General features: G+C 73.0%; 54 protein-coding genes and 2 pseudogenes (1 of these 56 only partly in view). 25 read left to right on the top strand and 31 right to left on the bottom strand.

Annotated features, from left to right (window positions below; genetic code table 11):
• Positions 1 to 49: the beginning of a class I mannose-6-phosphate isomerase gene (locus ACWERV_RS04480; protein WP_452928642.1), read on the bottom strand. It extends 1,658 nt beyond the left edge of the window; 49 of the gene's 1,707 nt are visible here — the first part of the coding sequence; its start codon is at positions 47 to 49; its stop codon lies beyond the left edge, outside the window.
• 258 nt (positions 50 to 307) lie between these two features.
• Here ACWERV_RS04480 and ACWERV_RS04475 point away from each other — a divergent pair, with 258 nt between their 5' ends.
• On the top strand, positions 308 to 1,171 hold the full coding sequence (locus ACWERV_RS04475; RefSeq protein WP_452928640.1) for a universal stress protein: 864 nt from the start codon (positions 308 to 310) through the stop codon (positions 1,169 to 1,171).
• Positions 1,172 to 1,345: 174 nt separating this feature from the next.
• Positions 1,346 to 2,221, top strand: coding sequence for a universal stress protein (locus ACWERV_RS04470; protein WP_452928638.1), 876 nt, complete (start codon positions 1,346 to 1,348; stop codon positions 2,219 to 2,221).
• A gap of 58 nt (positions 2,222 to 2,279) precedes the next feature.
• Here ACWERV_RS04470 and ACWERV_RS04465 read toward each other — a convergent pair whose 3' ends face one another.
• Positions 2,280 to 2,936, bottom strand: a complete 657-nt coding sequence (locus tag ACWERV_RS04465) for a pyridoxamine 5'-phosphate oxidase family protein (RefSeq protein WP_452928635.1) — start codon at positions 2,934 to 2,936, stop codon at positions 2,280 to 2,282.
• A gap of 285 nt (positions 2,937 to 3,221) precedes the next feature.
• Here ACWERV_RS04465 and ACWERV_RS04460 point away from each other — a divergent pair, with 285 nt between their 5' ends.
• Positions 3,222 to 4,943 (top strand): sensor histidine kinase, encoded by a 1,722-nt coding sequence (locus tag ACWERV_RS04460; protein WP_452928632.1) that lies wholly within the window; start codon positions 3,222 to 3,224, stop codon positions 4,941 to 4,943.
• Positions 4,944 to 5,082: 139 nt separating this feature from the next.
• Here ACWERV_RS04460 and ACWERV_RS04455 read toward each other — a convergent pair whose 3' ends face one another.
• The 6 genes from ACWERV_RS04455 to ACWERV_RS04430 all read right to left on the bottom strand — a co-directional run bounded on the left by ACWERV_RS04455 (position 5,083) and on the right by ACWERV_RS04430 (position 9,538).
• Positions 5,083 to 5,775, bottom strand: a complete 693-nt coding sequence (locus ACWERV_RS04455) for a response regulator (RefSeq protein WP_452928629.1) — start codon at positions 5,773 to 5,775, stop codon at positions 5,083 to 5,085.
• A 473-nt stretch (positions 5,776 to 6,248) separates the two neighbouring features.
• Positions 6,249 to 6,683 (bottom strand): hypothetical protein, encoded by a 435-nt coding sequence (locus ACWERV_RS04450; RefSeq protein WP_452928626.1) that lies wholly within the window; start codon positions 6,681 to 6,683, stop codon positions 6,249 to 6,251.
• A 152-nt stretch (positions 6,684 to 6,835) separates the two neighbouring features.
• On the bottom strand, positions 6,836 to 7,423 hold the full coding sequence (locus ACWERV_RS04445; protein WP_452928623.1) for a hypothetical protein: 588 nt from the start codon (positions 7,421 to 7,423) through the stop codon (positions 6,836 to 6,838).
• 15 nt (positions 7,424 to 7,438) lie between these two features.
• Positions 7,439 to 8,461, bottom strand: coding sequence for a hypothetical protein (locus ACWERV_RS04440; RefSeq protein WP_452928621.1), 1,023 nt, complete (start codon positions 8,459 to 8,461; stop codon positions 7,439 to 7,441).
• A gap of 169 nt (positions 8,462 to 8,630) precedes the next feature.
• A complete protein-coding gene (locus tag ACWERV_RS04435; RefSeq protein WP_452928619.1) occupies positions 8,631 to 9,131 on the bottom strand; it encodes a DinB family protein in 501 nt (166 codons plus the stop codon).
• An 83-nt stretch (positions 9,132 to 9,214) separates the two neighbouring features.
• The gene (locus ACWERV_RS04430) at positions 9,215 to 9,538 is read right to left on the bottom strand and encodes an ArsR/SmtB family transcription factor (protein ID WP_452928616.1); all 324 of its coding nucleotides are present in this window, start codon (positions 9,536 to 9,538) and stop codon (positions 9,215 to 9,217) included.
• Positions 9,539 to 9,736: 198 nt separating this feature from the next.
• Between ACWERV_RS04430 and ACWERV_RS04425 the strand changes: the two genes are divergently transcribed.
• Positions 9,737 to 11,224, top strand: coding sequence for an MFS transporter (locus ACWERV_RS04425; RefSeq protein WP_452928613.1), 1,488 nt, complete (start codon positions 9,737 to 9,739; stop codon positions 11,222 to 11,224).
• A 59-nt stretch (positions 11,225 to 11,283) separates the two neighbouring features.
• Here ACWERV_RS04425 and ACWERV_RS04420 read toward each other — a convergent pair whose 3' ends face one another.
• Positions 11,284 to 12,159 carry a LysR family transcriptional regulator gene (locus ACWERV_RS04420; RefSeq protein ID WP_452928611.1) on the bottom strand — a complete coding sequence of 292 codons (876 nt, stop codon included), beginning with the start codon at positions 12,157 to 12,159 and terminating at the stop codon, positions 11,284 to 11,286.
• Between the two features lie 139 nt (positions 12,160 to 12,298).
• On the opposite strand from ACWERV_RS04420, the gene ACWERV_RS04415 reads away from it, so the two are divergent.
• The gene (locus tag ACWERV_RS04415; RefSeq protein WP_398189535.1) at positions 12,299 to 12,670 is read left to right on the top strand and encodes a carboxymuconolactone decarboxylase family protein; all 372 of its coding nucleotides are present in this window, start codon (positions 12,299 to 12,301) and stop codon (positions 12,668 to 12,670) included.
• A gap of 45 nt (positions 12,671 to 12,715) precedes the next feature.
• On the opposite strand, the gene ACWERV_RS04410 is transcribed toward ACWERV_RS04415, so the two are convergent.
• The 4 genes and pseudogenes from ACWERV_RS04410 to ACWERV_RS04395 all read right to left on the bottom strand — a co-directional run.
• Positions 12,716 to 13,036, bottom strand: a complete 321-nt coding sequence (locus tag ACWERV_RS04410) for an Lrp/AsnC family transcriptional regulator (protein ID WP_452928609.1) — start codon at positions 13,034 to 13,036, stop codon at positions 12,716 to 12,718.
• A gap of 425 nt (positions 13,037 to 13,461) precedes the next feature.
• Positions 13,462 to 14,001, bottom strand: coding sequence for a hypothetical protein (locus ACWERV_RS04405; RefSeq protein ID WP_452928607.1), 540 nt, complete (start codon positions 13,999 to 14,001; stop codon positions 13,462 to 13,464).
• Between the two features lie 263 nt (positions 14,002 to 14,264).
• On the bottom strand, positions 14,265 to 14,723 hold the full coding sequence (locus ACWERV_RS04400) for a DUF4279 domain-containing protein (protein ID WP_452928934.1): 459 nt from the start codon (positions 14,721 to 14,723) through the stop codon (positions 14,265 to 14,267).
• Positions 14,724 to 14,783: 60 nt separating this feature from the next.
• A pseudogene (locus ACWERV_RS04395) lies at positions 14,784 to 15,097 on the bottom strand (transposase); the annotation flags it as partial.
• Between the two features lie 295 nt (positions 15,098 to 15,392).
• Here ACWERV_RS04395 and ACWERV_RS04390 point away from each other — a divergent pair.
• On the top strand, positions 15,393 to 15,608 hold the full coding sequence (locus tag ACWERV_RS04390; RefSeq protein WP_452928604.1) for a hypothetical protein: 216 nt from the start codon (positions 15,393 to 15,395) through the stop codon (positions 15,606 to 15,608).
• Between the two features lie 438 nt (positions 15,609 to 16,046).
• On the opposite strand, the gene ACWERV_RS04385 is transcribed toward ACWERV_RS04390, so the two are convergent.
• From ACWERV_RS04385 to ACWERV_RS04370, 4 genes are read right to left on the bottom strand one after another with little or no spacing between them, the layout of a single operon-like run.
• Complete coding sequence (locus ACWERV_RS04385) at positions 16,047 to 16,418, bottom strand: hypothetical protein (protein WP_452928601.1); 372 nt, start codon at positions 16,416 to 16,418, stop codon at positions 16,047 to 16,049.
• Positions 16,415 to 16,834, bottom strand: coding sequence for an arsenate reductase ArsC (locus ACWERV_RS04380; protein WP_452928599.1), 420 nt, complete (start codon positions 16,832 to 16,834; stop codon positions 16,415 to 16,417). Before ACWERV_RS04380 ends, ACWERV_RS04385 begins: the two co-directional genes overlap by 4 nt.
• Positions 16,835 to 16,882: 48 nt before the next feature.
• Positions 16,883 to 17,635: an aquaporin gene (locus ACWERV_RS04375; protein WP_452928597.1), complete on the bottom strand. Its 753-nt coding sequence runs from the start codon at positions 17,633 to 17,635 to the stop codon at positions 16,883 to 16,885.
• Positions 17,632 to 18,015 carry an ArsR/SmtB family transcription factor gene (locus ACWERV_RS04370; protein WP_452928595.1) on the bottom strand — a complete coding sequence of 128 codons (384 nt, stop codon included), beginning with the start codon at positions 18,013 to 18,015 and terminating at the stop codon, positions 17,632 to 17,634. Before ACWERV_RS04370 ends, ACWERV_RS04375 begins: the two co-directional genes overlap by 4 nt.
• Before the next feature lie 88 nt (positions 18,016 to 18,103).
• Here ACWERV_RS04370 and ACWERV_RS04365 point away from each other — a divergent pair, with 88 nt between their 5' ends.
• Positions 18,104 to 18,613, top strand: coding sequence for an ArsI/CadI family heavy metal resistance metalloenzyme (locus ACWERV_RS04365; protein ID WP_452928592.1), 510 nt, complete (start codon positions 18,104 to 18,106; stop codon positions 18,611 to 18,613).
• 822 nt (positions 18,614 to 19,435) lie between these two features.
• Here the strand turns inward: ACWERV_RS04365 and ACWERV_RS04360 are convergent.
• The 4 genes from ACWERV_RS04360 to ACWERV_RS04345 all read right to left on the bottom strand — a co-directional run bounded on the left by ACWERV_RS04360 (position 19,436) and on the right by ACWERV_RS04345 (position 21,279).
• Positions 19,436 to 19,732: a DUF3817 domain-containing protein gene (locus ACWERV_RS04360; protein ID WP_452928932.1), complete on the bottom strand. Its 297-nt coding sequence runs from the start codon at positions 19,730 to 19,732 to the stop codon at positions 19,436 to 19,438.
• A gap of 2 nt (positions 19,733 to 19,734) precedes the next feature.
• Positions 19,735 to 20,211, bottom strand: a complete 477-nt coding sequence (locus ACWERV_RS04355) for a DUF2269 family protein (RefSeq protein WP_452928590.1) — start codon at positions 20,209 to 20,211, stop codon at positions 19,735 to 19,737.
• A complete protein-coding gene (locus ACWERV_RS04350) occupies positions 20,208 to 20,525 on the bottom strand; it encodes a hypothetical protein (protein ID WP_452928587.1) in 318 nt (105 codons plus the stop codon). Before ACWERV_RS04350 ends, ACWERV_RS04355 begins: the two co-directional genes overlap by 4 nt.
• A gap of 64 nt (positions 20,526 to 20,589) precedes the next feature.
• The gene (locus ACWERV_RS04345) at positions 20,590 to 21,279 is read right to left on the bottom strand and encodes a DJ-1/PfpI family protein (RefSeq protein WP_452928584.1); all 690 of its coding nucleotides are present in this window, start codon (positions 21,277 to 21,279) and stop codon (positions 20,590 to 20,592) included.
• A 199-nt stretch (positions 21,280 to 21,478) separates the two neighbouring features.
• On the opposite strand from ACWERV_RS04345, the gene ACWERV_RS04340 reads away from it, so the two are divergent.
• Entirely contained in the window at positions 21,479 to 22,417 is a 939-nt protein-coding gene (locus ACWERV_RS04340) for a GlxA family transcriptional regulator (RefSeq protein ID WP_452928581.1), read from the top strand.
• A 109-nt stretch (positions 22,418 to 22,526) separates the two neighbouring features.
• On the opposite strand, the gene ACWERV_RS04335 is transcribed toward ACWERV_RS04340, so the two are convergent.
• Together ACWERV_RS04335 and ACWERV_RS04330 are read right to left on the bottom strand one after the other, a co-directional pair.
• Complete coding sequence (locus ACWERV_RS04335) at positions 22,527 to 24,524, bottom strand: ricin-type beta-trefoil lectin domain protein (RefSeq protein WP_452928579.1); 1,998 nt, start codon at positions 24,522 to 24,524, stop codon at positions 22,527 to 22,529.
• A 166-nt stretch (positions 24,525 to 24,690) separates the two neighbouring features.
• Positions 24,691 to 27,306 (bottom strand): lectin, encoded by a 2,616-nt coding sequence (locus tag ACWERV_RS04330; RefSeq protein ID WP_452928576.1) that lies wholly within the window; start codon positions 27,304 to 27,306, stop codon positions 24,691 to 24,693.
• Between the two features lie 811 nt (positions 27,307 to 28,117).
• On the opposite strand from ACWERV_RS04330, the gene ACWERV_RS04325 reads away from it, so the two are divergent.
• From ACWERV_RS04325 to ACWERV_RS04285, 9 genes and pseudogenes are all read left to right on the top strand, one after another.
• Positions 28,118 to 30,412 (top strand): ricin-type beta-trefoil lectin domain protein, encoded by a 2,295-nt coding sequence (locus tag ACWERV_RS04325; RefSeq protein ID WP_452928573.1) that lies wholly within the window; start codon positions 28,118 to 28,120, stop codon positions 30,410 to 30,412.
• Between the two features lie 61 nt (positions 30,413 to 30,473).
• Complete coding sequence (locus ACWERV_RS04320; protein WP_452928570.1) at positions 30,474 to 31,565, top strand: ricin-type beta-trefoil lectin domain protein; 1,092 nt, start codon at positions 30,474 to 30,476, stop codon at positions 31,563 to 31,565.
• A gap of 119 nt (positions 31,566 to 31,684) precedes the next feature.
• Positions 31,685 to 32,854: pseudogene (locus ACWERV_RS04315) on the top strand (glycoside hydrolase family 64 protein); the annotation flags it as partial.
• A complete protein-coding gene (locus tag ACWERV_RS04310) occupies positions 32,834 to 33,325 on the top strand; it encodes an RICIN domain-containing protein (RefSeq protein ID WP_452928929.1) in 492 nt (163 codons plus the stop codon). The pseudogene ACWERV_RS04315 and the gene ACWERV_RS04310, both read left to right, overlap by 21 nt.
• Before the next feature lie 289 nt (positions 33,326 to 33,614).
• The gene (locus ACWERV_RS04305; RefSeq protein ID WP_452928569.1) at positions 33,615 to 35,012 is read left to right on the top strand and encodes a ricin-type beta-trefoil lectin domain protein; all 1,398 of its coding nucleotides are present in this window, start codon (positions 33,615 to 33,617) and stop codon (positions 35,010 to 35,012) included.
• Between the two features lie 198 nt (positions 35,013 to 35,210).
• Positions 35,211 to 35,828 (top strand): flavin reductase family protein, encoded by a 618-nt coding sequence (locus ACWERV_RS04300; protein WP_452928566.1) that lies wholly within the window; start codon positions 35,211 to 35,213, stop codon positions 35,826 to 35,828.
• A 69-nt stretch (positions 35,829 to 35,897) separates the two neighbouring features.
• Positions 35,898 to 36,035: a hypothetical protein gene (locus tag ACWERV_RS04295; RefSeq protein ID WP_452928563.1), complete on the top strand. Its 138-nt coding sequence runs from the start codon at positions 35,898 to 35,900 to the stop codon at positions 36,033 to 36,035.
• A gap of 97 nt (positions 36,036 to 36,132) precedes the next feature.
• Positions 36,133 to 37,311, top strand: coding sequence for an elongation factor Tu (gene tuf / locus ACWERV_RS04290; RefSeq protein WP_452928560.1), 1,179 nt, complete (start codon positions 36,133 to 36,135; stop codon positions 37,309 to 37,311).
• Positions 37,312 to 37,549: 238 nt separating this feature from the next.
• Entirely contained in the window at positions 37,550 to 38,455 is a 906-nt protein-coding gene (locus ACWERV_RS04285) for a spermidine synthase (protein WP_452928557.1), read from the top strand.
• A 19-nt stretch (positions 38,456 to 38,474) separates the two neighbouring features.
• On the opposite strand, the gene ACWERV_RS04280 is transcribed toward ACWERV_RS04285, so the two are convergent.
• Positions 38,475 to 39,779, bottom strand: a complete 1,305-nt coding sequence (locus tag ACWERV_RS04280; RefSeq protein WP_452928554.1) for an MFS transporter — start codon at positions 39,777 to 39,779, stop codon at positions 38,475 to 38,477.
• Between the two features lie 114 nt (positions 39,780 to 39,893).
• Positions 39,894 to 41,120 carry a hypothetical protein gene (locus ACWERV_RS04275; RefSeq protein WP_452928551.1) on the bottom strand — a complete coding sequence of 409 codons (1,227 nt, stop codon included), beginning with the start codon at positions 41,118 to 41,120 and terminating at the stop codon, positions 39,894 to 39,896.
• Between the two features lie 72 nt (positions 41,121 to 41,192).
• On the opposite strand from ACWERV_RS04275, the gene ACWERV_RS04270 reads away from it, so the two are divergent.
• Both ACWERV_RS04270 and ACWERV_RS04265 read left to right on the top strand, forming a co-directional pair.
• Positions 41,193 to 41,654 (top strand): DUF4442 domain-containing protein, encoded by a 462-nt coding sequence (locus tag ACWERV_RS04270; protein ID WP_398190410.1) that lies wholly within the window; start codon positions 41,193 to 41,195, stop codon positions 41,652 to 41,654.
• A gap of 165 nt (positions 41,655 to 41,819) precedes the next feature.
• Positions 41,820 to 42,485, top strand: a complete 666-nt coding sequence (locus ACWERV_RS04265; protein ID WP_452928549.1) for a DedA family protein — start codon at positions 41,820 to 41,822, stop codon at positions 42,483 to 42,485.
• Between the two features lie 52 nt (positions 42,486 to 42,537).
• On the opposite strand, the gene ACWERV_RS04260 is transcribed toward ACWERV_RS04265, so the two are convergent.
• Positions 42,538 to 43,107 (bottom strand): gamma carbonic anhydrase family protein, encoded by a 570-nt coding sequence (locus ACWERV_RS04260; protein ID WP_452928546.1) that lies wholly within the window; start codon positions 43,105 to 43,107, stop codon positions 42,538 to 42,540.
• 58 nt (positions 43,108 to 43,165) lie between these two features.
• Here ACWERV_RS04260 and ACWERV_RS04255 point away from each other — a divergent pair, with 58 nt between their 5' ends.
• Entirely contained in the window at positions 43,166 to 43,999 is an 834-nt protein-coding gene (locus ACWERV_RS04255) for an acyltransferase (RefSeq protein ID WP_452928544.1), read from the top strand.
• A gap of 34 nt (positions 44,000 to 44,033) precedes the next feature.
• Positions 44,034 to 44,564, top strand: a complete 531-nt coding sequence (locus tag ACWERV_RS04250; RefSeq protein WP_452928541.1) for a YbaK/EbsC family protein — start codon at positions 44,034 to 44,036, stop codon at positions 44,562 to 44,564.
• Between the two features lie 12 nt (positions 44,565 to 44,576).
• Here the strand turns inward: ACWERV_RS04250 and ACWERV_RS04245 are convergent, their stop codons facing one another.
• On the bottom strand, positions 44,577 to 44,984 hold the full coding sequence (locus tag ACWERV_RS04245) for a CoA-binding protein (RefSeq protein WP_452928539.1): 408 nt from the start codon (positions 44,982 to 44,984) through the stop codon (positions 44,577 to 44,579).
• A gap of 98 nt (positions 44,985 to 45,082) precedes the next feature.
• On the opposite strand from ACWERV_RS04245, the gene ACWERV_RS04240 reads away from it, so the two are divergent.
• On the top strand, positions 45,083 to 45,709 hold the full coding sequence (locus ACWERV_RS04240) for a YigZ family protein (protein WP_452928536.1): 627 nt from the start codon (positions 45,083 to 45,085) through the stop codon (positions 45,707 to 45,709).
• 22 nt (positions 45,710 to 45,731) lie between these two features.
• Here ACWERV_RS04240 and ACWERV_RS04235 read toward each other — a convergent pair whose 3' ends face one another.
• Complete coding sequence (locus ACWERV_RS04235; RefSeq protein ID WP_452928533.1) at positions 45,732 to 47,000, bottom strand: glucarate dehydratase family protein; 1,269 nt, start codon at positions 46,998 to 47,000, stop codon at positions 45,732 to 45,734.
• A complete protein-coding gene (locus ACWERV_RS04230; RefSeq protein WP_452928530.1) occupies positions 46,997 to 47,920 on the bottom strand; it encodes a 5-dehydro-4-deoxyglucarate dehydratase in 924 nt (307 codons plus the stop codon). The genes ACWERV_RS04235 and ACWERV_RS04230 overlap by 4 nt, the downstream gene beginning before the upstream one ends.
• A 450-nt stretch (positions 47,921 to 48,370) precedes the next feature.
• On the opposite strand from ACWERV_RS04230, the gene ACWERV_RS04225 reads away from it, so the two are divergent.
• Together ACWERV_RS04225 and ACWERV_RS04220 are read left to right on the top strand one after the other, a co-directional pair.
• The gene (locus tag ACWERV_RS04225; protein WP_452928527.1) at positions 48,371 to 49,531 is read left to right on the top strand and encodes an exonuclease SbcCD subunit D; all 1,161 of its coding nucleotides are present in this window, start codon (positions 48,371 to 48,373) and stop codon (positions 49,529 to 49,531) included.
• Positions 49,531 to 53,088, top strand: a complete 3,558-nt coding sequence (locus ACWERV_RS04220) for an AAA family ATPase (RefSeq protein ID WP_452928525.1) — start codon at positions 49,531 to 49,533, stop codon at positions 53,086 to 53,088. The genes ACWERV_RS04225 and ACWERV_RS04220 overlap by 1 nt, the downstream gene beginning before the upstream one ends.
• A gap of 30 nt (positions 53,089 to 53,118) precedes the next feature.
• On the opposite strand, the gene ACWERV_RS04215 is transcribed toward ACWERV_RS04220, so the two are convergent.
• Positions 53,119 to 53,565 carry an Lrp/AsnC family transcriptional regulator gene (locus ACWERV_RS04215; protein WP_398190372.1) on the bottom strand — a complete coding sequence of 149 codons (447 nt, stop codon included), beginning with the start codon at positions 53,563 to 53,565 and terminating at the stop codon, positions 53,119 to 53,121.
• Between the two features lie 93 nt (positions 53,566 to 53,658).
• Here ACWERV_RS04215 and ACWERV_RS04210 point away from each other — a divergent pair, with 93 nt between their 5' ends.
• Positions 53,659 to 54,183 (top strand): rhodanese-like domain-containing protein, encoded by a 525-nt coding sequence (locus tag ACWERV_RS04210; RefSeq protein ID WP_452928522.1) that lies wholly within the window; start codon positions 53,659 to 53,661, stop codon positions 54,181 to 54,183.
• A 35-nt stretch (positions 54,184 to 54,218) separates the two neighbouring features.
• On the opposite strand, the gene ACWERV_RS04205 is transcribed toward ACWERV_RS04210, so the two are convergent.
• Positions 54,219 to 54,743 carry a GNAT family N-acetyltransferase gene (locus ACWERV_RS04205; protein ID WP_452928519.1) on the bottom strand — a complete coding sequence of 175 codons (525 nt, stop codon included), beginning with the start codon at positions 54,741 to 54,743 and terminating at the stop codon, positions 54,219 to 54,221.
• Positions 54,744 to 54,882 lie beyond the last annotated feature (139 nt).

The raw sequence follows: 54,882 nt of genomic DNA, 5'->3' as shown, positions 1-54,882 counted from the left end.
CGCCCACGACGGGGTAGCGGGGATTGGCTTCGTAGCGATGGGGCTGCATGGTGCACCCTCGTCTCGATCGTCGCGGACGGTGACGAGAGGTACGGTAGCAGGGATGCCAACGTTAACATTTATCGTTAACACAAAGATCTGCTCACACACGGTGCCGGTCGTCGCGAATGCGGGGTCCCGGGCGCCCGGCGCCGTGGCGGGGACCGGAGGCGACCCCGTTCGGCCCTATCGGGCCGCGCGCGCCGGGGCGGACACTGGCGGCATAAGGGGACGTTCCGATCAGCGGCCGTGGCAGGTGGTGGCAGCGATGGTGGAGCAACTGGTCGTCGGGATCGACGGCTCGCCGGCGAGCGGGGCGGCGGCCGGATGGGCGGGGCGCGAGGCCGCCGTACGGGGTGCGGCGGTGCGCATGCTCAACGTCTGGCGTGCTCCGACGAGCAACGTGCAGTTCTCGCCCGGACCCGAGGGACTGCGCATGTGGGAGGAGGAGCGCACGCTCGAAGCCGCGCGGCGGGTGGCGGAGGACCACCCGGAGGTGGCCGTGACTGCCGAGCAGGTGGCCGGGAGCCCCGTGCAGGAGCTGGTGGAGGCGGCAGGGGACGCCGCGATGGTGGTCCTCGGGTCGCGCGGCGCCGGGGCGCTCGCCGGTTACGTGTACGGGTCCGTGGGCCTGCAGGTGGTGGCCCGGTGCGACCGGCCGGTGGTGCTGGTGCGCGAGCCGGGCGGCGAGCCGCGCGGGCAGGACGCGGAAGTGGTCCTCGGAGTCGACCTCGGCCGTCCCTGCGACGCCCTGATGACGTTCGCCTTCGAGGAGGCCGCGGCCCGCGGCGCCGTCCTGCGCGTGCTGCATCTGTGGGACCTGCACCGCACGTACGGCTACACGGTGCCCGCGCTCAGCCCGCAGCTGAAGCGTGAGCTGCACGTGGAGAAGACGGAGGAGCTGTCCTCGCTGGTCGAGCCCTACCGTGCGAAGTTCGCGGGAGTACGGGTCGTGGAGGACCTGGCGGAGGGGCCGGTCGTGGACGGCCTGGTGGGCGCGGGCGGGGCGGCCGGACTGCTCGTCGTGGGCCGCCGCAGGCGGCGCGTGCCCCTCGGCGCCCGGATCGGGTCGTCCGCCCACGCGGTGGTGCACCACGCGCCCTGCCCCGTCGCCGTGGTCGCCCACGACTGAGCGCCGGCACGGCGCGCAGGGCCTTCCGTCCCCGGCGCAGGGTCCTTCGGCACGAGCGGGACACCCTGCCCGCGGCGACCATGGAAGGGAACGGAGGGGAACGGAACCGGGATCTCCACGGCGCTCCCCGCACACCGGCGGAGCCGTGGAGCCGAAGGGAGCGGAGGCGAGGACATGGCGGACACGGCGGCGAACGAAGGCGGCCTGGGCCCGGTCGTGGTCGGCACCGACGGCTCGGAGCACGCCGACCGGGCCGTGCTGTGGGCGGCGGAGGAGGCGGCGGCCCGCGAGCGGCCGCTGACCGTCGTCCACGGTGTGGGCGCCGAGCGGCAGGGCTACTGGACGCCGGACGAGGCCGAGGTCATCATCACCGAGGGCGGCCGGCTGCTCGACCGCGTGCAGGCCACCGTCACCGAGCGGTATCCCCGTCTGGACGTCGCGACCACGCTCAGCAGGAGCGAGCCGGCGGCGAGCCTGCTGGAGGCCGCGGGGGCCGGGGACACGCTGGTCGTGGGCTCGCGCGGCCGGGGCGGCTTCACGTCGCTGCTGCTCGGTTCGGTCAGCCTGCGCGTCGCCGCCCGCAGCCGTGGGCCGGTGGTCGTGGTGCGGACCGTGCCCGAGGAGGCGAACGGGACGGTGGTCGCCGCGGTCCGGGACGACGGCGACCGGGAGGTGGTGCGGTTCGCCGCCCGTACCGCCGAGCGGCGCGGGGCGGCGCTGCGGGTCGTCAGCGTGTGGATGTTCCTGGAGAACGTCGGCAGCATGGGCGCGGTGGCCGTCGACGTGGACGCCGTCGCCAGGTCCGAGGCCGAGGCGACCCGGCGGACGGTCGGTCCGGTCCGCGCCGAGTTCCCCGGCCTGACGGTCACGGAGCAGGCGCTGCGCTCGCGTTCGGTCGCCGGGGCGCTGGTGGACGCCTCGGAGTCGGCCGATCTGCTCGTCATGGGGACGCGGCGCCCGGCCCACGTGCTGGGCGGCGGCCTCGGACGCGTCACGCACGCGGTGCTGCACCACGCGCACTGCCCGGTGGCCGTCCTGCCCCGCCGGTGAGCCGGACCGGAGAACCCCGGGACCGCCGGAACCGGCGGTCCCGGGGTTCTCCGCCCGGTCAGTCCGCGGTGATGCGGCGGCCGGTGATCCGCTCCGGTTCGATCCGCACCCACAGCAGGCGCCCGCCGCCCGCCCACGGCGCGGAGGCCGCCCGCGCCCCCAGGCCGCGTACGGCCCCGGGATCGGTGACGGCGGACGCAGGGCCGACGACCAGGACGCTCCAGCCCTCGCTGAGCGCCTCGTCGGCCCGGTCCACCTCGAAGGCGACCCGGTGGCCGACCGCCAGCGCGGGAGCGGCGGTCCGCTCCGTCCGGAAGACGACGGCGCCGTCCACCACCGCGTAGTTGACCGGGAGGACCGCGGGACCGTCGTCCGTCGTCACCGCCACCCGGCCGATTCCGTGGTCGGACAGCAGCGCGCGGCACTCGTCGGGGTCCAGCGCGGTCAGCCGCGGGCTGGCCGCGGCCTCCCCGAGCCCCGGCGGCAGCCCGGCGTCGGCGCCGTGCAGGCGGGACACGCTGGTGTCCAGCGCCCCGGCGACCCTCAGCAGGAAGGTCGATCCCGGAGCGGCGAAAGGACGCTCCTCGACGTACCGCAGGTACTCGGGGGCGATACCGGCCCGCTCCGCCACCTGCTCACGGCTGAGGCCGAGCTCGCGCCGGCGCAGCGCCAGCCGCCGGCCGATGTCGCCCACCGGCCCGGATTCCCGTGCCATGGCGTCCGCCTCCTCACCCGCCCCTGACCCGCGGCCGTTCCCCTGGCGGCGACCGCGCCGGTCTCTCCTCCCAGCCTCGGTGCCGCGCGGGGTCCGGCGCATGAGCAGCACGGACCCGGGGGAGGGGCCGGACGACCCTTTCCGCGGCCCGGCACCGGACGGACCGGCACCGGGGGACCGCGCCGGACGGACCGCTCCGGGCGGCGGCCGGGCCGGGCGGCCGCTACCGTGGCAGACGGCGGGGGCGGTGCCGGGCACGGCACGCAACGCATCCCGGAGGACGCAGTGGGCCAGGCCGGCGGCGGCAACGAGGCACATCTGCCCCGGCTGGAGACCGGGCAGCTGCTCGGCGACCTGCGCGAGCGGCTGCCTCTCGCGCACGGCACGCAGAGCCGTATCCACGGGCTGCTGGAGGCGGTGCTGTCCGTCGGCAGGGAACTCGACCTCACGCACGTGCTGCGCCGGATCGTCGAAGCGGCCGCCGTGCTCGTGGACGCCGAGTACGCCGCCCTCGGGGTCGTGGAGGGCGGGCGGCTGACGCAGTTCCTCACCGTCGGCGTCTCCGCGGACGAGGCCGCAGCGATCGGACCGCTGCCGTCGGGGCACGGCATCCTCGGCGAGCTGATCCGGCACCCCGTACCGTTGCGGCTGAGCGACATCGCCGACCACCCGGCGTCGTACGGCTTCCCCCCGCACCACCCGCCGATGCACAGCTTCCTGGGGATACCGATCCGGGTCCGCGACACGGTGTTCGGCAACCTGTACCTGACGCGGAAACGCGGCGGCGGCGGGTTCGACGACGAGGACGAGACGGTCCTCGGCACGCTCGCCGTGGCGGCGGGTGTCGCCGTCGAGAACGCCCGGCTGTACGAGGCGGCCCGTGACCGGCAGCGCTGGATCGAGGCCGACGCCGACATCGTGGCGGGCCTGCTGTCCGGCGTCGGCGAGGAGGAGGTGCTGGAGCGGATCGTCCGGCACGCCAGGGACATCGCCTCCGCCGATCTCGGCGTCCTGGCCCTGCCCGCGGGTGACGGCGACGACCTGAAGGTGATGATCGCCGTCGGAACGGGCGCGGACGACCACCGCGGTCTTGTCCTCCCGCAGCAGGGGTCCTTCCTGGGGGCCGCGATGGCCGCGCGGGCACCGATCCTCACCGAGGACGTCCGCAAGGACCCGCGGGCGAGCGCGGGACCGCCGCGGTTCGGCGGGCTCGGGCCCGCTGTCGCCGTCCCGATGATCACCGACGAAGGAGTACGGGGGGCGGTGCTGCTGGCCCGCGAGCAGGGCGCGGTGCTCTTCTCGGAGGCCGGGACGGTGCCGCTGCTGGCGTTCACCGGCCAGGCCGCACTCGCCCTGCGGCTGGCCGAGCGGCGGCGCGTCGCGGAGCAGCTGACGGTGCTGGAGGAACGCGACCGGATCGCCCGCGACCTGCACGACCTGGCCATCCAGCGGCTCTTCGCCACCGGAATGACCCTGCAGAGCGCCGAGCGGTTCGTCGACCACCCGCAGGCGGCGGAGCGGCTGTGGCGGGCCGTGGACGACCTGGACGAGACCATCAAGATCATCCGTGCCACGATCTTCGGGCTGCGCGCCCAGGAGGCGACCGGCCGCCCACCGGGGCTGCGCGCGCGGGCGGCGGCCGAGGCCGAGCAGGCCGCCGGGCCGCTGGGCTTCACCCCGGCGCTGCGCCTGGAAGGGCTGCTCGACACCGACGTACCGGCCGCCGTCGCGGACGAGGCGCTCGCCGTGGTGTCCGAGGCGCTGTCCAACACCGCACGGCATGCACGGGCCCGCAGCGCCGAGGTCACCCTCGCCGTGGCCGCCGGACGGCTGACCGTCACGGTCACCGACGACGGCACAGGCGTCCCGGAAGACGCCCCCCGGCGCGGACTGGCGAACCTCGCCCGGCGCGCGCAGCGGCTCGGCGGCCGGTTCGACGTCGGCCCCGGCCCCCGCGGGGGCACCCGCCTGACCTGGCGCGTACCGCTGGACCCGGCGGGCGGGTGAGGCGGTTACCGGGCACCGCGGGGGGCCGGGGCCGACGTACGCGACGGCGGACGGCGGGTCGCTCCGCCGTCCGGCCCAACGGCGACCCGCGGTCCGGACACCGCGGACACGGCGGACACCGCGGACTTCGCGGACGGCCTCAGTGGTGGCCGTCGCCCTCCCCGGCATCGCGGGTGGCGATCACGGCGGCCTGGACCCGGCGTTCCACGCCGAGCTTCGCCAGAAGCCGCGAGACGTTGTTCTTGACCGTCTTCTCGGACAGGTACAGCCGCTCACCGATCTGCCGGTTGGTCAGGCCCTCGCCGACGAGGTCCAGGATCTCCCGCTCGCGTGGCGACAGCTCGTCCAGCGGCTGCTCCGCGGCGGCGGCGGGAGCGCGGTCGCCGCGCAGCGTGCTCATGAGCCGCGCCGTGGTGGCCGGGTCCAGCAGCGACTGGCCGGTGGCGACGGTACGGACCGCGTCGACGAGGTCGGCGCCCTTGATCTGCTTGAGCACGTAGCCCGCCGCACCGGCCATGATCGCGTCCAGCAGCGCGTCGTCGTCGTCGAACGAGGTCAGCAGCAGGCACGCCAGCCCGGGGACGGACGAACGCAGCTCACGGCACACGGTGATGCCGTCACCGTCCGGCAGCCGCACGTCGAGCACCGCGACGTCCGGGCGCAGCGCGGGCCCCCGGGCCAGCGCGTGGTCGGCGTCGCCCGCCTCACCGACCACCTCGATGTCCGGCTCGGCGTCCAGCAGGTCGTGCAGCCCCCGCCGGACCACCTCGTGGTCGTCGAGCAGGAACACCCGGATGGGTGACTGCGGGGAGAACCGCCCCGACTGCCCCATGACGCGCCTCCTCCGCCGTGCGCAGGGTACCGATCGGCCACTGCTGCTCCCGATACTCGTCCCCCGGCGCGGAGGCTGCCAGGGCCGAACGGGCCCGCGTTACGCCCTCCGGGTGACCTTCCGGCCCCCCGCCCGGGGCCGGACGCGCGCGGTGCGCGCCGAGGCGGCGGTGGGCGCGCTCGGCGCTGGGCACCGGGAGGAGCTGTGGACCCCCATCTGGCCGACCGTGCACGCGGTCATCCGCCCACACTCCGTCCTGCTCGCGGAAGCGGTCGACCGCGTGGCGCAGGCCGTCGTTGAACGACGAAGTCCTCGGCGAGCGCGTCGAAGCACCGCGCGGCTCGGTCCGGGGGAAGTGCATGTCCCGCAAAGGAGTCGGGAGGGTCACGACCGAGACGGCCGGCCCCTCCCGCTGACGCGGGTACGCGTGCGTGAGCTGCCCGACCGGGCCCGGGGCGCGGCGAACGGGCCGTTCAGAACGCGATCTTGTAGGTGTCGCCGTCGGCGTAGACGTGCTTGTTGTTCCCGGCGAAGACATACGCGTACTGCTTGGAGTCGCTGGCTCCCGCGAGCGTCGTCGGTGACGACCCGGTTCCCCCGTCGAAGGACTGCCAGGCGCTCCAGGTGCCGTCGTCCCGGGACCGCTGGGAGCAGTAGAACCTGCCGTCCAGACCGGTGATGGTGACGGCGACCTCGCCCATGGAGTCGAGGGCGGCGAAAACCGCGCACTTCGTCGTGCCGTCCGGGATCTTCGTCCACGACGTCCCCCACGAGCCACCGGCCTTGCGGTTGACGTAGACGGCCTGGTCCGTGCCCACCGCGAACACGAACAGGTCGTCGTCCGGTCCGATGACCACCGCCGGCGGCAGGTTCGTCGTCATCCCGCCGGGAATCTCGGTCCAGCTCATTCGGGCCTCCTTGCCGTGGCGTCGTCGCAGTCTCCCCCGCAGCGGGGAGGGCCGTTCTCCGAAGCCGCGAACAGGTGGGCGAAACGGCCGAGAACCGGCCAGTACGGTCACTTCTCCGCGCGCGGCCGGTGAAGCCACGGGCGACGCACGGTTCACCGGCCCCGCGTGCCGGGACCCGGGTCGCGGCGCGCCTCGCGCGGCATCGCCGCACCCCGCCGGGGCCGCTCCAGGACGAGGAGCGCCGAGTCGTCGTCGACGGGGCCATGTACGTCCGCGACCACCAGCCGGACGCCGCCGTCCACGGCGACGGCGTCGTACAGGTCGCCGCCGACGTGCGCCGCGTCGGACGCGGACAGGTAGGAGGCCACCACGTCGGCGGCCGGCGTCGGGGGCGGGAGCGGTTCGGGGAGGAGCCGCTGCATGGTGTCCGCCACGATCTGGACGTCCCTGAGCCGCCGCTCGACCCGCAGCCGGGTGGAGCACGCGTAGGCGGCCGCCGCCGTCACGCACAGGACCGCCGCCTGGGCGACACCCGACCGGGCGCTCCACAGGCGCTCGTGCGCCGGCGCGGTGAGCGCGCACAGGACCACCGCGACGGCGCCGGTCAGCACCACCCGTCGGCGCGTACCGTCGGCGGCCGCCAGCGCCGGGCCGACCGCGAACAGCGGCAGCAGGCTCGTGTCCGGCCACGTGAGGAGGTCGACCGCCACGACGCCCGCCATCGACGTGCCCGGGAGCACCCGGCAGGGGCTGCGTCACCACCGCCCGTAGGCGGGGGTGGTGGGCGGGCAGCTGGTGCTGGGCGACGGCGTGGGCGTCTGCGTCGGCGTCGGCGTCTCGGTCGGCGTCACCGTCGGGGTCTCGGTCGGTGTGACGGTCGGGGTCACCGTCGGGGTCTGGGTCGGAGTGACGGTCGGGGTCACCGTGGGCGTCTCGGTCGGTGTGACGGTGGGCGTCGCGGTGGGGGTCTGGGTCGGCGTTTCGGTCGGGGTCTGCGTGGGCGTCTGTGTCGGGGTCCCGGTGTCCGTGGGCGGGGCCTGGGCGCAGGTCACGGCGACGTGGCCGAGTGCGAGGTCGATCAGCGGGCCGGCGTAGAGCTCGGAGCCGTCGGTGCCGGTGAAGGTGCCGGAGACGCTGATGTCGACGCCGGCCCGCGCGCTGGTGACGGGTTGGTGGACGCCGCCCGCGGGGTCCTCGAAACGGTCGTAGGTGACGGTGAGGTCCGCGCTGGAGACGGTGTCGAGGCCGAGTTCGTCGCCCGTCACGGTCAGCTGTGTCGTGCCCTCGGGGACGAGGTGGTCGAGGACGGTGATCTCGTCGGCGTCGGTGTGGGCGTAGGCCAGGGCCAGCGGGCCGACCGACTCCGGGATGCACTCCGCGTAGGTGTCGAGGGTGCCCAGGCTCAGGAAGTCCGGGCGGGTCAGAGCGAGGGTGAAGCCGGAGGCACCGGCCTCCGCGTAGTTCTTGGCCGGCTCGGCGTCGGTGCGGGCCACGTTCGCGCCGTCGACGGTCAGACGGCTCAGAACGTCGTCGGGGTCGGAGAAGTCTCCCGGGTCGAGCCCGGCGTTCGCCGCGGAGGCAGCGGTGCCGTAGACACCGTGGTACGCGTCGATGCCGAGGCCGGGGGCCGAGGAGACGGTCAGGTCGACCAGGGTGCTGGTGGCGACGTTGTCGGCGGCCTGCGCGGACGTCTGGCCGACGGCCAGCACACAGGCGGCCACGACGGCTGCGGCTGACGCCGTGCTCGTGGCGAGCCGCGTCGGGGAGAGCTTCCTCATAGCCGACAGGAGACAACGCCGCCACCGGTGATGGTGAGATTGTCCGCCGGATAGGCGTATCAGTGTGTTGCCCCGGTTTCCCCGCCGGATCGGCCGCGGCTGCCCGCCCGGCGGCTCGGTGGGCAGGTTCCGCCCGCCGAGCGCTGAGGACGCCGGATCGGCTCCCTCCTCAGGTGATCACCAAGCGCTGCCTGCCGTCGATGAGTTCGCGCACCGCGTCCAGGTGGCCCGCGTGGGTGGCGGTCTCGGTGATGACGTGCAGGACGACCTCGCGCAGGGTGTCGTATCGCCAGCCGCTGAAGAAGTCCGGCCACCAGGCCGGGGCCGCGTCCAGGTCGGCGCCGGTCAGGAAGGAGTCCGCGCGTTCGCCTTCCCGGCGGTAGAGGGCGAGAATCTCCTCGGCCGACTTCTGCGGGCCGGGCAGCCACGCGTTCTCCCCGGACGTGAGGATCTCCTCGATCGCCGACCGCTCACCTGCCGCGACCGCGCGGAACCAGAACTTCTCGTCGTCCAGGGCGAGATGGTGGACCAGTCCCAGACACGTCCAGCCGGAGGGCAGCACCGGGCGCCGCAGCGCTTCCTCGTCCAGGCCCTCCAGGATGCCCAGGACATGCGTGCGCTTGCTGTTCAGGACGCCGAGGAGCGTGGCGAGTTCGGTGTCAGCAGCCATGGTCCGGAACGTATCCCACCCCTCTGACACCCGGTATGCGGCCGCCCGCGCGTACGCGCTGACCTGGGCGACCGGCCGGCTCGCTAGGAGGGGCCTTCGGCGTCGGCGCTGCCGATCGCGTCCAGGACGCTGTCCAGCAGTCCGGGGAAGCGGGCGTCGATGTCGTCGCGCCGCAGGGACAGGAGGAGTTCGCGGCCGGAGGGGCGCTGCCAGATGAGGCCGCCCTCGCGGAGCACCTTCCAGTGGTGGGTCAGGGTGGACTTGGCGACGTTCTTCAGCAGCGCGCCGCAGGGGTGCTCACCGCCGGCCGCCAGGGTCCGCACGACGCTCAGGCGCATCGGATGGCCCAGGGCCGTGAGGACGTTCTCCAGCCGGATCTGCTCACGGGTCGGATGTGACACAAGCATGCCCTCACCTTACGCAACGCTTCGCATGTAGCCGAACGATCGTACCGTCGCGTCCCGAACGGACCGTCCGCGCGCAACGCGCCCGCGGCCGGGGGCGGTTGACAACAGGCCCAACTGTACGACTAACTACGAACAGTTCGTCTGTACGACTACATGCGTACGGTCATCCGCCGGATCGAGAAAGGTCCTCTCCTTCCCATGCCTGCCACCCGCGCAGCCTCCCGACCGCCCACGGGCCGTCCCCGACTCGGCTGGATCCTGGCCCTGCTGGCCGCCGCACAGCTGATCATCTCGCTGGACTTCAACATCGTGTACGTGGCGCTGCCGCACATCGGCAGCGACCTCGGCTTCACCGACCAGTCCCTGCAATGGGTGGTCAGCGCCTACGCCGTCGCCTTCGGCGGCTTCCTGCTGCTCGGCGGACGCGCCGCCGACCTCATGGGGCGGCGCACCGTGTTCGTCGCGGCACTCGCGCTGTACGCGCTGTCCTCGCTGGTCGGCGCACTGGCCGCCGATCCGGCGACCATGATCGCCGTCCGCGCCGCGCAGGGCCTCGGCGGCGCACTGCTCTTCCCCGCGACCCTGTCGCTCATCAACACCCTTTTCGCGGAAGGGGCCCAGCGCAACCGCGCCCTGGCCGTATGGGGCGGCGCCGGCGCCAGCGGACTGACCCTCGGGTCGCTCCTCGGCGGCGTCCTGACCGCCGCGTTCGGCTGGCCGTCGGTCTTCATGGTCAACGTCCCGCTGGCCGGAGCCGTCGCCGTGGCCGCGTTCGTCGTCATCCCCCGTGACGGGCGGTCGGGCCCGCGCCGCAGCTTCGACCTGCCGGGCGCCGCCACCGCCACCGCAGGCGTCACCCTGCTGGTGTACGCACTGGTGCAGGGGCCCGCGAGCGGCTGGACCTCGGCCGGCATCCTGGGCAGCGGGGTGGCCGCGGTCGCGCTCCTGGGGCTGTTCGTCCTCGTCGAGTCGCGCAGCCGCGACCCGCTGATGCCCCTGCGGCTGCTGCGCAACCGCAGCCTTGCCGCCGGCATGACCGTCACGTTCCTGTTCATGGGGACCTTCGGTGCCCTGCCCTACTTCCTGACCGTGCTCTTCCAGCGCGTCCACGGCTTCAGCGCCCTGCAGACCGGTACGGCCTTCCTGGTGCCGTCGGTGTCCATCGCGGCCGGCACCCAGATCGGCGAGCGGATGGCGTCGAGGACCGCCACCCGCGCCACCCTGGTCACCGGCCTGCTGACCGGCGCCGCCGGTACGGCCGTGCTCGCCCTCGGGATCTCCGCGCACGGCGGCTACGCCGCGCTCGTGCCCGGCCTGGTCATCTCGGGCATCGGCCAGGGCATCACCTGGACCGCCATGTGGATCGCCGCCGCCTCCGGCGTGGACCCCGGCGAGCAGGGAATCGCCTCCGGAATGGCCTCCACCACCCAGCAGGTCGGCGGAGCGGTCGGTCTCGCGCTGCTGATCGCCCTGGCCAACGCCGGGGTCAACGGCCGGAAGGGCGAGGCGCTGCGCACCGCGATGGCCGACGGCACACGGACGGCCGTCCTCGTCGCCGCCGCGGGCATCCTGCTCGGCGCCCTCGTCGCGCTCGCCCTCCACCGGGCCACCCCGGGAGGCGAATCCGCCGAGATCGCACGGAACACCGAGCGGCCCGCGGCGGAGGGGAGCAGGACAACGGTGTGACGCGGCACGGGCCGGCCACCGCCGGGCCCGGTCGTCGGCTCTACGGCGGCCCCCGGCGCTCAGATCTCGGCGAGTACGGAGCGGAACCGGTCGAGCAGGGGGTTGTCGTCGCCGGTCCGCCAGACGAGGTGCAGGGTGGTCGTCGTCCCGGCCAGCGGGCGCGCGGTGACGCCGACGCGCCGCAGCACGCGGTGGGAGTCGGTCATGACGGCGGCGCCGAAGCCCGCCGCGACCAGCGCGAGCACCGTCTGCACGCTGTGCCCCTCCGCGCCGATACGGGGCGTGACGTCGGCCTGGCGGCACAGCGCGAGGATCTCGTCGTAGGACTGGGGGGAGGTCTCCCGCGGCCACAGCACCAGCGGGATCTGGCCCAGGGCCGCCAGCGGAGCGGGACCGGGGCCGTGGGCGAGCGGGTGGCCGCCCGGTACGAAGAGCGTCAGCGGTTCCTGCCACCAGGCCTGGGTGGTGAGCTGCGGGTCGCGCCGGGGGAGGCGTTGGACCGCGATGTCGAAGCGGCCGTCGAGGACGCCCGCCGACATCTCGGCGTCGCTGAAGCTCTCCTCCAGGCGGAGGGCGACGCGGGGCAGTTCACGGCGCAGCCGCCCGAGCATGCCGCCGAGCGGGCCGTTGATGCCCGACCCGGCGAACGTGACCGTGAGCCGCCCGCTGCGGCCCTCGGCCGCGAGCCGGACGTCCTCCAGAGCGGCCTCGGCCTCGGCCAGCAGGTGCGCGGCCCGCCGGGCGAGCGCCGTACCGGCCGCCGTGGGGACCAGGCCCCGGCCCTCGCGGGTGAACAACGCGGTGCCGAGGCGGCGTTCCAGTTCCCTGAGCTGACGGCTGAGCGTCGGCTGGGTCAGCGCCAGCCGGCGGGCCGCACCGCTGATGCTGCCCTCCTCGGCGATCGCCACCACATAGCCGAGCACGCGAAGTTCCATCCATACCTCCCAGGCATGGAAAGCATACCCACGGATGCGCGGAAGGCAGATCCGCCGTCGTCACCGGGCAGGCTGGAGTCATCGGAAAACAAGCCCATCTGGAGGAACCGTGAACCGCGACGAGCGATACGAGTACGGCATGAAGGTGCTGGAGCAGGTCGACGGCGAGGCCGGTCAGCGGATCGTCGACTCGCTGGCGGACACCTCGCCCGAACTGGGCCACCAGGTGGTCGCCTGGGCCTTCGGCGACATGTACGCCCGGCCCGAGCTGCCTCCCCGCGACCGTCAGCTCGTCACCCTGGGCGTGCTCGCGGCGCTCGGCGGCTGCGAGATCGAGCTGGAGGTGCACATCAACGCCGCCCTCAACGTCGGCCTGACCCCGATCGAGATCTCCGAGGCCCTGCTGCACACGGCCGTCTACGCCGGGATGCCGCGTTCGATCAACGCCACGCTGGTCGCCAAGAAGGTCTTCGGAGGGCGCGGACTGCTGCCCCTGACGAACGTGGCCTGAGCGCGGCCGCGTCCCCGCGACCGCGGCGGCGGAACGCTCGGCGGATCAGTGGGCGGTGGCGCGGGACCGCACGGCCGCGGCGCGCCCCCGTACGGGCGCCTCGCGCTTGACGTAGGTGTCGACAGGGGTGGTGGCCAGGCCCGCCACCCCGTCGAGGGCGGGCACGCGGTCGGTGAGGTAGGTGTGCAGGGCGTGGACGTCGCGGCAGACGGCGATGGCGAAGAGGCTGTGCGGCCCGGTCACGGTCGCGACGAACGCCACCTCGGGGTCCGCGGCCAGCGCCTCGGCGACGCCGCCGGTACGGGCGGGAGCCGTGGTGAGCCACAGCAGGCACTGGACGGCGGCGCCGAACAGCCGCGTATCCACCTCGACGTCGAAGGCGAGGGCGCCCGAGGCGCGCAGCTCGGCGAGCCGGCGCCGGACGGCGGAGGGCGAACTGACGAGGCGGCGGGCGAGATCCGGGTAGACCGCCCGGCCGTCTCCCCGGCGGGCACGCCCACCACCCGGGCCAAACCGGCGTCGTGCAGGCGTGCGTAACGCCGCGCCAGCGTACGGTCGTTGGCGCCGAGGATGTCGGCGATCCGGGAGAACGGCGCGCGGCCGTCCACCTGGAGCGCGTGCAGCAGCTTCGTGTCGAGCACGTCCAGTGTGTCGTGATCCACCGCTCCAGCGTATGCCGGTGACCGGATCCCCCGCCCGGGACCATTACGGCACCGCGCCCGCGGCCGGGGGCCGCTGACGGGAAGGGCCGAACCAGCCGGTGCGCACGGAGCATCGTCGTCAGGGCGGACTCATGGCAGATGCCCGCGTACGTCCGCCCAGGCGACGAGCCGGTCCTTCGTCGGTCCTTCCGGGACGAAGCCCATCAGCCGGTCCAGGTGAGCCGTCAGGTTCTTGTGCCGGCGCAGCTCGCCGATCTCCTCGAGCGGGAGGGTGCGCCAGTGGGCGGATCGCACGAGGGCCTGATCGGGGTCCAGAGCGAGTGCCGCCAGTGTGTCGGCGGCGAGTGCCCCGGGGTCCCAGTCGCGGTCGCTGCCGGGGCCGAGATGTCCGATGACCCAGGTGCGGAGCGCGAAGTCCTGGCAGGCCTTTCGGGTGTCTTCCCAGGGGGTGCCACCGGGAAGCCGTTCGTTGGCGGCCAGCGACAGCCTGGCCCAGCGCAACCGGGCGCTTCGCGACTCGTCCGACTGATAGGCATGTGACTGGGCGACGGTCCTGATGAGCTCCAGCCCACGGCCCTGTCGGGTGGCCGTGAGTGCTTCGAGGCGGTCGACGGTCCATGCGCTGAGTTCGCGGGGCGGCTGCTCGCGCTCGCTGTCGTCGCTCAACATCCCTCGTTCCGGACGGTGTACAGGCCGGGGTCGACGGTAGCTCTGTCGGAAGATCTTCGGTCGTCCGGGCGAGCTCTTCCTCGGCCCACGCGAGGCGGACCTCGGGATCGGCCTCCGCTCCGGGGCCCCGGTCGGGGTGCCGCGACCGCCCACGCCCGCACACTCTCCTCGGGTGGGCGCGGCGGCAGCGGCGTCGCTTCCTGATGCTGTTGTCAAGCCGTCGGAGTGCGACTCATGTGCCAGGTGAGCACGACGTCATGAGCTCATCTGGCGTCCTCGGCTCCGGCCATGTCGTACTCGTCGATGTCGAGCTCGGCTCCGGTGGTGCTCAGGAAGTCCAGGACCTTGCGGTCCAGGTGCCAGCCGAAGAGGTTGGGGGCATCCGCTGCGCCCGGAAGGGCTTGGCCGGTGTCGTTGACGTAGCGCACGATTTGGAGCACTGCTCCGCCGCCGGTGCGGGCCAGATGCCGGGTGAGGTCGCAGATGCGGTCCGTGTGGGGCTGGAGCCTGTCGAGAACGCGGGTGATCTGCTCGTCGACGCGCAGACCCGGCTCCCGGCAGACAACCATCCACGAGTGGTTCACCGGAACAGCCGTCGGCTCGGTGAACCGGCTGCCGCGAACAGTCACCTCGTCAGGAGCGATGCCCAGATGGGAGGTCATGTCGTCCGCCGAGGTGTGCTGGCTGAACAGCGCGAAGTAGGCGTACTGGCGAAGTGGCATCCCGTGGAGGATAGCCATGCGGGAAGCGGGCCGACCGTGATTATGCGTGCCCAGCGGTCCGGCAGCCTCGGTGACCGGAGGTGTGACCTCGTAGCACCGTCGGTCTCGGATCAGGGCCCAGAGGACGTTGACGCGTCGGCGGGCAAGGGCGAGAACGGCTTGGACGTGTTTCTTGCCCTGCCCGAGTCGCGTGGCGCAGGGGCGACGCCGGCAAAGGCCGCGAGGGCGTCCGGGGAATCGACGTCGTCCAGGCCGCCGCCGGCGGCGAGGAATTCCGCGCCGAGCACCGTGCCGATGCCGAGGACGCTCAGGACGATGTCGGCGAGTTCGTGCTCGCCAAACCGGCCCTCGATGAGCTCGTCCTTCTCGGAGACCGCACACCCCCACACAATGAGCACTGACCCCGTATCAGGCCGTACCGCCACCTCCGCCCCACCGGCGGCGGATCTGCCGGATACGTCCCAGGAAGCCGGAGCCGGGCGAGCACGGCCGACCGGGTCGGGACGCCCGCCGAGGGCAGCGCCGGGTCGCCCGGCCGGTCGGCCGGGTCCGGGGAACGGAGCAGCCCGCAAGCCCCGCAGGTCAGGGCAAACGTCACCTGATTGCCATACATCGCGGGCGCCCGCGAGGACCCCGGGCGAGCCTGGAGCCCCAACCCAAGGAGTCTCCATGCTCGTGGAAATGCTGCACGACAAGGGTCTGCGGTCCGACCACTGCTACGACGCGGGGCTCGCGTCGATCGGCCTGTCGCTCGTGTCGTGGGCGGTGTCGATGCAGGCAGAGGCGGCGGGGGTGTCCCGCGCGGACCGGTGGGGGATCTTCATCGGCGAATGGGCGCCGACGTTCTTCGCGCTGGGCCTCGCTCTGCGCCAGTACGAGGACTGAGCCGGCGCCCTCCCGGCCACGACACGGGAGGGGCGCCGGCTCAGGCGGTGCCCTGTGCGGGCGACCGCACAGCGCGGACGCGGGCGGTAGGCAGCATTGCGCGCCCACATCTGTCCGATGCGGGCCGTAGGCATGCACGCATGCTTCAGCCGCGGCACGGGTCTGTGCCACCCAACGGCCCCCACGCCATCCACTGCATCCGCCACCGCCAGGAACTGGCCCTGCGCGGGATGCCCGTGATCTGCCGGGCACCACCCCCTACGCCGGCGTGAAGGAGGGCGTGGCAGCGATGGGCTTTGACGGAACTTCCGCCGGCGCGTATCGGGAGTAACGAGCGGTACCGCACTGGATGCACCAAGCACCAAGCACCATGCGGCATCCGCAGCCACCGGCTAATGACCGGCTCAGCTGTGAGGGAGCAACCTTCGGGTTGCTCCCTCAGCCGGCTTCTGGCCAGGAGCGGAGTGTCGGCTGCGACGGTGTTGCGTTCCACGCAACGCGGTGCCGACGCCTCGGAATCGGCCGCCTGCGCTTCTCAACCCGCCTTGCCAAGGCCGACGTAGACGGAGTGCTCGACCACCCGGCGTGTGCGCACCGGTCGGAGACCGGCACCACTGCGGCCTGGCCCGGTACCCGGCTGTCGGCGTCGACGGCGACCAGGCGGTGCTCGGCGAGCCGGGTGGCGTCGAACGCCTCCCGGGTGGCAGCGGTGGTCTCGAAGGCGGCCGAGCCGCCGTCGATCCCGGCCTGGTGGATCACCAGGTCCTGCGCGGAGAGCATCGCGGTGACGGTCACCGCGGGGGTGGTCACGCCGCGGCCTCGATGCCGAGCTCGGCGAGCAGACCGCGTATGCGCTGCTCGATCTGGTCACGGATCGGGCGTACGGCGTCGACGCCCTGCCCGGCCGGGTCGTCCAGCTTCCAGTCGAGGTACCGCTTGCCGGGGAAGAACGGGCAGGCGTCGCCGCAGCCCATCGTGATCACCACGTCGGACGCCCGTACGGCCTCGGCGGTCAGCACTTTCGGGACCTCCGCGGAGATGTCGATCCCGACCTCCGACATCGCTTCGACGACGGCCGGGTTCACGGTGCCGGCCGGGGCGGAGCCGGCGGAGCGGACCTCGACGTGGTCGCCACCGAGGTGGGTGAGGAAGGCGGCGGCCATCTGGGAGCGGCCGGCGTTGTGGACGCAGACGAACAGCACGGAGGGAACGGCGGGAGCGGTCACGGGGAATTCGTCCTTCGGGGAGGGAGGGCGGAGCAGGAGAGCGGGGGTTCAGTGGCCGACGCTGACGGGGTGGTGATCGCCGTGCGGTACGACCACGTCTTCGGCGTCGGAGGCCGGGGCGGTGCGGCCGAACAGCGCGGTGACCAGACCGATGCCGACGACGAGGCCGACGAGCTGGGCGGCGATGAAGGGCAGCACGGAGGCGGGGGCGATCCCGGCGAAGGTATCGGTGAACGCCCGGCCGATCGTGACCGCGGGGTTGGCGAAGCTGGTGGAGGAGGTGAACCAGTACGCGGCGCCGATGTACGCGGCGACCGCGACCGGGACCAGGTGCGCGCGGCCGACCCGGGCCAGGCCGAAGATCAGCAGGACCAGTCCGGCGGTGGCGACGACCTCGCCCAGCCACAGGTGTCCGGACCAGCGGGCGTGGGTGGACCAGCGCACCAGTGGCTCGGCGAACATCGCATCGGCGAGCACGGCGCCGCCGATCGCTCCGGCGATCTGGGCCGGGACGTAGGCCGCGACCTCCCGCGCGGTCGGGTCCTCGCCACCGCGGCGGCCGGTCCACCAGGCGGCCAGGGTGACCACCGGGTTGAAGTGCGCGCCGGAGACCGGGCCGAGCAGCGCGATCAGCACACCGAGGCCGAACACCGTCGCGGTCGAGTTGGCCAGCAGCTGCAGCCCGACGTCCCCGGTGAGCCTGGTGGCCTGGGTGCCGGAGCCGACCACGACGGCGACCAGCGCGCCGGTCCCGACGAACTCCGCGGCCGCCCGGCGGCCGAGCGTCGCCATCGCGGTCATCCCGCCGTTCCCGCGGTCGAGCCGGCCGGAGCCTGCAGCAGGGAGGAGAGCCTGGCCAGGGCCGTAGGCAGCACCCAGTAGTAGACCCAGGTGCCGCGCCGCTCGGAGCCGACCAGGCCCGCCTCGCGCAGCACCTTCAGGTGGTGGGAAATGGTCGGCTGGGAGACGTCGAAGGGGCCGGTCAGGTCGCAGACGCACGCCTCGCCGCCCTCGTGGGAGGCGATCAGCGACAGCAGCCGCAGCCGGACCGGGTCCGACAGCGCCTTGAACATCTTCGCCAGGTCGACGGCGGCTTCCTCGCTCAGCGGCTCGCGGACCATCGGCGAGCAGCAGACCACGGCCTCGTCCTGCCCGAGGACGACCAGCTCTGAATTCGACATGCGTCTATGTTGACACTCATCGAATCGGTGAGGCAAGCTCGCTGTATCGACGAATGTCGAAACAAGGATCTCGGATCAGGAGCCCGCCATGTCCCGTGTTCAGCTCGCCCTGCGCGTCGCCGACCTCGAAGGCTCGATCGCCTTCTACTCCAAGCTGTTCGGCACCGAGCCGACCAAGCTCCGCCCCGGCTACGCGAACTTCGCGATCACCGAGCCCCCGCTCAAGCTCGTCCTCCTCGAAGGCGACGCCGGCCAGGAGACCCGCCTCGACCACCTCGGCGTCGAGGTCGGGAGCACCGAGCAGGTCACCGCCGCCACCACGCGGCTGCAGGAGGCCGGACTGGCCACCTTCGAGGAGAACGACACCTCCTGCTGCTACGCCCTCCAGGACAAGACCTGGGTGACCGGTCCGGGCAAGGAGCCCTGGGAGGTCTACGTGGTCAAGGCCGACGCCGACACCCTCGGCAAGAGCGCCGAGGGCGCAGCGGACGCCTGCTGCGGCACCACCACCCGCCGCACTCCGGACGAGCAGGCCGTCGACCCCGCCCAGAGCCCGGCCGAGCTGAAGGTCACGGCCGGTTGCGCGTGCGGGAGCTGACCGCGCCGCCGGAGGACAGCGGGGAGGGCACCGAAGAGTCGGCCGTGCCCAAGCCTAGAAGTTCGCGGGCAACGGCCTACGCCTGGTTCGGCGTCCTGGGTGACCTGGCCGGAACGGGCCGGACGCCGCATGCTCAGCCGCACGGCGGCGGGGCGAGACCCAAGCTCCGCCGCGAGGGCTTCGGCATCGCGAAACCGGGTTCACGAGGAGCCGATCAAGGACAGCGCGGTCGGTCGCGGCGTCCTGCCGCCGGATGATCAGGTACGCACCGAGGGCACCGGCCGTAAGGGCGAGCGGCGCGACGCTGCACAGGGCGTACCGGTGCTGGTCGGCCCCGTGGACGCTCCAGCCCGCGGGGGTGGCGGGCGCCCAGCTCAGGCGGATGCGGCCGCAGGGGAGTCCGGTGGGGTTCGCGCGTGCTGGACGGCAGGGCGGTTCAGGCCCAGGAGAAGAGGTCGCGGGCTTTGGTCAGGGGGTGGCCCTCCTGGCCGTCCTCGGCGATGAACACGACGTCGTCGCTGACGGCGAGTTCGCGCCGGCGAAGTGGGGGAGGAGGAAGTCGGCGTTGACGGCGAGGCGGACCCGCAGGTTGGAGTCGGGGCCGTGGAACTGGCTGAGCGGGCCGCGGACGGGCGGCGCGTGGAGATGACGCTGGAAAAGCTCGCCCGCCACTGGGCTGGGAAACCGACACCCACGAGGACAGGCTGACGGGCGTGCTCGACCCGGCACTTCCGGGCGCGGCCTGAGCGCGGACTCGTCACCGCCCCGGTCGCGCGCACGGTTCTCGCACGTGATCAACTGCTGCTGAACCCCGCGCAAGGTTCATGAGGGGACAACTCCTTCCGGCCGGTCGCGGGCCGTGCCGACGCGGTCGAGCTGTCGCAGCGCCAGCAGCCCGCCGATGCCGGGAACGACGGCAAGGGCTTTGGCGGCGGACGGGGCCCGCTCGAGGCGCCAGGTCGCGACCACAACGAACAGATAGGCGCAGCCATGGGTGGGGCCCGTCAAGGATGAAACGGGTCTGAGGTGGACGGTGAAGAGGTTGGCCAGCAGCACGGTCAGGGAGATCAGCTCGGCGTGGGCCGCGATGCGCAGGTGGCGCGGAGAGCGGATGCGCATGGTCACACCCCTGTGGTGGAGCCGGGACGGATGATCATCAGTACGGTGACCGTGGCCCAGAGGAGATTGAAGAATCCGGTCGTCATGGCGAGACGGCCCGGCGTCAATGGGTCCGCGGCCGGCAGCGGCGAGGTGGAACTCGTTGCCTCGGCCAGTGCGCGGTCCTGCGCGGGCAGGATCAGCAGAGCCAGGACGGCGGCGGCCGCGGCTGTCAGCAGGATCGAGGTGATCAGCCAGGTGTCGCCGAGGACGCCGAGACTGCCGGCGGTGGCGAAGCCGAAGAGCGGAACGGCGATTGCGATTCCTGCGTAGACCCGGCAGATGCGGTGCAGTGTCCGCAGGGTCGTACGGGCCTCGCCGTCTCCGGAGTCGCCGAGGGCGCGGCGCAGCGTCGCAGGAAACATGCTCGCGGCGACGGTGACGGGTCCGACGGCGACGAGGGCAGCCAGGACGTGCAAGGACAGAAGGAGCTTGGTCACGCCTGGTGCTCCGGGACGGTCCGGCGCGTGCCGGTGACCTTCGAGGACGGCAGGCGGCCGGCCTTGGAGGTGCCCTGAAGGGTTTCGCCGTCGACCCTCACGTCGAACGCCAGGTTGAGCCGTATGGGCTTGGTGATGGCCTGCTTCCAGGTGAGCCGCTCGCCGTCGAGGGTGATGTCGACGAGTGGTACCTCCTCGCCGGCCCCGCGGGCGACGCCGGACAGGGTGCCGTCGTGTTCGCGGAGTTCGACCACGGCCTTGATCTTGCCGATGGGGGTGGAGATGGACAGGTTCCAGGTGCCTTCGACGGACATGCTGATGTTCTTCCTGACTGTGCGCGGAGGATGGTGAGGGACTGACCCTGCGAGGGCCGAGTGATCAGAGCGGGGTGGGCGTCGGGCCCTGGGCGCGCCAGACGGTGCCGCGCCGCTCGTGGGAGAACAGCTCTTCGACGGCGTGCGCGACGCGGGGGCCGACCTCCCGCTCCAGCAGGTACAGGCCCAGATCGAGCCCGGAGGTGACGCCGGCACCGGTGATGAGGTCACCGTCGTCCACGATCCGGGCGCGGACCGCGTGGGCGCCGGTGGCGTCCAGCATGTCCAGTCCCATGTGGTGGGTGGTGGCGTGCCGTCCCTCCAGCAGTCCGGCCATGGCCAGGACGAGCGAGCCACCGCAGACCGTGGCGACCGTGACGCTCCGGTCGTCCATGGCCCGTTCGAGGAGCGCAGGCAGCTCGGTGGTCAGTGTGCGGCCCAGCAGTACGGGGATGAGCTCGTCCTGCTGCCGCTCGCCGGTGCCCGCTTCTTCTTCGGGAACCTCGCCGGGCTCGCCGACGCGACCGGAGGCGCCGGGAATCAGGAGCATGTCCGCACGCTGCAGGTCGAGTGCGCCCGCGGCGTACAGCGCCAGCCCCCTGGTGCCGCTGGTCACCTCCCGGGGGCCCTCCGCGGAGACCAGCTCGACCGTCACCGCGCCGCCCGATGCCTGACCGCCGGCGTACAGCACCTCGTAGGGAGCGACGACGTCGAGTGGGTCGAAACCGTCGAACAAGACGATCTGCACGTGCATGAGCGTTCCTTCGGGATCGCGTTCCTTCAGCTCGGACACGTCGAAGTCAACCCCCTGCCACGTCAGACGCCCAGTGGCATTAATGACATCCTTCAACGGATAAATGCCAGGTGCTTCCAGGGCCTCGGACGTGCGGCGACAATGAGAATGCCCTGATTGAGGACCATTCCATCGAGCGGTGAGGAGGTAGATTCCTGCCATGCACACGGTCGCCGTTCTCGCGCTGGACCAGGTGATCCCCTTCGATCTGTCCACCCCGATCGAGGTCTTCTCGCGGACCCGCCTGCCCGACGGGCGACCCGGCTACCAGGTCCGCGTGTGCGCCGAGCGCGAGGAGGTCGACGCCGGAGCTTTCACCCTGCGCGCGCCCTGGGATCTGAAGGGCCTCCAGGACGCCGACACGATCATCGTCCCGGGTGTCACCGACCCCACGGCTCCACTCTCCCCCGCCGTGCGCGACGCGCTGCGGTCGGCCGCCGCCGACGGCACCCGGATCGCCTCGATCTGCACGGGCACATTCCCCCTGGCCTCCACCGGGCTCCTCGACGGGCTGCGCGGCACCACCCACTGGAGCGCGGCCGGGCTTCTGGCCACCCTGCACCCGGACGTCGACGTCGACCCGGACGTCCTCTACGTCGACAACGGCCAGTTCCTCACCTCGGCCGGTGCAGCCGCGGGCATGGACCTGTGCCTGCACATGATCCGCCGTGACTACGGCTCCGCGGTCGCCGCCGACGCCGCCCGCCTGTCGGTGATGCCGCTCGAACGCGAAGGCGGCCAGGCGCAGTTCATCGTCCACGACCACACCCCCGCACCTCAGGGCTCAGAACTGGAGGCACTGCTCAGCTGGCTGAGGGCAAACCTGGCCCGCGACCTCACGCTGGCCGACATCGCCGCGCAGTCCGGTACCAGCACCCGGACCCTGATCCGGCGGTTCCGCGACCAGACCGGCACCACCCCGCTCCAGTGGCTCCACCGGGCCCGCATCCGCCAAGCACAGCACCTGCTGGAAACCACAGACCACTCGGTGGAGCGCATCGGCGACCAGGTCGGCTTCGGGTCGCCGACGACGTTCCGCGACCGCTTCAAACGCACCACCGGCGTCAGCCCGCAAACCTACCGGCGCACCTTCAGCTGAGTCAGCGACTCGGAACCGCCGTCAAGCCGATGACATCACGCCAACCTGTCACGCACGGCAGCGGCGGGCACCGCGGCAGCGGCGCCCGCCGGATGCGGCTGTGCTGCGGTCAGGGGATGGCCCAGTGCTGGTTGGCTCCGTTGTCGCAGGTCCAGATGTCGAGCTGAGTGCCGTTGTCGGCCTTGTACCCGGGGTCGTCGAGGCATTTCCCGGAGGCAGGGTTGACCAGGGTGCTGTTGACGACGGTCCATTTCTGGTTGCCACCGCCGTTGCAGGTCCACAGCTGGACCGGTGCGTGGTCGCCGGTCCCGGCGCCGTTGATGTCGAGGCAGGCGCCGTTGACCCGGATCGTGCCGTCGGCCTGGCGGGTCCAGGTCTGGGCGGTGGTGCCGTTGCAGTCCCACATCTGGACGGCCGTGCCGTTGGCGGAGGAGTTGGCGTTGGCGTCGACGCACTTGTTGCTGTTGACGTCGGACAGGATGGTGCCGGTGCTGGGCAGCGGCTGCGCGCCGGACAGGGTGATGTCCACCGAGTGCGTGCCGGTCAGCGAGGCGGGAACCGAGTTCGCGGAGGTCGCCGTGCCGTCGAGCTTGAAGGAGCTGATGGTGTTGCCGGAGCCGTGCAGCGCGATGTTCAGCGTCGCGCCCCGGTACGTGACGCCGTTCAGGGTGGTGTCGCCCCAGCCTGCGGGCAGGGTGGGCTGGAAGCTGATGCCGCCGGTGGTGAACTTCATGCCGAACAGGTCGGTGTCGATCATCCGCAGGTAGGCGGTCGCCGACCAGGTCTGGTCGGGGGCCGCGCCCCAGTGGCCGCCGGTCTGCCAGCCGCCGTCCACCGCGCCGGTCTGCGCGTTGTAGATCTCGGCGAACTGCCCGCTGGAGTTGGCGAGTCCGGCGAGCTGCTGGACCTCGTTGGCGAACCGCGCCTGGTTGCCGGACTGCGCGGCCGCGTCCGCCCAGTAGCCCTGGACCATCGGCCAGACCACGACATTGTGGCGGCCGGGCCTGGCGTCGCTGTAGCGGGCGTAGTTGGGGTAGGTGTCGACGATGCCGTACGGCTGGAGGTGCGCGTTCTGCATGATGGACCGCGCCTGGCTGGGACCGGCGATGCCGAAGAGGATGGCGAAGGACAGACCCGTGCCCTCCTCGGTCTGGTCCAGCTGGCCCGACATGCTGTCGTTGCCGTGGACGAAGTAGCCGTACAGGCCCTTGCCGGCGTTCCACAAATGGTTGTTGATCGCGCTCTTGAGGCTGTCGGCCTGGGAGTTGAGGGCGCTCACCTCACCGGCGGACTTGCCGAGGGCCGAGGCCATCAGCGCGGCGCTGCGGTAGGCCTGGTAGTACACCGCGTTGGTGCTGAGCGTCATCATCGTGGAAGTCGCCGAGTAGTCGCCGACGTAGCCGCCGTGGCTCTCGGTGCTGTCCGCGGGCGGGGCCGGGTATCCGGCGATGCCGTCGTTGAAGAACGCGGGGCCCTGGAACAGGCCGTAGGACGAGTTGTAGTTCGCGTTCTTGCGGGTGGTGAGGGTGTTGACCGCCGTCTGGTAGGCGTTGGCCAGGAAGCTCTGGTCTCCGGTGACCAGGTAGTGGTTCCAGGCGCCGACCGCCCATACGACCTGGTCCCACTGCTCGTTGTCCTGCTGGACGATCAGCTGCCCGTTCGACTGCCTGACCACCGCCGACCACAAGGTGTTCGCGGCCTGCCTCGGCTCCAGCAGGCTCGCGGCATTCCAGGAGTTGACCGCCGCGTCCCGGGTCCACGGCTGCGCGTAGCCGCCGCCCGCCCGGATGAAGGTCTGCGGGTTGCTCGTCATCAGCCCGGAGGAGTTGTAGACGGACGGGTCGTACGACACCGTGTTCGTGTCGAGCAGGTTGGTCAGCGCCTTGGTGTACGCCGCGCCCAGCGTCGCCTGCGTCGCGGCGTTGGCGAAGGTCAGCGTCGGCCGGGCGGTGCCGCTCGCCGCGTCGGCCGGGGTGGCGGACTGCCCGACACCGGACACGCCCGCTGCTGCCAGGGCCAGCGCGCCCAGGCCGACGAGCAGCCGCGACCGCCGCCGGGGGAGGGCGCTCAAAGGGTTCGGATGACGTCCGACCAGGTTGTGGGACACGTTCACAGCTCCTTGGGGGGATCGGCCTACGCCGCCCCGGGGGGACTGAATCCGCCGGGGCGGCGTAGGCCATCGGTGTGCGGGGGGAAGGCCGCGGAGGTGTCCCCGGCGAGCGCGGTGGTGCTCGCCGAGGGGCGTCCACCACACCGGGGCGGTAGGCGCAGTGTCAGGAAGGGAGGTTCCAGCGCTGGGCGTTGGTGCCGTTGCAGTCGAAGATCTGCAGTTGGGTGCCGTCTGTCGTACTGGAGTCGGGGATGTCGAGGCAGCGGCCGGACTGGGGGTTGACCAGGGCCTTGGTGCCGGAGTTGTACGTCCACAGCTGACTGCCGGTGCCGTCGCAGCCCCACAGCTGCACCAGGGTGTTGTTGCCGGTGCCGCCGAAGGCGACGTCCACGCACTTGCCGAGGAGCCGCAGCGTGCCGTCCGCGCCCACGGTGACCTGCTGGGCGGCGCTGTTGTTGCACGACCAGGACTGGATGTGGGAGCCGTCGTCGGTCGAACCGGCGTTGTCGTCCAGGCACTTGCCGGAGATGTCGGACGTGACCGGCCCGGTGCGGCTCACCGGCGGCCCCGGGGGCTTGCTGCCGCCGTCGCCGTTGTAGGAGGGCGGGGCGGAGGACGCGGCGGTGGCCCAGCCGGTGTTGGCGCTGGTGCCGAGGGTGAGGTTGAGGGTGCCGCCGCTGGTGGCGAAGGACGGGGGGAGGTAGGCGTTGTTCCAGTTGGCGCCGTTGAGGGTGGCGTTCTGGACGTACGGGGCGTTGTCGGCCGCGGAGGGGGCGTTGACGAGGATGTGGCCGCCGCTGCCGAGGGTCACGTCGACGGAGGTGAACAGGGGGCTGCCCAGGGCGAGGTCGGCGGTGCCGGGGGTCTCGGGGTAGAAGCCCATCGCGGACCACACGTACCAGGCGCTCATGGTGCCCAGGTCGTCGTTGCCGACGCCCCAGTTGGCGGGGTTGTCGGGCCAGAGCTGGTCCTGGACCTGGCGGACGGTCTTCTGGGTCTTCCAGGGCTGGCCGATGTAGTCGTATTCCCAGGGCAGTTCGATGGAGGGCTCGTTGCCGAGGTCGGCGTGCGCGCCGCCGGAGCCGTGGAAGTCCGAGAGGACGCTGTCGAGATAGCCGGCGTACTTCGCGTTGCCGCCCATGGCGTCGGCGAGGCCGCGGACGTTGTGCGGCACCGCGCCGGTGTACTGCCAGGACGTGCCCTCCACGAACTGGTCGCTGCTGGTGGGGTCGAAGCTGCCCTTCCAGGATCCGTTCAGCTGCTTGGGCTGCATGAAGCCGCTGCCGGTGTTGAAGACGTTGCGCCAGTCCTGGGCGCGGTTGGCGAACTGCGAGGCCGTGGTGGTGTCGCCCAGCGCCTTGGCGAAGGCCGAGGTGGCGAAGTCCTGCGCGCTGTATTCCAGCAAGGTGGCCACCGAGCCGTAGAAGTCGTGCGGGTAGGTGCCGTCCGAGGGGAGGTAGCCGTACTTCGTCTGGAGGTCCAGGCCCATCCGGATCGGGTTCGTGGTGGTGCCCTCCTTGACCATGTCGGCCTTGGCGGCGGCGGTGTCGAAGTTCCGTGCGCCGAAGGCGTAGTAGTCCGCGACGATCGCCGGGCCCGGGTCGCCGTTCATCACCTGGGTCTCGGCGGAGTTCAGCGACCACTTGGGGAAGAATCCGGCCTGCGCGTAGTCGTTGACCAGCGACTGCGCGCTGTCCGACGCCTGCTGCGGGGCGACCAGCGCCTCCAGCTGTGCCTGGGTGCGGTAGATGTCCCAGCCGGAGTAGGTGCCGTACTGCGCCTTCTGGCCGCCCGAGACGGTGTGCACCTGGTGGTCGAAGCCGAGGTAGCGGCCGTCGCTGTCGCTGAGCAGGTTCGGGTGCAGCAGCGCGTGGTAGAGCGAGGTGTAGAAGACCTTCTGCTGGTCGGAGGTGCCGCCAGCGATCGCGATCCGGCCGAGCACGGAATTCCACGCGTTGTGCGCGGCGGTGCGGGTGCCGTCGAAGTCCCAGCTGCCGTTCTCGGCCGTGCGGTTGGCCGTGGCGCCGGCGATCGAGACGTAGGACAGGCCGACCTTGGCCTGCACCACCCGGTTGGAGGTGGTGTTGAAGGTGACCGAGTCGCCGCCGTTGAAGCTGCCGTTGGAGGTCATCGGCTGGTCGAAGACCATGTCGAAGTAGGCGGTGTAGGACGGGGCGGACGCGCAGAACAGCCCGGCGTCGACCGAACCGCTCACCTCGGTGCTGCTGACGCGGTTGAAGTGCAGGTTGGTGGCCTTGTCGGCGTTGAGTTTGAACAGCAGGTTGGCCTGGGTGGTGGCGGGGAAGGTGAAGCGTGCCATGCCGGAGCGGGCGGTGGCGGTCAGCTCGGTCTTCACCCCGTTGTTCAGGGTGACCGCGTAGGCGCCCGCGCTCGCCGACTCGTGGCTGTGGCTGTATCCGGCGGTGGCATTGCCGTCAACGTTTCCGGTGGTGGGCAGGACGGGGATGTCGCCCATCGCGCCGCAGCCGGGTCCGGAGATGTGGTTGAGGCTGAACCCTGTGACAACGTTGTCGGAGTATGCGTAGTCACCGCCGGGCGGGCGGGAGGGCGTGTCGGGGCTCCACGAGACCATCCCGAACGGCGTGTCGGCGCCGGGGAAGGTGTTCCCGCCGTTGGAGGTGCCCAGCAGCGGATTGACCAGGGACGCCGGATCACTGACCGCGGCCGGGGCCGCGCTTGCGGCATGAGCGGAAGTGGCCGGGGCGGCCAGTCCGAGAACGAGCAGGCAGGTTGCGAGAGGGATACGCCATCGCTTCATCTTCGCGGCTCCAGGTGCCTGAGGCACGGCTGTTGCTGAACTGGCGGGGGTGAGTTCCGCACAGCAAAGGGCAGTTCCTGAACATCTGTCAACGCATTCGACCGAAATTGCGCACACGACTCAACAGACATCGGAGGAAAAGGCGTATGCATGTGACAGTGCGGCGGGACCGGGGGCGCTTTCGGCGTCGAGGGTCGGCGCCGCGCGGCCCTCGTTCCACCCGATCGGTGCCTGATTCCAGGTCAGGTGCATGGCGAGCGGTCGGCGCCCACGGACGCCCACCGGGATGAAGGTGCCGATGCGTACCGTCGTGCCCGCACCGTGGGAGCGCGCTCACGCGGGGAGGCGTTCGGCGGTCGGCGGTCGAGCAGTCCGACCATTTGTCCAGACCATTGACGCGAGCATGGTCGCTGACTAGCTTCGGGGAGCGCTCTCCCGTAGTCACCAGTGCACCCCGCCGGGGTCGGTCGGATAGTGAGGGAGCTCCCATGTCCGCTGATCAGGTGCCATGTCTCTCGCACCGACAACGTTGTCAGAGTCGATTGTCCATCGGCATCGTCCGACCGCTGCCGGCCGGCCCTGCGGTCGCGCCGTGCGGGTGCAGTCCCTGCGAGCTGTTCGTTTCTGTTCTCCCGTCAGGGTCTCGACCGGCAAATGAACACGATCACACGCTTTCCGCCACCCCCTCCTGCAAAGGTTGTCACTCATGTCACGACTATGGATATTCACCCCGCTATGGGTACTTACGCTCCTCGCCGCGCTTCTCGCTGTCGCCGTCGCTCCGGCGCAGGCGGCGACGACAACGATCACGGTGGACGGCGCCCAGAGCGGGCGGACGTTCGACGGGATCGGGGCGATCAGCGGTGGCGGGGGTAACTCCCGGCTGCTGACGGACTATCCGGCCGCGCAGCAGTCGCAGATCCTGGACTACATGTTCAAGCCCGGCTACGGGGCGAACCTGCAGCTGCTGAAGCTGGAGATCGGCGGCGACGCGAACTCCACCGACGGCTCCGAGCCGTCGATCGAGCACGCGCGGGGCACGATCAACTGCAACGCGGGCTACGAGTTCTGGCTCGGCGAGCAGGCCAAGGCCCGCAATCCGAACATCGGGCTCTACGGCCTGGCGTGGGCCGCGCCCGGGTGGATCAACGGCGGCTTCTGGTCCACCGACACCATCAACTACCTGATCTCCTGGCTGGACTGCGCCAAGCAGCACGACCTCACCATCAAGTACCTCGGCGGCTGGAACGAGCGCGGCCACGACGCGAACTGGTTCGTCCAGCTGCGGTCCGCCCTCAACGCGCACGGCTACGGCAGCGTGCAGCTGGTCGCCGACGACTCCGGGTGGGGTGTCGCGGACGACATGGCCGGCAACTCCGCCTTCAACGACGCGGTGTCGATCATCGGCGCGCACTACTCCTGCAACGGCGGTGACGGCGGCGACGCGAAGAGCTGCTCCAGCACCACGGCGGCCAAGAACAACGGCAAGCCGCTGTGGGACAGCGAGAACGGCTCGCAGGACATGAACACCGGCGCCCCGGCGCTGATCCGTGCGATCACCCGCGGGTACGTCGACGCGAAGATGACCAGCTACTTCAACTGGCCACTGATCGCGGCGATCTACCCGAACCTGCCCTACAACACCGTCGGCCTGGCCACCGCCGCGTCGCCCTGGTCGGGGCACTACACGATCGGCGCCAGCACCTGGGCGACCGCGCAGGTCACCCAGTTCACCCAGCCCGGCTGGAAGTTCATCGACTCCGCGTCGGGCTACCTCGGCGGGAACGAGAACAACGGCACCTATGTGACGGTGAAGTCCAACACCACCTCGGACTACTCGACGATCCTGGAGACCACGACCTCCACCTCGTCGCAGACGGTGAACTTCAACGTCAAGGGCGGTCTGTCCACCGGGACCGTGCACGTCTGGTCGACCGACGTCAACAATCCGAGCACCGCGACCTCGTTCGTCCACACCCAGGACATCACGCCGAGCAACGGCTCGTACTCGCTGACCATGCAGCCCGGCTACGTCTACACCGTCACCACCCTCGGCGGCGGCGGCAAGGGCACCGCGACCGCGCCCGCCGACCACGCGCTCGCGCTGCCGTACTCCGACACCTACGACAGCTACGGCAACGGCACCGAGGCCAGGTACCTGTCCGACATGCAGGGCTCCTTCGAGGTCCAGCCCTGCACCGGCCGCAGCGGGCAGTGCGTCCAGCAGATGGCACCGGTCAAGCCGATCGAATGGCAGGACGACTCCGACTCCTACGCTCTGATCGGCGACCCGACCTGGGCGAACTACACCGTCAGCTCCGACGTCCTGCTGCGAAGCGCCGGCACCACCGAACTGCTCGGCCGGGCCAACACCCAGCAGCGTCCCCAGTCCCACATGAACGCCTACTACCTGCGGATCCGCGACACCGGTCAGTGGTGGATCGAGAAGATGTACACCGACGGCTCCAACCACACGCTGGCCACCGGCACCACCACCGCGCTGGGCACCGGCACCTGGCACAACCTGTCCTTCACCTTCCAGGGCTCCACCATCAGCGCAAAGCTCGACGGCAACCAGTTCGGCTCGGTGACCGACACCTCCTTCTCCAGCGGGCAGGCGGGTCTCGGCATCCAGGGCTACCGCACCGACCAGTTCGACAACCTCGCGATCACTCCCGGCACCGGCGGCGGCACCGGAGGCACCCCGGGCGGCACCGGGGCGGTGGTGTCGGCGAACGGCGGGAAGTGCCTGGACAACGACACCGGTTCGACCACCAACGGCAACAAGATCCAGATCTGGACGTGCAACAACACCGCCGCCCAGCAGGTCACCGTCGGAACCGACGGCACCCTCAAGGTCCTGGGCAAGTGCGTGGAGGTCACCGGCAACGGCGGCACCGCCAACGGCACCCTGGTCGAGCTGTGGGACTGCAACGGCGGCAACAACCAGAAGTGGACCTACACCGCCTCGACCGGCGCCCTGGTCAACCCCCAGTCCGGCCGCTGCCTCGACGTCCCCAACGCCAGCACCACCGACGGTACCCAACTGGAGATCTGGGACTGCAACACCGGCAACAACCAGCGCTGGACTGTTCCCACCACCTGACCCCACCCCGCACGGCAGAGGAGGACGCATGAGGATCAGACAAACAGGAACGGTTGCGGCGATGACGGTTGCCCTCAGCCTGGGCGTGACGCTGCCGGCGATGGCCGGTACAGCGGCGGCCCAGCCACGGGCAGCCGCGGCGCCCGCGTCATTGCGGGTGATGCCGCTGGGCGACTCGATCACCTGGGGTGTCGGCAGCCCGTCGGGCAACAGCTACCGCGGCTTCCTGTGGAACGAGCTGGCAGCCGAGGGACACCCCCTGGACTTCGTGGGCTCCGGCCGGAACGGCCCGATGTCCGACCCCGACAACGAGGGCCACTCCGGCTGGCGGATCGACCAGATCGCGGGCATAGCCGATGCGGTCCTGGCCCAGTACCGGCCCAATGTGATCACCCTGGAGATCGGTACCAACGACCTGAACCAGAACTACCAGGTCCCCACCGCCACCGACCGGCTCAGTGCCCTGATCGACCAGCTCACCAGTGACGCCCCCGACGCGACCGTCCTGGTCGGCACCCTGATCGTCTCCACCAACGCCACCGAGGAACCGAACCGGCCGGCCTTCAACGCCAAGCTCCCCGGCATCGTCCAGGCCAAGCAGGCCGCGGGTCAGCACGTCCGCCTCGTCGACATGAGCGCTCTGACCACCGCAGACCTCTCCGACGCGCTGCACCCCAACGACAACGGCTTCAGCAAGATGGCCGACGCCTTCAACGCCGGCATCCAGGCCGCGGACAGCGCCGGGTGGATCAAACCCCCGGTCGCCGTCGGCGGTCCGGTCCGGTCCGGCGTCGCCGGAAAGTGCCTGGACGTCAACTCCGGCAGCAGCGCCAGCGGCACCGCCGTGCAGATCTGGGGCTGCAACGGCACCGGCGCCCAGTCCTGGACCGCCGTGCCGGACGGGACGCTGCGCGCCCTGGGCAAGTGCCTGGACGTGACCGGCGCGGCAACCGCCAACGGCAGCAAGGTCGAGCTGTGGGACTGCAACGGCGGCGCCAACCAGCAGTGGCAGCCGTACAACGGCGGCTACCGCAACCCGGTCTCCGGCCGCTGCCTCGACGACCCCGCCTCCTCCACCACCGACGGCACGCAGACGGTGATCTGGGACTGCAACGGCGGCGCAAACCAGAAGTGGTCCACCCCCGGAGCATGACAGGCACGTACGCATGACACCCGGGGCAGGACGGTCGCCGACTGCGAACCGGTTCCTGCCCCGGACCCGGTCGTCCCATCCCCCCACCAGGAGGACACGTGCCCAGCGCACGGAAGACTCTGACACCGTTCCTCGTCACGGCTCTCGCCGCGGCCGGACTCACCGTACTCGCCACCGCACCCGGAGCCCACGCGGCGGTACCCGACACGATCCCGCTGACCTACACCAACAACTCCGGTCGCAGCGAGCAGATCTACCTCTACGACCTGGGCACCCAGCTCTCCACGGGCCGCCAGGGCTGGGCCGACGCGAACGGCACCTTCCACGCCTGGCCGGCGGGCGGCAACCCGCCGACCCCGGCGCCGGACGCGTCGATCGCCGGCCCGGCGAACGGACAGTCCGCCACCCTCCGCATCCCGAAGTTCTCCGGCCGGATCTACTTCTCCTTCGGCCAGAAGCTGGACTTCCGGCTGACCACCGGCGGCCTGGTGCAGCCCGCGGTCCAGAACCCGTCCGACCCCAACCACAACATCCTGTTCGACTGGACCGAGTACACCCTCGACGACGCGGGGCTGTGGATCAACAGCACGCAGGTCGACATGTTCTCGGTGCCGTACACCGTCGGCGTCTCGGGCTCCGGCGGCACCAGGACCACCGGCACGCTGAAGTCCGGCGGGTACAACGCCTTCTTCACCTCCCTGCAGAACCAGCCCGGCGGCTGGGCGGGTCTCGTCCAGAAGCGTTCCGACGGCACGATCCTGCGCGCCGTGAACCCCGGCCACGGCATCGAGTCCGGCGCCCTGCCCGCCACCGTGATGGACGACTACGTCAACCGCGTGTGGTCGAAGTACAGCACCTCGACGCTGACGGTCACCCCCTTCGCCGATCAGCCGGGCACCAGGTACTACGGGCGGGTCTCGGGCAACACGATGAACTTCACCAACGCCTCGGGCGCCGTCGTCACCAGCTTCCAGAAGCCCGACTCGGACAGCATCTTCGGCTGCTACAAGCTGCTGGACGCCCCCAACGACCTCGTCCGCGGCCCGATCTCGCGAACCCTGTGCGCCGGTTACAACCGCACCACGCTGCTCACCGACCCCGACCAGCCCGACAGCGGCACCGCGGGCTTCTACGGGGACGCGGACACCAACTACTACGCCAAGTATCTGCACGCCCAGATGGCCGACGGCAACGCGTACGCCTTCGCCTTCGACGACGTCGGCAACCACGAGTCGCTGGTCCACGACGACAGCCCGTCCTCGGCCTCGATCACGCTCGACTCGCTGAACGGCGGCGGGGGCACAGCGCCCTCAGGGCCTGTCGACACCTCGGCCTGGTACAAGCTGGTGGCCGCCCACTCGGGCAAGTGCGTGGACGCCTCCGGTGCCGGGACGGCCAACGGCACCCCGCTGCTCCAGTGGACCTGCGGCGGTCAGGCCAACCAGCAGTGGCAGTTCCGTCCCACCGACAGCGGCTACTACACGATCGCCAACCGCAACTCCGCCGCCGACAACCAGGTCATCGACGATCCGGCGAGCTCCGGCGCGGACGGCACCGCCCTGGACACCTGGACACGGGACGGCGGCGCCAACCAGCAGTGGCTGCCGGTGGCCCAGTCCGACGGCCGGTACCACCTGGTGTCCCGTGCCAACGGCAAATGCCTGGACATCACCGGCGCCTCGACCGCGGACGGCACCCTCGTGGAGCAGTGGGCCTGCAACGGCGGCTCCAACCAGTCCTTCCAGCTCGCCGCCGGCTGAGCGCCCCCGGTGTCCGCCGCGCGTCGGTCCTCCCGGTTCGACGCGTGGCATGCCCAAGTCATCAACATCCCTCGACAGGCGGAAACCCATGACACAGTTCCTCCGTAGAGCTGCCGCGTCAGCCGCAGCGGCCGGGATCGCCCTCGCGGCTCCGGCGGTCGCACACGCCACCGCCGTTCCTCGGGCGACGACAAGCAGTGGGGCGACGAGCGCGCCCGCGTCGTGTGCCAAGCCCTTGTTCCCGGGAGCGCCGGTCTGCTTCGCGCTGATACGCACGGACGTCCACGCCGTGCACGACAACGCGCTCGCCCCGCTGGCGACCCCCTCCGGGTACGGTCCCGCGGACCTGCGCAGCGCCTACGACATCGCGTCGGCCGCGGCCTCAAACGGCGGCGGGGCGACGGTGGCCGTCACCGAACTGGCGGACAACCCCACCCTCGAATCGGACCTGGCGACCTACCGGTCGCAGTACGGCCTGCCGGCCTGCACCACCGCGAACGGCTGCTTCCGCAAGGTCAACGGCAGCGGCCAGCAGGGCAACTACCCGGCGCCGGACTCCGGCTGGGGCACCGAGGCGTCGCTCGACATCGATGTCATCTCCGCGGTCTGCCCGCTGTGCCACATCCTCGTGGTGGAGTCCGGCAACCTGGACGCGGCACAGAACACCGCGATCTCGCTCGGCGCACACTTCATCTCCAACAGCTGGGGCACCGGGGACAGCGCCAACAACGCCGATTCCTCCTACAACCACCCCGGTGTGGTGGAGGTCGCCAGCTCCGGCGACAGCGGTTACGGGACGAGCTTCCCGGCCACCTCACGGTACGTGATCGCGGCCGGCGGCACCTCGCTGCGGAAGAACTCCGGCACCGGGCGGGGCTGGTCGGAGACGGCATGGTCCGGCGCGGGTTCGGGCTGCTCGGCCTACGAGGCCAAGCCGTCCTGGCAGCACGACACCGGCTGCTCCGGGCGAAGCGTCTCCGACGTCTCGGCGGTCGCCGACCCCGGCACCGGCGTCGCGGTCTACGACACCTACGGGCAGGGCGGCTGGTTCGTGGTCGGCGGCACGAGCGCCTCCTCCCCGCTGATCGCCGCCGTCTACGCGCTGGCCGGAGCGCCCGCCGACCCGGCGGCCTCGGTCCTGTACGCACACTCCGGAAGCCTCAACGACATCACCTCGGGCTCCAACGGCTCGTGCGGCGCGTCCTACCTGTGCAACGCCGGAGCGGGCTACGACGGCCCGACCGGCCTGGGCACCCCCAACGGTCTCGGAGCCTTCACCGGAGCCGGCAGCGGCGGCTCGTCGGGCGGGACCGGCCCGGTGACGTCCGGGATGGCCGGCAAGTGCCTGGACGACTTCGCGGGCGCCTCGGCGAACGGCACCAAGGCCGATCTGTGGGACTGCAACGGGACCCCGGCCCAGCAGTGGACCCGCAGCGGCAGCACCCTGACCGTCAACGGCAAGTGCCTGGACGTCACCGGTGCCGCCACGTCGAACGGTTCGCTGGTCGAGCTGTGGGACTGCAACGGCGGCGGCAACCAGGTCTGGCAGCCGGGCGCGAACGGCAGCCTGGTCAACCCGGCCTCCGGCAGGTGCCTGGACGATCCCGGCTTCGCCACCACCAACGGCACCCAGCTCGACATCTGGGACTGCGACGGCGGCGTCAACCAGCACTGGACGCTTCCCTGAACCTGACGGCTCCTACGCAGAAGGTGCCGGCGGAGCGTACGGGCGACCCGGCGTGCGCAGCTGCGCGCCGGGGCGTACCCAGCGGGACGGGGTCGTGCTCGTGCCGTCCGCCACCGGGCACTTTCCGGAGAACACCGGGTTCGGCCGTGCCGCGATCCGTCGTCGGGCTCGCGTGTGCCCGCCGGGATACTGGGGCGCATGCGAATCGACTTCGATCCTGAGCAGCTCGGCCGGAACGCGTTCTACAGGCTCCTCACGGCGACCGTGGTCCCCAGGCCCATCGCCTGGGTGTCCACGACCACCGCGGACGGCTCTTGTGACAACCTCGCCCCGCACAGCTTCTTCACCGTCGCCTGTGTCGATCCGCCCGTCGTGCAGTTCACCTCCGTCGGGCGGAAGGACTCGCTGCGCAATGTCGAGGAGACGGGGGAGTTCGTGGTCAATCTCGCGCCCGAGCACCTCTTCGAGGAGATCAACGCGACGGGGACGGACTTCCCGCACGGCGTGAGCGAGTTCGACGAGGTGGGGATCGCGCGGGAGCCCAGCGCGCGGGTGAAGCCGCCACGGGTGGCGGCTTCACCGGTGGCGCTGGAGTGCCAACTGCACAGCACCGTGCGGCTGGGGGATTCCACCGTGGTGTTCGGGCGGGTCGTGCACGCGGCGGTGTCGGAGGCGGTGCTGGTGGACGGGCATCCGGACATCCAGCGGCTGCGGCCGCTCACGCGGCTGGGCAAGGACGAGTGGGGGACGCTCGGAGAGGTGCTGGAGATCAGCCGGATCCCCGTCCGGGAGTGGGAGGAGGGGCGCCGCCGCTGACGGGACGGCAGGGACGACGGCGGCGAAAACCCTTCGACGCGGGGCGGGGCCGCGGGCCATGATCGGGGCATGTTCCGGCTCGCCTTCCTCGCAGACGCCACCGCGGCAGCGGTCGCGGCGTCGAAGGCCGCCTGCCCGACCGCGGGCGCGAACGCCGCCCCGGCCGGCCGGAACGCGAACGCATCCTTCGACGGCGCCCGACGCTGACCCTCCCCGGACCGATGTCCGGTGGGACCCCGCACGGGGAGGGTCGGACCGGCCAGGGGTTCCCGACTCACCCGGCGTCCCAGGAGGAGACACCGTCATGTCCAAGCAGGCGTACGTGCGCACCAAGCCGCACCTCAACATCGGCACGATGGGCCACGTCGACCACGGCAAGACCACCCTCACCGCGGCCATCACCAAGGTCCTGGCCGACCGCGGCACGGGCACGTTCGTGCCGTTCGACCGGATCGACCGGGCGCCGGAGGAGGCGGCCCGCGGCATCACCATCAGCATCGCGCACGTGGAGTACGAGACGGCGGGGCGGCACTACGCGCACGTCGACATGCCCGGCCACGCCGACTACGTCAAGAACATGATCACCGGCGCGGCGCAGCTCGACGGCGCCATCCTGGTCGTCTCGGCGCTCGACGGCGTCATGCCGCAGACCGCCGAGCACGTGCTGCTGGCCCGGCAGATCGGGGTCGAGTACGTCGTCGTCGCGCTCAACAAGGCCGACGCGGGAGACCCGGAGCTGACCGACCTGGTGGAGCTGGAGGTGCGCGAGCTGCTGGGCGCGCACGGTTTCCCGGGCGACGAGGTGCCGGTCGTACGGGTGTCGGGGCTGCGCGCCCTGGAGGGCGACCCGCGCTGGACGGACGCGATCGGCGAGCTGCTGGACGCGGTCGACGCCTACGTGCCCGTGCCGGTGCGGTACACCGACGCGCCGTTCCTGCTGTCGGTCGAGAACGTGCTGACCATCACCGGGCGCGGCACCGTCGTGACCGGTGCGGTCGAGCGCGGCACGATCGCGCCCGGCGACCGCGTCGAGCTGCACACGGCGGCGGGGGAGCCGGTCACCAGCGTCGTCACCGGCCTGGAGACCTTCGGCAAGCCGATGGGATCCGCGCAGGCGGGCGACAACGTGGCGCTGCTGCTGCGCGGGGTGCAGCGCGGCCAGGTGCGGCGCGGCGACGTCGTCGTGGCGCCGGGCAGCGTCACCCCGCACCGCCGCTTCACCGCGCGCGTCTACGTCGTGCCCGCGGCGGAGGGCGGCCGGCACACGCCGGTCACCTCCGGCTACCGCCCGCAGTTCTACATCCGCACCGCGGACGTGGTCGGCGACGTGGACCTCGGCGACGTGCCGATGGCGATGCCCGGCGACACCGCCGAGGTCACCGTCTCCCTCGGCCGCGCCCTGCCGCTGGAGCCGGGACTCGGCTTCGCCATCCGCGAGGGCGGTCGCACGGTCGGCGCGGGCACGGTGTCCGCGCTGCTCTGAGCCGCGGCCCGGGGCCGGTGGTCCGGCTCCCGCCGCTGCCCGGTACGGTCACCCGTACCGGGCAGCGGCGGGCCGCACCCCGGCCCGGCCGCGCGAAGCTGCACCCGGCGCGGTGCCGGAGGGGCCGCCCGGCAAAGCTGCCGGATCGCCGGGGCCCGCCGGGTGGGCAGCGTGTCCCGCCGCCGGTGGCACCGGCTCCGCCGTGAGCCGCCCGTGGGCGCCGCGCGACAATGGGGCGGTGGACCACGACGAGGAACCCGGCGGACCGGGCGCCGACCCCGCGCCCGTGACGCGTGAGACCGACTTCGGCACCGCACGCCTGCTTCCCGACATCGACCGCGACCGTGCGTGGCTGCTCACCGTGGACGGTGCGCCGCAGTCGTACGTGGATCTCGACGACCCCGGCCACCTCGAATTCGAGTACGTGCGCCGGATCGCGTACGCCGTCGACGCGGTCTTCCCCGGTGCGGAGCCGCTGGACGCGGTGCACCTCGGGGGCGGGGCGATGACGCTGCCGCGCTGGCTCGCGCACACCCGGCCCGGGGCGCGGCAGCAGGTCGTGGAGGCGGACGGGCGGCTCGCCGCGCTGGTCGCGGAGGTGCTGCCGATGCGCGATCCCGTGCCGGTCGTGCACACCGCGGACGCCCGCGCCTGGATTGCCACGGCCGGGGCCGGGACGGCGGATCTCGTGGTGGCCGACGTCTTCGGCGGCTCCACCGTGCCGGCCGAGCTGACGTCGGTGGAGTTCGTACGGGACGCGCTGCGCGTCCTGCGGCCCGGCGGCCTCTACCTCGCCAACCTCGCCGACGCCGCGCCCTTCGCCTTCCTGCGCTCCCAACTGGCCACCGTACGGGCCGCGCTCGCGGCCTGCGCGGCAGACGAAGAGGCGGGCGGCGGCGACGTGTGCGTGCTGGCGGAGCCCACCGTGCTGCGCGGCCGGCGCTACGGCAACGCCGTCCTCGCCGCGAGCCGCCGTCCGCTGCCCGTGGACGCGCTGAGGCGGCGGTGCGCCGCCGACGCCTTCCCCGCGCGCGTTGTCCACGGCGCGGACCTGGTCCGGCTGGCGGGCAGGGCCGCTCCGGTGACCGATGCCACCGCGAGCCCCTCCCCGCCGCCTCCGGAGGGCGCCTTCAGCGTCGGGTGACCGCGCGCGGCGCGCCGCCTTACGCTGCCGCCTCCTCCTCCGCCTCCCGGGCGGGAACCCGGAGCGGCGACGGGTGCCGCGGCGCCATCCGCAGGGTGCGGACGTCGCGGAGCAGCAGCACCGGCGCCGTCAGCAGGACGATCAGCGCGGACGACCCCCACAGCGCGGGCCGCAGGCCGAACGCCGAGGCGGCGGGGCCCGCCGCGGCCACCGCGACCGGGGTCATGGCGACCGAGCCCAGCCAGTCGTAGGCCGCGACCCGTGACATCAGGTCCTCCGGGATCTCCTGGTGCATCGCCAGCATCCAGCCGACCGCGAAGACCTCGATCGCGATGCCGCCCGCGAACATCACCAGCGCGAGCGTCCACGCGGGGAGCAGCAGGGCGAGCGCGGCGCCGGGCAGCGCGAGCGGGAAGACGCACAGGGTGCCGACGAGCAGCACCCGGCGCGGTTTCCAGCGCATCATCAGCACCGCCCCGCACGCCGTGCCGAGCCCGCCGGCGGCCAGTGCCAGGCCCCAGGGGCCCGCGCCGCCGAGGTGGTCGCGGGAGACCAGCGGGCCGTAGACCGACTCGACCGCCGTGAACATGCCGTTGACGACGGAGAACTGCACCACGATGCCCCACAGCCACGGCCGGCTGATGACCTCGCGCCAGCCCTCGCGCAGTTCGCCGAGCACCCCGCCGGTGCGCGGCAGCCGGGCGGCGCCGCCGGTGTCGATACGGGCGCGCAGCACCGCGGCGACCACGAAGCCGGCCGCGTCGGCCGCGAGCACCCACCCGGCGCCGACCGCCGCGACCAGCGCGCCGCCGAGCGCGGCGCCGCCGACGGTGGCCGCGTTGGTGGACAGCCGGTAGACGGAGATGGCCGGGCCCGCGTGCCGGGACTCGACGGTGGCCAGCACCAGGCCCTGGGCCGCGGGCGCGAAGAACGCGTGGGCCCCGCCGCCGACCGCAGTGAGCGCCGCCATCTGCCACAGCGCGGGGTGGCCGGTCAGGACCAGCGCGGCGAAGAGCGCCTGCGAGACCGCGTTGACGACGTTGGCGACGGCCATGACGTGCTGCCGCGGCAGCCGGTCGGCGAGCGCGCCGCCGACGAGCAGCAGCACGACCATCGCCAGCGTGCGGGCCGCGGCGACGACGCCGACGTCCGTGGCGCTGCCGCCCGCCTCGATGACCGCGAAGGCCGCGGCGATCGTCGCGCCCGCGTTGCCCGCGCCGGTGATGAAGGAGGCGCTTACCAGGAGCCGGAAGTCGCGTCCCGCCCAGGGCGGGAGGCCGCGGCGGGCGGTCCGGTGGCCGGCCCGGTGGTCGTCTGCGGTCATCAGGGGACTATCGCCGCACCCCGGGCGTCCTGCCAAACGGTTTACCGGCGGCCGGGCCCCGCGCCCGGCCCCCCGGCTCTTCCGCCCGCCGAGGGACCCGGGCGACGGAGGCGGCTACTGCTTGATCGGCCGGATCGTGGACTTGATCTGGTCGATCACCGACTGCGCGAGCTGGCCGGAGACCCCGGTCCTGGCCCACAGCACCCACACGATCGGGGTCGGGGTCTTCTGCGCCGGGTCCAGCCAGGCGACGGCGTAGGCGACGCCGTTCGACGAGCACTTGTTGGCCTTGGGCACGTTCGTCATCGTGGCCTGCGCCTGCCAGCCGGTGATGCCGTGCGCGTTGTGGAAGGCCTTGCTGTCGAGGGCGGGGGAGACGGTGCCCTTGTCGTTCTCCTGGAAGGCGTACTTCGCCCAGGCCCTGGCCTCGTTCTCGGCGGCGGCCTGGAGGCTGGCGGCGCCCGCGCCGCCCTTGGTGCCCGCGGTGGCGTTGCTGGCGGAGACCTTGCCGTCCTTGCAGGTGTCCTCCATGTAGTACGCGGGGGCACCCACGATGACCTGCGGCTTGCCCGCGTCGTCCTCGTAGCCGACGCTCATGGACTCGCTGCCGACCGTCCAGCCGGGCGGCACGTCGAAGGCCGAGTTGCGCTCGGCGCGCTTGACGACCTTCCAGCCGGGGACGACGGGCTGGACGTCGGTGGAGCCGGCGGGACCGCGCGGGTCGTCCTCGTCGCCGCCCCCGGCCTCCATGGTGCCGGTCGCGGTGGGCGTGGGGGTGCCGGTGGGGGTGGCGGAGCTCGCGGAGACGCTGGGCGAGGTGGTGTCGTGCGCGTCGGTCTTCTTGCCGTCGTCCTTGCCGACGAGGACGACGGTCACCACGACGGCCGCGATCACCGCGAGGGCGGCGCCGATGGCTATCGCGATCGTGGTCTTGTTGCGGCCGGGCGGCTGCCCGCCCCCGGGCCCGCCGGGGAAGGGCTGCGGCGTCGGGTAGCCGACCGGACCGGGCCCGCCCGGCACGGAGTACCCGGGCTGCTGGACCGGTTGCTGGTAGCCGGGCTGGCCGTACGGCGACGGGGTGCCGTACGGCTGGGTCTGCGGGTACGGCTGCGGGGCCGGCGGCTGCTGCCCCGGCGGAACGGGCGGCGGTCCGGGCGGCTGCGCCGGAGGCTGCTGGCCGGACTGCGGGTAGCCCGGCTGCTGCGGGGGCTGCGGATAGCCGGGCTGCGCGTACGGGTTCGGCGGCTGACCGTACGGCCCCTGGGGCTGCTGCGGGGGATTGCCCGCTGGGTACTGCTCTCCGCCGGATTGTCCCCCGGCCTGCTGGTCTCCTGGCCACATGGCTGGAAACACTAGGGGAGCGGGCGCCGTGGTTCCACGCCGGATGGGCCTACTCGCTGGTAACATCCTGGCATGTCCGAGACCTTGCCCACGCCGGCTTCCATAGGCGAATTCCTCACGGCCACCGTGCCGATGGTCCGCACGCTCCGGCTGGAGTACCTGGAGACCACCGCCGAGCGTGCGGTGCTCGCGCTGCCCGACGACCCGGAGTACCACAACCACGTCGCCGGGCCGCACGCCGGCGCGATGTTCACCCTTGCCGAGTCCGCGAGCGGGGCCGTCGTGATCGGCGCGTTCGCCGACCAGCTGGGCCGGGCCGTACCGCTGCCGGTGCGCGCCGAGATCGGCTGGACCAAGCTCGCCCGCGGCCCGCTGACCGCCACCGCGGTGCTCGGCCGGCCCGCCGCCGAGGTCCTCGCGGAGCTGGACGCCGGCACCCGGCCGGAATTCCCCGTCGAGGTGTCGGTGCGCCGCGAGGACGGCGCCGAGACCTCGCACATGACGATCGTCTGGACACTGCGCCCCAACAGCTGAGCCCCGGGAGCCGAGCCCGCCCCCCGCCGACGCGGACCGTGCCGACCCGAGCTGACCGGCCGGAACGCGCGGCGGCCCGGGACGGTTCGCCCGTCCGGTCGGTTAGGCTTCCTGGGAGTGCGCCGGGAGCGCACGTTCGACCGTCGTCGTGGGGAGGGACCTCCTGTGCATGTGCAGGACTGGCTCGACGGCATCCCGCCGGTCGCCGTCTACCTGATGGTGGGTCTGGTGGTCGGCCTGGAGAGCCTGGGCATCCCGCTGCCGGGCGAGATCGTGCTGATGACCGCGGCGCTGATGTCCTCGCAGGGCAACGCCAACCCGTGGCTGGTCGGCACCTTCGCCATCGTCGGGGCCGTCGGCGGCGACTCGATCGGCTACGCGATCGGCCGCAAGGGCGGCAAACCGCTGCTCGAACGGCTCGGCAGACGCTTCCCCTCGCACTTCTCACCAGGGCATGTGGCCACCGCCGAGCGGTCCTTCCAGCGCTGGGGCATGTGGGCGGTCTTCTTCGGCCGCTTCGTCGCCCTGCTGCGGATCTTCGCCGGGCCGCTCGCGGGCGTGCTCAAGATGCCCTACGGCCGCTTCCTGACCGCCAACGCGCTGGGCGGCATCGTGTGGGCCGGCGGCATCACCGCCGTCATCTACTACGTGGGCCAGGTCGCCGAGCCGTGGCTCAAGCGCTTCGGCTACGTCGGGCTGGGCGTCGCGGTGCTCTTCGGCATCGGCTCGCTCGTCCTGGTCAAGCGGCGTGCGGCGAAGGTGCAGGCGGAGATGGAAGCCGCCGCGCCCGCCGAGGAGGCGGCCGAGGTCGCGGCGGCGCCCGCCGAGTAGGCAGCGCGGGCCGGGCCCCCGCGTACGGCCCGGCGGCGCCCGCCTCCTCCGCTCAGCCCCGCCCGTCCCCGACGGCGTCGCGGTGCACCTCGGCGAGCGCCACATAGTGCTCGGCGTTGAGCCGGACCACCGCCCGCTCCTCCTCGGTCAGCTCGCGCCGCACCCGCGCGGGCACCCCGGCGACCAGCGAGCCGGGCGGGACCTGCATGCCCTGCGGCACCAGCGCCTGCGCGGCCACCAGTGAACCGGCACCGATGCGCGCACCGTTCAGCACCGTCGCGCCCATCCCGATCAGCACCCCGTCCTCCACCGTGCAGCCGTGCAGCACCGCGTTGTGCCCCACGGAGACGTTCTCGCCCACCACCACCGGGAAGCCCAGGTCGGCGTGGACCGAGCAGTTGTCCTGGACGTTGGACCCGGACCCGATCGCGATCGACTCGCAGTCCCCGCGCAGCACCGCGTGGTACCAGACGCTCGCCCCGGCGCCCAGCGTCACCCGCCCGAGCACCACGGAGGTCGGGGCCGTGTACGCCGCCGGGTCGATCTCCGGCCGTACGCCGGCGATCCCCGCGACCAGGGCCCCGGTGCGCTGCTCCCGTGCCCCCGCCTGCTGCTCCGCCATCGGACCGCTCCCTCATGCCGTTCCGCCGATCTTCCCCGGCACCGTATACGGTGGCTGCGTGCCCAGGAACAAGAACGTGTTCTTTTCCGAGAACGCGAACACCGCGCCCGTGCCCGCCGCCCCGCCCAGCGGCCGCGGGCTCGCGGCGCGGCGGCGGCGCGCGGTGTCGCGGCTCGTGCACCGCGCCTGGCGCTGGGCGCACGAGACCGCCGCCGTCACCGCGGAGCGCCCCGGGCCGCTGCGCTTCGGCCGCATCGGGCCCGGCACCCGGCTCGCCCACCCGCAGGGCACCGTCTTCGGGGAGCGCTGGATCCACCTCGGCGACTACTGCATCATCGGCGAGCAGGTCACCCTCACCGTCGGCCTGCTGCCGCCCGAGGCCGCGCCCGCGGGCCACCCCCCGCCCGACTACGGCCCCGGCCCGGTGCTGCGGCTCGGGCACGGCGTGGTGCTGGGCCGGGACAGCCATGTGGTGGCGCTCGCCCCCATCACGATCGGCGACAACGTCTTCTGCGGCCCCAACGTCTACCTGACCAGCATCAACCACTCCTACGACGACGTGACCCGGCCGGTCGGCGAGCAGTGGCCGCGCACCGCCCCGGTCGAGATCGGCGCCGGAAGCTGGCTCGGCGCCAACTGCGTGATCCTGCCGGGCGCGCGGCTCGGCCGGAACGTCGTCGTCGCGGCGGGCTCCGTCGTCCGCGGCGAGGTCCCGGACTACGCGGTCGTCGCGGGCGCACCCGCCCGGGTCGTCCGGCGCTGGGACTCCGCGGCCGGGGCGTGGCAGCCCCCGCTGCGCACCCCGGCGCCCGGGGTGCCGCTCGTGGCGGCGCCGGACGAACCGGGCGGGCAACTGCGGCCGGAGGCGGACGAGTTCCAGCAGCCGGCCTGAGCGGGCGGGCCGCGCGTTTTGCTAGATTCGCCGCATGCGCGCCCCCATCGGAGACTTCGACGACGCCCAGCCCGCCACCGAGCGCCGCGACCTGCTGCCGCCGCCCGTCGCGGCGGCCGTCACCGCCGAGATGCTGCACGTGGACAGCGACCCGGAGAAGGCCGACACTGCGGTCTTCGCCGCCACCTACGGCGACGGGCTGCTGGAGGCGTCGGCGAACTGCGTGGTCGTCGCGGGCAAGCGCGGCCAGGACGTCACCCTCGCCGCGTGCGTGGTCCTGTCCGCCACCCGGGTGGACGTCAACGGCGCGGTGCGGCGGCACCTGGGCGCCCGCAAGGCGTCCTTCGCCGCGATGGACACCGCCACCGGCGAGACCGGCATGGAGTACGGCGGCATCACCCCGGTCGGGCTGCCCGCGCACTGGCCGCTGCTGATCGACCCGGCGGTGCTGGACACCCCCTGGGTGCTCATCGGCAGCGGGGCGCGCCGCGGCAAGCTCATCGTGCCCGGCAAGCTGCTCGGCGGCCTGCCGAACGCCGTGATTCTGGACGGGCTCGGCGTCTGAGCCGGGCGGCCGTCAGCCCAGCTGCGGGATCTCGATGGCGGGGCAGCGGTCCATGACCATCTCCACCCCGGCCGCGCGCGTGCGGTCGTAGGCCGCCTCGTCCACCACGCCGAGCTGGAACCACACGGCCTTCGCCCCGATGCCGACCGCGTCGTCGGCGACCTGCCCGGCGAGCGCGGAGTTGACGAAGACGTCCACCACATCGACCGGGAAGGGGATGTCGGCGAGCGAGGCGTACCCCTGCTCGCCCGCCACGGCCTCGGCCTTCGGGTGGACCGGCACGACCCGCTTGCCGTGGCGGCGCAGCACCTCGGCGACGCCGTACGCGGCGCGCGCGGTGTTGTTCGACAGGCCGACCACCGCCCAGGTGTCGCCGCTGTCCTCCAGGATCCGCCGCACCGTCGCGCTGTCGCCGTACATACCGTCCTCCGTCGCCCGTCGTCGCAAGCCCGTACGCCCTGGTCAACCGGGGCAGAGGTACCTCCATTCCCCGCCGGGCCACCCCCTAGTCTGGACCGATGGCGGACTCCTACCTGACGGTGGCGCGCGCGGGCGTGCACGAAAGTGAGATCAAGCGCTCGCGGTTCTTGTGCACGCTGGCCCCCGCCGCCGACGAGGAGGCCGCGCAGGCGGTGATCCGCGAGGTGCGCAGGGCGCACCCGGCGGCCACGCACAACTGCTTCGCGTACGTCATCGGCCCCGACGGGCGGCTGCACCGGGCGAGCGACGACGGCGAGCCGGGCGGGACGGCCGGCACCCCCATGCTCCAGGTGCTGCTGGGCCGCGCGGTCCGCGACACCGTCGCCGTGGTCACCCGCTACTACGGCGGAATCCAGCTCGGCGCGGGTGGCCTGGTCCGGGCGTACGGCGGCGCGGTGTCGGCGGCGCTGGACGAGATCGGCACCGTCGAGCGGCGCCGCCTGGTGCTGCTGACCGTGGTGGTGGACCACGCGCGGGCCGGGCGGCTGGAGAACGACCTGCGCGCGGCCGGCCACGCGCTGCGGGACACCGCGTACGGCGCCGCGGTGACCTTCACCGTCGGGGTCCCGGAGGACGACGTGCCCGCGTTCGCGTCCTGGCTGGCCGACGTGACGGCGGGCGCCGCCACCTGTGAGGCGGGCGGCAGCGCCTACGTCGACGTCTAGGCGGGGTCCCGCAGGAGGGCGGTCACCAGCGCGGCGACTTCTTCTCGTACGAGGGGTCGATGCGCCGCATGTAGCCGGTGTCGTCCCGGTTGCGCAGCCCGCAGCGCACGTACTGCTCGTGCAGCCGGGCCAGCGCGTCGCGGTCCAGTTCGACGCCCAGGCCCGGGGTGCGCGGCACCCGCACCGCGCCGCCGGAGAACTCCAGCGCGCCGGGGACGACGATCTCCTCGGTCTTCCACGGCCAGTGGGTGTCGCACGCGTAGGTGAGGTTGGGCGTGGCCGCAGCCAGGTGGGTCATCGCGGCCAGGCTGATGCCCAGGTGCGAGTTGGAGTGCATGGACAGGCCCAGGCTGAAGGTGCGGCAGATGCCGGCCAGCAGCAGGGAGCGCTGCATGCCGCCCCAGTAGTGGTGGTCGGACAGCACGACCTGCACGGAGTCGCGGGCCACCGCGGACGACAGCTCGTCGAAGGCCACCACGCACATGTTGGTGGCCAGCGGCATGGGCGCCTGCCGCGCGACCTCGGCCATGGCCTGCTGGCCGGGCGTCGGGTCCTCCAGGTATTCGAGGATGCCGTCCAGCTCCCGGGCGACCCGCACCGAGGTGTCCACCGTCCAGGCGGCGTTCGGGTCGAGCCGCAGCGGCACGCCGGGGAAGGCCTTGTGCAGCGCCCGGATCGCCTCGATCTCCTCCTCGGGCGGCATGACCCCGCCCTTGAGCTTGATCGCGCCGAAGCCGTACTCCTCGGTCATCTTCCGGGCCTGGGCCACGATGCCGTCCGGGTCGAGCGCCTCGCCCCACGCGTCGGGCTCCGCGCCCGGGTGGCCGGCCCACTTGTAGAAGAGGTAGGCGCTGAAGGGCACCGAGGAGCGCACCGCGCCGCCCAGCAGGTCGCTGACCGGGAGCCCGGCCGCCTTGCCCTGGATGTCCAGGCAGGCCACCTCGAAGGGTGCGAAGACCCGGTCGGCGGTGCTGCTGCTGGTGATCATGCCGGTCAGGCCGTGGCCGTCGGAGCCGGTGTCGCCGGCCAGCGCCTCGGAGATCCGCCGGTGCATGCCGCCGAGGGTGTGCACGTCCATGCCGGTGATGACGTCGACGGCGGTGTGCAGCCGCCGCAGATGGCCCTCGTCGGCGTAGGTCTCGCCGAGCCCGGTGATGCCCTGGTCGGTGTGGACCTCGACGATCGCCCGCAGCGCGTACGGCTCGTGCACGCCGACGGCGTTGAGCAGCGCCGGGTCGCGGAAGGCGACCGGGGTGATGTCGACGCCGGTGATCCTGATGCCGCCGCTCACCGCGCCGCCTCCGCCGCCACCAGGGCCCGGCCCGCCTCGACGATCCGGGCGAGTTCGGCGAGATCCTCCGGGGTGGGGTCGGTCAGCGGCGGCCGCACCCCGCCGACGTCCAGGCCGCCGAGCCGCACCGCGGCCTTGACCAGCGAGACCGCGTAGCCGGGGGTGCGCTCGCGCAGCGCGATGAGCGGGTGGAAGAAGCCGGCCAGCAACTCCTGCACGGTCTTGTCGTCGCCCGTGGTCACCGCCCGGTGGAAGGCCAGTGAGATCTCCGGGGCGAAGCAGAAGACCGCGGAGGAGTAGAGGTCCACGCCGATGCCGCGGTAGGCGGGCACGGTGCCCTCCGCGGTCGGCATGCCGTTGAAGAACCGGAAGTCCTTGGCGCCCGCCACGGCGTCCGCGCGCACCGCGGTGACGATCCGGGAGAGCTGGTCGAGGTCGCCCAGGCCGTCCTTGAAGCCCACGACCTTCGGCAGCCGGGCCACCTCAAGCGCGGAGGCGACGTCGAAGCGGGCGCCGCCGCGCTGGTAGACGATGACGGGCAGGTCGGTGGCCGCCGTCACCTGGGTCACGTACGCGACCAGGCCCGCCGCGGGAGCCTGCACCAGATACGGGGGCATCAGCAGCAGTCCGTCCGCGCCCGCCTCGGCCGCGGCCCGCGCGAAGGTGCGGGCCAGCGGCAGCGAGCCGCCCGCCCCGGCGAAGACCGGGACCCGGCCGCCGGTCGCCGCGACGGCGGTGCGGACCACGTCGGCGTACTCCCCGGGTTCGAGGGCGTGGAACTCACCCGTGCCGCACGCGACGAACACGCCGCCGGCCCCCGCCTCGACCCCCCGCCGCACGTGTTCCGAAAGAATCGGAAGATCGACCGAATCTTCTGGGGTGAACGGTGTCACCGGGAAGAAGAGCACGCCGTCGAGCATTGATGCCTCTCATTGTCCACACATATGAACGCTCATCATGAATGCGAATCCTTATGGACTGTAGGCGCCCCCTCGCAACCGGTCAATGGCCAGCGGAAATCGCGGCCCGCCCGGACCGTGGGGGCAGGCGCGCCCGTCGGCGGTCATCCTCCGCCCTGGCGGCGGGACATCGGAGCGGGGGGTGTCAGGAGCCCTGCCGAAAGGGATGGTTCGTCCTGAATGCGTCGCGCGTTGTCGAACATTCGACGCGGCAGCTTTCGAATCGTCGGACGAAAACTTCCGGTAGGCCGAAGCGGCGCCCGGTCCGGACCGCACCCACCGGCACGGGCGGGCGCGTATCGCGGGCGCCCCCCGGGCGGCCCCTCCGACGGCCTAGAATCCAGTGATCACCACGGGGACCGGCGGAGGGCGAGGAACGGCGAGGGTGAGCACGCACGGCGAGGCGGCCCGGTGAGGCTGCTGCACACATCGGACTGGCACCTGGGCCGGTCCTTCCACCGGGTGAGCCTGCTGGACGCCCAGCGGGCCTTCCTCGACCACCTCGTCGCCGTCGTCCGCGCGGAGGACGTGGACGCCGTGCTCGTCGCGGGCGACGTCTACGACCGCGCCGTCCCGCCGCTGTCCGCCGTCGAGCTGTACGACCGCGTGCTGCACGCCCTCGCCGACTGCGGCGTGCCCACCGTGATGATCTCCGGCAACCACGACTCCGCCCGCCGCCTCGGCGTCGGCGCCGGACTGCTCGGCCGCTCCGGCGTCCACCTGCGCACCGACCCCGCCGCCTGCGACCGCCCCGTGCTGCTGCGCGACGCCCACGGCGAGGTCGCCGTCTACGGCATCCCCTACCTCGAACCCGCCCTCGTCCGCGACACCCTGGGCGCCGAACGCGCCGACCACCCCTGCGTGCTCGGCGCCGCCGCCGACCGCATCCGCGCCGACCTCGCCGCCCGCCCGCCCGGCACCCGCAGCGTCGTGCTCGCCCACGCCTTCGTCACCGGCGCCGCGCCCAGCGACAGCGAACGCGACATCACCACCGGCGGCGTCGCCTCCGTACCCGCCGCGCTCTTCGCTGGCTTCGACTACACCGCGCTCGGCCACCTGCACGGCTGCCAGACCGTCGCCGACCGCATCCGCTACAGCGGCTCGCCGCTCGCCTACTCCTTCTCCGAGGAGCACCACCGCAAGAGCATGTGGATCGTCGACCTCGCGGCGGACGGCACGATCGACGCCCGGCGCGCCGACACCCCCGTACCGCGCCGCCTCGCCCGGCTGCGCGGACGGCTCGACGACCTGCTCGCCGACCCCGCGCACGAGGCGCACACCGACTCCTGGGTCGAGGCCGTCCTCACCGACCCCGTACGCCCCTACGAGCCGATGGCCGCGCTCGCCCGGCGCTTCCCGCACATCCTCAGCCTCGGCTTCGAGCCCGACGAGCGGCCCGACGACGGCGCCGCCTCCTACGCCGGCCGCCTCGCCGGGCGCGACGACCGGCAGATCGCCGAGGACTTCGTCCGCCACGTACGCGGCAGCGACCCCGACGCGCACGAGAGCCGGCTGCTGCGCGACGCCCTCGACGCGGCACGCGCCGCCGCCACCGCCGCGGAGCGCGACTGATGCGACTGCACCGGCTCACCCTCACCGCCTTCGGCCCCTTCGCCGCCGGGCAGTCCGTCGACTTCGACGCGCTGTCCGCCGCCGGGCTCTTCCTGCTGCACGGCCCCACCGGCGGCGGCAAGACCTCCGTCCTCGACGCGGTCTGCTTCGCGCTGTACGGACAGGTGCCCGGCGACCGGCCCGCCACCCGGCTGCGCAGCGACCACGCCGCGCCCGGCACACCCACCGAGGTCGTCCTCGACCTCACCCTCGGCGGCAGGCGGCTGGAGATCACCCGGCGGCCCGAACAGCCCCGCGCCAAGAAACGCGGCACCGGCACGACCACCGAACGGGCCGTCACCCTGCTGCGCGAGCACACCGCGGGGGAGTGGCGGGCGCTGTCCAAGTCGCACCAGGAGGCGGGTGAGGAGATCCGGCAGCTGATCGGGATGAGCTGCGAGCAGTTCTGCCAGGTGGTGCTGCTGCCACAGGGCGAGTTCGCGACCTTCCTGCGGGCCGGGGCGACCGAACGGGCCGCGCTGCTCGGCCGGCTCTTCGACACCCGGCGCTTCCGCTCCGTCGAGCACCGGCTGCGCGACGACAAGCTCGCGGCCGCCGCACGGCTCGCCGACGGCGACCGGCGCACCGCGGACGTCACCGCCCGCATGCGGCAGGCCGCCGGTCTCGGCGAGCAGTCCGGGGACGGCTTCGGACTGCTCGCCGACGCCGCGCTGCTGCGCTGCACCGCCCGCGAGCAGCACGACATCGCGCGCACCGCCCTCGCCCGCGCCGAGGCCGTCCACACCGCCGCCGCGGCCGCCGCCCGGGAGGCCCGCGAGCGGTACGCGCTCCGGCAGCGCTACGAACAGGCCGTACACCGCGCCGCCGCGCTCGCCGCCGAGGCCCCCGCGCGCGCCGCCGCCCGCGCCGCGCTGACCCGCGCACAGCGCGCCACCACCGTCGAACCCGCCCTCACCCGCCGCGACAAGGCCGCCGCCCTGCACGCGGAGGCCCGCACGGCGGAGCAGACCGCGGCCACGGCCCTGTCCGCCGCGGGAGAGCCGGCCCTCGCGGTGCCGCCGCAGCAGACCGGCGGTACCGCCGACACCCAAGGGACGCCGGGGGCAGAGCGGGCGGCGGAGCCCGGCGGGGGCGACCCGGTCGCGTCGGGTGATGCCGCCCCGGACAGTTCCCGGCAGCCGCCCCCGACCCCGGGAGCCGGGGACGCACCCGGTGCCGGGTCCGCTGCGGTGAGCGGCGAGGACGGCCGGGGTGCGGACGGTGGTGGCCGGGGGGCCCGGGAGGTCGGCGACGGGTCAGGCCTGCTGAGCGGCCGGGGTGCGGACGGTGGTGGCCCGGGGCCCCGGGAGGTCGGTGACGGGCTCGGCGGGCTGGACGGCCGGAGTGCAGACGGTGGTGGCGTCGTGCCGGCGGCCGGGCATGTGGCCCAGGGGTCCGCTGGGCTGGGCGGCGGCAACGGCCGGGGTACGCACGCCCCCGGCCTCGTGCCCGGGGCCAGGGAAGGGGCGGGTGCCGGGCACGCGCGGAGTCTCGTCCCGTCGGCCCGGGAAGCCGCGGGACCGGCGGGCGGGCTGCGGGCCGATGGGCTGGAGCAGCGGGCGGGGGAGTTGCGGGAGGTGCTGGGCGGGCTCGGCGCGGCCGCCGAGGCGGAGGCGCGGGTACGGGAGGTCGCCGCCCGGCGGCAGTCGCTGGAGCGCGAGGAGCGCGACGACGAGGAGGCCGTCCGGGACGCCGGCGGCTGGCTCGCCGGGTGGCCGCGGGAACGGGCCGCCCTCCAGGCCCGGCTCGACGCGGGCCAGGAGGCAGCGGCCCGCGCCGCCGCCCTCGCCGCCGAGCTGACCGCGGCCCGGCAGCGCCGGGACGCCGCCGCCCGCCGGGACACGCTCGCCGCCGAACTGGGCACCGCGGAGCAGTCCGCCCGCGCGGCCCGCGACCACGCCGCCGACGCGCGCGAGGCCTGGCAGGACCTCCGGGAGAGCCGCATCTCCGGCATCGCCGCCGAACTCGCGGAGGGCCTCACCGCGGGCGAGCCCTGCCGCGTCTGCGGCTCCGCCGAGCACCCCGCGCCCGCGCGGCCCGCCGGGCGGCACGTCACCCGCGCCGACGAGGACGCCGCGTACGCCCGCTTCCAGGACCGCGCCGCCGCCTACGACGCGGCCCGCGAGAACGCCGCCCGGCTGGGCGCCGCGCTGGAGGCGGCCACCGCGGCCGCCGGGCCCGTCCCGTACGCCGAACTCGCCGCCCGCCACGGGGAGGCGGCCGCCGCGCACGACGCCGCCCTGCGGGCCGCGGCCGACGTCCCCGAGGCGCGGGCGGCCCTCGGCCGCGCCGAGGGGGAGCGCGACCGGCGCACCGCGCAGCAGCAGGAGGCCCAGCGCCGGGCCGCCGCCCGTACCTCCCGGCGCGAGGAACTGGACGAGCAGTACGAGCGGTTGAGCGGCGAGGTGGCCAGGGCGCGCGCGGGGCACCCGAGCGTCGCCGCCCGCCGCGAACGGCTGTCGGCCGCCGTCGCGCTCCTGGACCGCGCGGCCCACGCCGCCCGGGACCGCGCCGACAGCGCCGAACGCCTCGCCGAGGCCGAGTCCGCGCTCGCCGAGGCCGCCGCGCGGGCCGGTTTCCGCGACGCCGCCGAGGCCGCCGCGGCGCTCCTCCCGCCGCCGCGCCTGTGGGAGGCCGAGCGCCGGGCCGGGACCTGGGACCGCGAGGAGGCCGCGGCGCGCGCCGCCGTCGAGGCCGCCGCGCAGGCCCTCACCACCGCGGCACGGGCGGCGGCGGACCAGGACGGCCCGCGGAGCGCCGTACCGGAGCACGGGGACGCCGACCCCCTCACCCTGCTGCCCGCCCCCGACCCCGCCGCCGCGGAGGCCGGTCTGGCGGCCGCCGAGGCGCGGCTGCGGCGGGCGGCGGCCGGGGAGTCCGCGGCCGGGACGCGGTGCGCGGAACTCGACCGGCTGGGGCACGAGGCCGCCGCGCTGGTGCGGGAGCTGGCCCCGGCCCGTACCGCGTACGAGCGGCTGGCCCGGCTGTCGGACCTCGTCTCGGCCACCTCCGCCGACAACCGCTTCCGGATGGAGCTGGAGACGTACGTGCTGGCCGCGCGGCTCGAACAGGTCGCCGCGGCGGCCGGGGTGCGGCTCCAGCGGATGTCCGGCGGGCGCTACACCCTCGTGCACAGCGACGCGCGGGGCGGCGGGCGGGCCAAGTCGGGGCTCGGCCTGGTCGTGGTCGACGCCTGGACCGGCACCGAGCGGGACACCTCCACCCTGTCCGGCGGCGAGACCTTCTACGCCTCGCTCGCCCTCGCGCTCGGCCTGGCCGACGTCGTCACCGACGAGGCGGGCGGCATGCGGCTGGACACCCTCTTCATCGACGAGGGCTTCGGCAGCCTCGACGAGCAGGCCCTCGACGAGGTCCTCGACGTGCTGGACGGGCTGCGCGAACGGGACCGCGCGGTCGGCATCGTGAGCCATGTCGCCGACCTGCGCGACCGCATCCCGGCCCGGCTGCGCGTCAGCAAGGGCCGTGACGGTTCGACGCTGAGCCAGCGCACCGCCTGACGGCGCGTCCTGCGCCGCGCCCGTCCGGTCTCACAGCACGAGCGGGCGGCGCTCCAGCGGCGAGGAGTAGACGACGCTGGTGGTGACGGCGCCGAGCCCGGACAGCCGCCCGGTCGTCTCCTCCAGATGCCGCATGGAGCGGGCGGCGACCTTCATCACGAAGCAGTCGTCCCCCGTGACGTGATGCGCCTCCAGCACCTCCGGGGTGCCGGCCAGCAGGTCGTGGAAGGGCTTGTAGTTGCCGTGCGGATAGCGCAGCCGCACCAGCGCCAGGATCGGCAGCCCGATCCGCTCGGGGTCGATCACCGCCGAGTAGCCGGTGATGACCCCCGCCTCCTCCAGCCGCCGCACCCGCTCGGTCACCGCACTCGGCGACATGGCGACGGTACGGGCCAGCTCGGCGAAACTGGCGCGGCCGTCCCGCTGCAGGGCTTCCAGCAGCTTCCAGTCGGTGGCGTCCAGGGAATACGCGGTCATGCCCGACCAATATAGGGGATTCCCCGGCCGATCGGCCCGGACGCCGGGGAACGGTCCTTCCTGGTCCCGCGTACCGACCGTAGAGTTCCGGCCATGATCATCGAAACCGCCGCCGAGGCCACCCCCGCACCCGCCGTGACCAGCGAGAACCCCGTTCTGCGCGTCCCCCCGGCCACCCCCGCGGAAGCCGCCGCGCACTTCGCGGCGAGCCTCGCCTTCCACACCGACGTGTCCGACGTCGCCGCGGCCCTGGCCACCGCCGCCGAGACCGGCGCGCACCCCGGCTTCATCCTCGTCGACACCCGCAGCACCGAGGCGTGGGAGCAGGGCCACGTCCCCGGCGCCGTCCACCTGCCGACCGCGCAGATCCCGCAGCTGGCCGACGCGTTCCTGGACCGCGCGGTCCCGGTGGTCGTGCACTGCTGGGGCCCCGGCTGCAACGGCGCGACCCGGGCCGCGTACGCCCTCGCCTCCCGGGGCTACCAGGTCAAGGAGATGCTCGGCGGCATCGAGTACTGGATCCGCGAGGGCTTCGGCTACGAGAGCGCCGAGGGCGCAGAGCAGCGCGCCGCCGACCCGTTGACCGCCCCGGTCGGCGCCGACGACTGCGGCTGCTGAACGGCGCCCGCGGCGGCGCGTACGGCAGCGGGGCGTCAGGCGGGCAGATCCCGCAGCTCGTACGCCCACAGCTCGCCCCGGTCGGCGACGCGCACGAAACCGACCCGGCCGAGCACCGCCTGCGACGCGCCGTTGCCCGGCTCGGTGGTGGCCAGCACCCGGTCCACCCCGGGCTGGCCCAGCGCCCACCGGCACAGCGCCCGCGCCGCGTCGGTGGCCCAGCCCTTCCCGCGGCCGGACGCGGACAGGTCGTAGCCGATCTCGACCGCCCCCGCGTCCGGCGGGCCGTGGAAGCCCGCGCCGCCCAGCGCCGTGCCGTCGGCGGTGCGCTGGATCGCGAAGACACCCCAGCCGGGCCGGTAGAGCCCGGCGACCGCGGCGGCCACCGTCATCGAGGCCGCGCCTATCGTGCCCTCGCCCGGGGCGCCGTCGATCCAGACCAGCCCGGCGGGCTTGCCCTCGGCCAGTTCCGCGGCGTCCCGCGGCAGTTGCTCGCGCAGTGTCAGCCGCCCCTCGGTCAGCACGAGCCGACCGCCGTCCAGCGAAGCGTGCAGGGTCATCGGCCGTACCGCCTTGTCCAGGAGCAGAGGAGAAGTGCCGGGGACGGTGGTGGCGGGCGGGCGGCGCCCCCCCGGGGCCCCCCCCCCCCCCCCCCCGAGACACACCGAGGAATCCCCCGCCGGGGGGGGCGGCCCCCCC

Source organism: Streptomyces sp. NPDC004031 (assembly GCF_053604375.1).
The sequence above is the reverse complement of the archived record's forward strand: the minus strand, read 5'-3'. Positions and strand labels throughout refer to the sequence as shown.

Bases quoted from the DNA above. Each gene is read 5' to 3' on its own strand.
- ACWERV_RS04420 (WP_452928611.1), bottom strand. From the start codon at position 12,159: ATGGAACTTCGCGTGCTCGGCTATGTGGTGGCGATCGCCGAGGAGGGC.
- ACWERV_RS04450 (WP_452928626.1), bottom strand. From the start codon at position 6,683: ATGAGCTGGACCGAGATTCCCGGCGGGATGACGACGAACCTGCCGCCG.
- ACWERV_RS04400 (WP_452928934.1), bottom strand. From the start codon at position 14,723: ATGCCACTTCGCCAGTACGCCTACTTCGCGCTGTTCAGCCAGCACACC.
- ACWERV_RS04245 (WP_452928539.1), bottom strand. From the start codon at position 44,984: ATGTACGGCGACAGCGCGACGGTGCGGCGGATCCTGGAGGACAGCGGC.
- ACWERV_RS04250 (WP_452928541.1), top strand. From the start codon at position 44,034: ATGCGCGCCCCCATCGGAGACTTCGACGACGCCCAGCCCGCCACCGAG.
- ACWERV_RS04455 (WP_452928629.1), bottom strand. From the start codon at position 5,775: ATGGGGCAGTCGGGGCGGTTCTCCCCGCAGTCACCCATCCGGGTGTTC.
- ACWERV_RS04300 (WP_452928566.1), top strand. From the start codon at position 35,211: ATGCGAATCGACTTCGATCCTGAGCAGCTCGGCCGGAACGCGTTCTAC.
- tuf (WP_452928560.1), top strand. From the start codon at position 36,133: ATGTCCAAGCAGGCGTACGTGCGCACCAAGCCGCACCTCAACATCGGC.
- ACWERV_RS04350 (WP_452928587.1), bottom strand. From the start codon at position 20,525: ATGTCCGTCGAAGGCACCTGGAACCTGTCCATCTCCACCCCCATCGGC.
- ACWERV_RS04230 (WP_452928530.1), bottom strand. From the start codon at position 47,920: ATGCTCGACGGCGTGCTCTTCTTCCCGGTGACACCGTTCACCCCAGAA.
- ACWERV_RS04440 (WP_452928621.1), bottom strand. From the start codon at position 8,461: ATGAGGAAGCTCTCCCCGACGCGGCTCGCCACGAGCACGGCGTCAGCC.
- ACWERV_RS04240 (WP_452928536.1), top strand. From the start codon at position 45,083: ATGGCGGACTCCTACCTGACGGTGGCGCGCGCGGGCGTGCACGAAAGT.
- ACWERV_RS04215 (WP_398190372.1), bottom strand. From the start codon at position 53,565: ATGACCGCGTATTCCCTGGACGCCACCGACTGGAAGCTGCTGGAAGCC.
- ACWERV_RS04475 (WP_452928640.1), top strand. From the start codon at position 308: ATGGTGGAGCAACTGGTCGTCGGGATCGACGGCTCGCCGGCGAGCGGG.
- ACWERV_RS04340 (WP_452928581.1), top strand. From the start codon at position 21,479: ATGCACACGGTCGCCGTTCTCGCGCTGGACCAGGTGATCCCCTTCGAT.
- ACWERV_RS04405 (WP_452928607.1), bottom strand. From the start codon at position 14,001: ATGTTGAGCGACGACAGCGAGCGCGAGCAGCCGCCCCGCGAACTCAGC.
- ACWERV_RS04345 (WP_452928584.1), bottom strand. From the start codon at position 21,279: ATGCACGTGCAGATCGTCTTGTTCGACGGTTTCGACCCACTCGACGTC.
- ACWERV_RS04210 (WP_452928522.1), top strand. From the start codon at position 53,659: ATGATCATCGAAACCGCCGCCGAGGCCACCCCCGCACCCGCCGTGACC.
- ACWERV_RS04375 (WP_452928597.1), bottom strand. From the start codon at position 17,635: ATGACCGCGATGGCGACGCTCGGCCGCCGGGCGGCCGCGGAGTTCGTC.
- ACWERV_RS04465 (WP_452928635.1), bottom strand. From the start codon at position 2,936: ATGGCACGGGAATCCGGGCCGGTGGGCGACATCGGCCGGCGGCTGGCG.
- ACWERV_RS04435 (WP_452928619.1), bottom strand. From the start codon at position 9,131: ATGGCTGCTGACACCGAACTCGCCACGCTCCTCGGCGTCCTGAACAGC.
- ACWERV_RS04320 (WP_452928570.1), top strand. From the start codon at position 30,474: ATGACGGTTGCCCTCAGCCTGGGCGTGACGCTGCCGGCGATGGCCGGT.
- ACWERV_RS04205 (WP_452928519.1), bottom strand. From the start codon at position 54,743: ATGACCCTGCACGCTTCGCTGGACGGCGGTCGGCTCGTGCTGACCGAG.
- ACWERV_RS04365 (WP_452928592.1), top strand. From the start codon at position 18,104: ATGTCCCGTGTTCAGCTCGCCCTGCGCGTCGCCGACCTCGAAGGCTCG.
- ACWERV_RS04270 (WP_398190410.1), top strand. From the start codon at position 41,193: ATGTCCGAGACCTTGCCCACGCCGGCTTCCATAGGCGAATTCCTCACG.
- ACWERV_RS04470 (WP_452928638.1), top strand. From the start codon at position 1,346: ATGGCGGACACGGCGGCGAACGAAGGCGGCCTGGGCCCGGTCGTGGTC.
- ACWERV_RS04330 (WP_452928576.1), bottom strand. From the start codon at position 27,306: ATGAAGCGATGGCGTATCCCTCTCGCAACCTGCCTGCTCGTTCTCGGA.
- ACWERV_RS04280 (WP_452928554.1), bottom strand. From the start codon at position 39,779: ATGACCGCAGACGACCACCGGGCCGGCCACCGGACCGCCCGCCGCGGC.
- ACWERV_RS04415 (WP_398189535.1), top strand. From the start codon at position 12,299: ATGAAGGTGCTGGAGCAGGTCGACGGCGAGGCCGGTCAGCGGATCGTC.
- ACWERV_RS04370 (WP_452928595.1), bottom strand. From the start codon at position 18,015: ATGTCGAATTCAGAGCTGGTCGTCCTCGGGCAGGACGAGGCCGTGGTC.
- ACWERV_RS04390 (WP_452928604.1), top strand. From the start codon at position 15,393: ATGCTCGTGGAAATGCTGCACGACAAGGGTCTGCGGTCCGACCACTGC.
- ACWERV_RS04220 (WP_452928525.1), top strand. From the start codon at position 49,531: ATGCGACTGCACCGGCTCACCCTCACCGCCTTCGGCCCCTTCGCCGCC.
- ACWERV_RS04425 (WP_452928613.1), top strand. From the start codon at position 9,737: ATGCCTGCCACCCGCGCAGCCTCCCGACCGCCCACGGGCCGTCCCCGA.
- ACWERV_RS04260 (WP_452928546.1), bottom strand. From the start codon at position 43,107: ATGGCGGAGCAGCAGGCGGGGGCACGGGAGCAGCGCACCGGGGCCCTG.
- ACWERV_RS04275 (WP_452928551.1), bottom strand. From the start codon at position 41,120: ATGTGGCCAGGAGACCAGCAGGCCGGGGGACAATCCGGCGGAGAGCAG.
- ACWERV_RS04360 (WP_452928932.1), bottom strand. From the start codon at position 19,732: ATGCGCATCCGCTCTCCGCGCCACCTGCGCATCGCGGCCCACGCCGAG.
- ACWERV_RS04295 (WP_452928563.1), top strand. From the start codon at position 35,898: ATGTTCCGGCTCGCCTTCCTCGCAGACGCCACCGCGGCAGCGGTCGCG.
- ACWERV_RS04430 (WP_452928616.1), bottom strand. From the start codon at position 9,538: ATGCTTGTGTCACATCCGACCCGTGAGCAGATCCGGCTGGAGAACGTC.